53 protein-coding genes (2 of these 53 running past the window's edge) are annotated in these 57,671 nt (G+C 38.6%); 23 read left to right on the forward strand and 30 right to left on the reverse strand.

Translation table 11 applies throughout. From position 1 onward, the window contains the following. Positions 1-1,043 carry the 5' portion of an MFS transporter gene (locus tag FFU37_RS07960; RefSeq protein ID WP_138489196.1) on the reverse strand. The gene continues 313 nt to the left of window position 1, outside the view, so 1,043 of the gene's 1,356 nt are visible here — the first part of the coding sequence; it begins with the start codon at positions 1,041-1,043; the stop codon falls past the left edge of the window. 364 nt (positions 1,044-1,407) lie between these two features. On the opposite strand from FFU37_RS07960, the gene FFU37_RS07965 reads away from it, so the two are divergent. Next, positions 1,408-2,136, forward strand: coding sequence for an NUDIX hydrolase (locus FFU37_RS07965; protein ID WP_101162754.1), 729 nt, complete (start codon positions 1,408-1,410; stop codon positions 2,134-2,136). Between the two features lie 94 nt (positions 2,137-2,230). Here FFU37_RS07965 and FFU37_RS07970 read toward each other — a convergent pair whose 3' ends face one another. The 5 genes from FFU37_RS07970 to FFU37_RS07990 are packed head-to-tail and all read right to left on the reverse strand — an operon-like array spanning position 2,231 to position 5,905. Then, the gene (locus FFU37_RS07970) at positions 2,231-4,150 is read right to left on the reverse strand and encodes a DUF7305 domain-containing protein (RefSeq protein ID WP_138489197.1); all 1,920 of its coding nucleotides are present in this window, start codon (positions 4,148-4,150) and stop codon (positions 2,231-2,233) included. Then, on the reverse strand, positions 4,151-4,663 hold the full coding sequence (locus FFU37_RS07975) for a PilW family protein (RefSeq protein WP_138489198.1): 513 nt from the start codon (positions 4,661-4,663) through the stop codon (positions 4,151-4,153). Then, the gene (locus tag FFU37_RS07980; protein WP_138489199.1) at positions 4,660-5,070 is read right to left on the reverse strand and encodes a type IV pilus modification PilV family protein; all 411 of its coding nucleotides are present in this window, start codon (positions 5,068-5,070) and stop codon (positions 4,660-4,662) included. Before FFU37_RS07980 ends, FFU37_RS07975 begins: the two co-directional genes overlap by 4 nt. Continuing rightward, a complete protein-coding gene (locus FFU37_RS07985; RefSeq protein ID WP_138489200.1) occupies positions 5,064-5,516 on the reverse strand; it encodes a GspH/FimT family pseudopilin in 453 nt (150 codons plus the stop codon). The genes FFU37_RS07980 and FFU37_RS07985 overlap by 7 nt, the downstream gene beginning before the upstream one ends. Next, entirely contained in the window at positions 5,507-5,905 is a 399-nt protein-coding gene (locus tag FFU37_RS07990) for a type IV pilin protein (protein ID WP_138489201.1), read from the reverse strand. The genes FFU37_RS07985 and FFU37_RS07990 overlap by 10 nt, the downstream gene beginning before the upstream one ends. A gap of 596 nt (positions 5,906-6,501) precedes the next feature. Here FFU37_RS07990 and FFU37_RS07995 point away from each other — a divergent pair. Together FFU37_RS07995 and FFU37_RS08000 are read left to right on the forward strand one after the other, a co-directional pair. Then, positions 6,502-7,992, forward strand: coding sequence for a SulP family inorganic anion transporter (locus FFU37_RS07995; protein WP_138489202.1), 1,491 nt, complete (start codon positions 6,502-6,504; stop codon positions 7,990-7,992). 10 nt (positions 7,993-8,002) lie between these two features. Then, the gene (locus FFU37_RS08000; protein WP_138489203.1) at positions 8,003-8,854 is read left to right on the forward strand and encodes a universal stress protein; all 852 of its coding nucleotides are present in this window, start codon (positions 8,003-8,005) and stop codon (positions 8,852-8,854) included. A gap of 38 nt (positions 8,855-8,892) precedes the next feature. Here the strand turns inward: FFU37_RS08000 and FFU37_RS08005 are convergent, their stop codons facing one another. Next, positions 8,893-9,132, reverse strand: a complete 240-nt coding sequence (locus FFU37_RS08005) for a hypothetical protein (RefSeq protein WP_039489499.1) — start codon at positions 9,130-9,132, stop codon at positions 8,893-8,895. Positions 9,133-9,526: 394 nt separating this feature from the next. Here FFU37_RS08005 and nirB point away from each other — a divergent pair, with 394 nt between their 5' ends. The 7 genes from nirB to FFU37_RS08040 all read left to right on the forward strand — a co-directional run bounded on the left by nirB (position 9,527) and on the right by FFU37_RS08040 (position 19,410). Further along, positions 9,527-12,100: a nitrite reductase large subunit NirB gene (nirB, locus tag FFU37_RS08010; protein WP_138489204.1), complete on the forward strand. Its 2,574-nt coding sequence runs from the start codon at positions 9,527-9,529 to the stop codon at positions 12,098-12,100. Beyond that, positions 12,087-12,440, forward strand: coding sequence for a nitrite reductase small subunit NirD (gene nirD, locus FFU37_RS08015; RefSeq protein WP_002959861.1), 354 nt, complete (start codon positions 12,087-12,089; stop codon positions 12,438-12,440). The genes nirB and nirD overlap by 14 nt, the downstream gene beginning before the upstream one ends. Before the next feature lie 9 nt (positions 12,441-12,449). Next, a complete protein-coding gene (cobA, locus tag FFU37_RS08020; RefSeq protein WP_138489205.1) occupies positions 12,450-13,313 on the forward strand; it encodes a uroporphyrinogen-III C-methyltransferase in 864 nt (287 codons plus the stop codon). Positions 13,314-13,587: 274 nt separating this feature from the next. Further along, positions 13,588-14,850: a nitrate- and nitrite sensing domain-containing protein gene (locus FFU37_RS08025; protein ID WP_039489629.1), complete on the forward strand. Its 1,263-nt coding sequence runs from the start codon at positions 13,588-13,590 to the stop codon at positions 14,848-14,850. Positions 14,851-15,125: 275 nt separating this feature from the next. Then, positions 15,126-16,319, forward strand: a complete 1,194-nt coding sequence (locus FFU37_RS08030; protein WP_138489206.1) for a sensor histidine kinase — start codon at positions 15,126-15,128, stop codon at positions 16,317-16,319. A gap of 55 nt (positions 16,320-16,374) precedes the next feature. Then, positions 16,375-18,096, forward strand: a complete 1,722-nt coding sequence (locus tag FFU37_RS08035) for a two-component system response regulator (RefSeq protein ID WP_138489207.1) — start codon at positions 16,375-16,377, stop codon at positions 18,094-18,096. A gap of 273 nt (positions 18,097-18,369) precedes the next feature. Next, positions 18,370-19,410 (forward strand): IS481 family transposase, encoded by a 1,041-nt coding sequence (locus FFU37_RS08040; protein WP_138489208.1) that lies wholly within the window; start codon positions 18,370-18,372, stop codon positions 19,408-19,410. Positions 19,411-19,459: 49 nt separating this feature from the next. Here FFU37_RS08040 and FFU37_RS08045 read toward each other — a convergent pair whose 3' ends face one another. The 3 genes from FFU37_RS08045 to FFU37_RS08055 form a co-directional block, all read right to left on the reverse strand. Then, positions 19,460-19,909, reverse strand: coding sequence for a response regulator (locus FFU37_RS08045; RefSeq protein WP_138489209.1), 450 nt, complete (start codon positions 19,907-19,909; stop codon positions 19,460-19,462). Beyond that, positions 19,906-21,339, reverse strand: coding sequence for a sensor histidine kinase (locus tag FFU37_RS08050; RefSeq protein ID WP_239022721.1), 1,434 nt, complete (start codon positions 21,337-21,339; stop codon positions 19,906-19,908). Before FFU37_RS08050 ends, FFU37_RS08045 begins: the two co-directional genes overlap by 4 nt. A gap of 310 nt (positions 21,340-21,649) precedes the next feature. Then, on the reverse strand, positions 21,650-22,087 hold the full coding sequence (locus FFU37_RS08055) for a PACE efflux transporter (protein ID WP_217496775.1): 438 nt from the start codon (positions 22,085-22,087) through the stop codon (positions 21,650-21,652). Positions 22,088-22,216: 129 nt separating this feature from the next. On the opposite strand from FFU37_RS08055, the gene FFU37_RS08060 reads away from it, so the two are divergent. Next, positions 22,217-23,125, forward strand: a complete 909-nt coding sequence (locus tag FFU37_RS08060; protein ID WP_002959847.1) for a LysR family transcriptional regulator — start codon at positions 22,217-22,219, stop codon at positions 23,123-23,125. A gap of 6 nt (positions 23,126-23,131) precedes the next feature. Here the strand turns inward: FFU37_RS08060 and FFU37_RS08065 are convergent, their stop codons facing one another. From FFU37_RS08065 to FFU37_RS08120, 12 genes are all read right to left on the reverse strand, one after another. Beyond that, positions 23,132-23,785 (reverse strand): MOSC domain-containing protein, encoded by a 654-nt coding sequence (locus FFU37_RS08065; protein ID WP_138489211.1) that lies wholly within the window; start codon positions 23,783-23,785, stop codon positions 23,132-23,134. Next, on the reverse strand, positions 23,785-24,243 hold the full coding sequence (gene moaE, locus FFU37_RS08070; RefSeq protein WP_138489212.1) for a molybdopterin synthase catalytic subunit MoaE: 459 nt from the start codon (positions 24,241-24,243) through the stop codon (positions 23,785-23,787). The genes FFU37_RS08065 and moaE overlap by 1 nt, the downstream gene beginning before the upstream one ends. Further along, on the reverse strand, positions 24,243-24,542 hold the full coding sequence (locus FFU37_RS08075; protein ID WP_039488090.1) for a MoaD/ThiS family protein: 300 nt from the start codon (positions 24,540-24,542) through the stop codon (positions 24,243-24,245). Before FFU37_RS08075 ends, moaE begins: the two co-directional genes overlap by 1 nt. Further along, entirely contained in the window at positions 24,520-24,990 is a 471-nt protein-coding gene (gene moaC / locus FFU37_RS08080) for a cyclic pyranopterin monophosphate synthase MoaC (protein ID WP_002959838.1), read from the reverse strand. The genes FFU37_RS08075 and moaC overlap by 23 nt, the downstream gene beginning before the upstream one ends. A gap of 1 nt (position 24,991) precedes the next feature. Beyond that, the gene (gene moaB, locus FFU37_RS08085; protein ID WP_138489213.1) at positions 24,992-25,531 is read right to left on the reverse strand and encodes a molybdenum cofactor biosynthesis protein B; all 540 of its coding nucleotides are present in this window, start codon (positions 25,529-25,531) and stop codon (positions 24,992-24,994) included. Then, positions 25,528-26,202: a molybdenum cofactor guanylyltransferase gene (mobA, locus tag FFU37_RS08090; protein ID WP_370659397.1), complete on the reverse strand. Its 675-nt coding sequence runs from the start codon at positions 26,200-26,202 to the stop codon at positions 25,528-25,530. Before mobA ends, moaB begins: the two co-directional genes overlap by 4 nt. Before the next feature lie 25 nt (positions 26,203-26,227). Further along, complete coding sequence (gene moaA / locus FFU37_RS08095; RefSeq protein WP_138489215.1) at positions 26,228-27,199, reverse strand: GTP 3',8-cyclase MoaA; 972 nt, start codon at positions 27,197-27,199, stop codon at positions 26,228-26,230. 16 nt (positions 27,200-27,215) lie between these two features. After that, positions 27,216-29,912, reverse strand: coding sequence for a nitrate reductase (locus FFU37_RS08100; RefSeq protein WP_138489216.1), 2,697 nt, complete (start codon positions 29,910-29,912; stop codon positions 27,216-27,218). A gap of 29 nt (positions 29,913-29,941) precedes the next feature. Next, entirely contained in the window at positions 29,942-31,465 is a 1,524-nt protein-coding gene (locus tag FFU37_RS08105; RefSeq protein WP_138489217.1) for an FAD-dependent oxidoreductase, read from the reverse strand. Positions 31,466-31,692: 227 nt separating this feature from the next. Beyond that, positions 31,693-32,886 carry an alginate export family protein gene (locus FFU37_RS08110; RefSeq protein ID WP_033030641.1) on the reverse strand — a complete coding sequence of 398 codons (1,194 nt, stop codon included), beginning with the start codon at positions 32,884-32,886 and terminating at the stop codon, positions 31,693-31,695. A 9-nt stretch (positions 32,887-32,895) separates the two neighbouring features. Next, positions 32,896-34,638, reverse strand: coding sequence for a bifunctional protein-serine/threonine kinase/phosphatase (locus FFU37_RS08115; protein ID WP_138489218.1), 1,743 nt, complete (start codon positions 34,636-34,638; stop codon positions 32,896-32,898). 13 nt (positions 34,639-34,651) lie between these two features. Beyond that, positions 34,652-36,121 (reverse strand): NarK family nitrate/nitrite MFS transporter, encoded by a 1,470-nt coding sequence (locus tag FFU37_RS08120; protein ID WP_024595623.1) that lies wholly within the window; start codon positions 36,119-36,121, stop codon positions 34,652-34,654. A 288-nt stretch (positions 36,122-36,409) separates the two neighbouring features. Here FFU37_RS08120 and moeB point away from each other — a divergent pair, with 288 nt between their 5' ends. Then, positions 36,410-37,168 carry a molybdopterin-synthase adenylyltransferase MoeB gene (gene moeB, locus FFU37_RS08125; protein ID WP_039488127.1) on the forward strand — a complete coding sequence of 253 codons (759 nt, stop codon included), beginning with the start codon at positions 36,410-36,412 and terminating at the stop codon, positions 37,166-37,168. On the opposite strand, the gene FFU37_RS08130 is transcribed toward moeB, so the two are convergent. Genes FFU37_RS08130 through modA form a run of 3 tightly spaced genes read right to left on the reverse strand, consistent with a single transcriptional unit; the run spans position 37,169 to position 39,564 of the window. Further along, positions 37,169-38,197 carry an ATP-binding cassette domain-containing protein gene (locus FFU37_RS08130; RefSeq protein WP_138489219.1) on the reverse strand — a complete coding sequence of 343 codons (1,029 nt, stop codon included), beginning with the start codon at positions 38,195-38,197 and terminating at the stop codon, positions 37,169-37,171. 1 nt (position 38,198) lies between these two features. Then, the gene (modB, locus tag FFU37_RS08135; protein ID WP_002959821.1) at positions 38,199-38,876 is read right to left on the reverse strand and encodes a molybdate ABC transporter permease subunit; all 678 of its coding nucleotides are present in this window, start codon (positions 38,874-38,876) and stop codon (positions 38,199-38,201) included. Then, complete coding sequence (gene modA / locus FFU37_RS08140; protein ID WP_138489220.1) at positions 38,863-39,564, reverse strand: molybdate ABC transporter substrate-binding protein; 702 nt, start codon at positions 39,562-39,564, stop codon at positions 38,863-38,865. Before modA ends, modB begins: the two co-directional genes overlap by 14 nt. Before the next feature lie 96 nt (positions 39,565-39,660). On the opposite strand from modA, the gene moeA reads away from it, so the two are divergent. Beyond that, entirely contained in the window at positions 39,661-40,878 is a 1,218-nt protein-coding gene (moeA, locus tag FFU37_RS08145) for a molybdopterin molybdotransferase MoeA (protein ID WP_138489221.1), read from the forward strand. Between the two features lie 54 nt (positions 40,879-40,932). On the opposite strand, the gene FFU37_RS08150 is transcribed toward moeA, so the two are convergent. Both FFU37_RS08150 and FFU37_RS08155 read right to left on the reverse strand, forming a co-directional pair. Then, positions 40,933-41,385, reverse strand: a complete 453-nt coding sequence (locus FFU37_RS08150) for a lysozyme inhibitor LprI family protein (protein WP_138489222.1) — start codon at positions 41,383-41,385, stop codon at positions 40,933-40,935. A gap of 112 nt (positions 41,386-41,497) precedes the next feature. Beyond that, positions 41,498-42,922, reverse strand: coding sequence for a sodium-dependent transporter (locus FFU37_RS08155; protein WP_138489223.1), 1,425 nt, complete (start codon positions 42,920-42,922; stop codon positions 41,498-41,500). Positions 42,923-43,111: 189 nt separating this feature from the next. Between FFU37_RS08155 and FFU37_RS08160 the strand changes: the two genes are divergently transcribed. The 6 genes from FFU37_RS08160 (at position 43,112) to FFU37_RS08185 (ending at position 47,605) form a co-directional block, all read left to right on the forward strand. Further along, the gene (locus FFU37_RS08160; RefSeq protein WP_039488129.1) at positions 43,112-43,414 is read left to right on the forward strand and encodes a YciI family protein; all 303 of its coding nucleotides are present in this window, start codon (positions 43,112-43,114) and stop codon (positions 43,412-43,414) included. A gap of 162 nt (positions 43,415-43,576) precedes the next feature. Next, positions 43,577-43,834 (forward strand): PepSY domain-containing protein, encoded by a 258-nt coding sequence (locus FFU37_RS08165; protein ID WP_002959808.1) that lies wholly within the window; start codon positions 43,577-43,579, stop codon positions 43,832-43,834. Between the two features lie 3 nt (positions 43,835-43,837). Then, positions 43,838-44,512, forward strand: a complete 675-nt coding sequence (locus FFU37_RS08170; protein ID WP_002959806.1) for a response regulator transcription factor — start codon at positions 43,838-43,840, stop codon at positions 44,510-44,512. Beyond that, complete coding sequence (locus FFU37_RS08175) at positions 44,506-45,843, forward strand: ATP-binding protein (RefSeq protein WP_002959804.1); 1,338 nt, start codon at positions 44,506-44,508, stop codon at positions 45,841-45,843. The genes FFU37_RS08170 and FFU37_RS08175 overlap by 7 nt, the downstream gene beginning before the upstream one ends. After that, positions 45,830-46,240 (forward strand): hypothetical protein, encoded by a 411-nt coding sequence (locus FFU37_RS08180; RefSeq protein ID WP_138489224.1) that lies wholly within the window; start codon positions 45,830-45,832, stop codon positions 46,238-46,240. Before FFU37_RS08175 ends, FFU37_RS08180 begins: the two co-directional genes overlap by 14 nt. A 285-nt stretch (positions 46,241-46,525) precedes the next feature. Further along, positions 46,526-47,605: a flavin monoamine oxidase family protein gene (locus tag FFU37_RS08185; protein ID WP_138489225.1), complete on the forward strand. Its 1,080-nt coding sequence runs from the start codon at positions 46,526-46,528 to the stop codon at positions 47,603-47,605. Between the two features lie 69 nt (positions 47,606-47,674). Here FFU37_RS08185 and FFU37_RS08190 read toward each other — a convergent pair whose 3' ends face one another. Continuing rightward, positions 47,675-48,712, reverse strand: a complete 1,038-nt coding sequence (locus FFU37_RS08190) for an AI-2E family transporter (RefSeq protein ID WP_002959797.1) — start codon at positions 48,710-48,712, stop codon at positions 47,675-47,677. 171 nt (positions 48,713-48,883) lie between these two features. On the opposite strand from FFU37_RS08190, the gene FFU37_RS08195 reads away from it, so the two are divergent. Then, entirely contained in the window at positions 48,884-49,774 is an 891-nt protein-coding gene (locus tag FFU37_RS08195; protein WP_138489226.1) for a TIGR01777 family oxidoreductase, read from the forward strand. A gap of 155 nt (positions 49,775-49,929) precedes the next feature. Further along, complete coding sequence (locus FFU37_RS08200; protein ID WP_138489227.1) at positions 49,930-51,093, forward strand: GGDEF domain-containing protein; 1,164 nt, start codon at positions 49,930-49,932, stop codon at positions 51,091-51,093. A gap of 134 nt (positions 51,094-51,227) precedes the next feature. Here the strand turns inward: FFU37_RS08200 and FFU37_RS08205 are convergent, their stop codons facing one another. Both FFU37_RS08205 and FFU37_RS08210 read right to left on the reverse strand, forming a co-directional pair. Then, entirely contained in the window at positions 51,228-53,780 is a 2,553-nt protein-coding gene (locus FFU37_RS08205; RefSeq protein WP_138489228.1) for a glycoside hydrolase family 3 protein, read from the reverse strand. Then, positions 53,780-55,054, reverse strand: a complete 1,275-nt coding sequence (locus FFU37_RS08210; protein WP_138489229.1) for a sugar MFS transporter — start codon at positions 55,052-55,054, stop codon at positions 53,780-53,782. The genes FFU37_RS08205 and FFU37_RS08210 overlap by 1 nt, the downstream gene beginning before the upstream one ends. A 268-nt stretch (positions 55,055-55,322) precedes the next feature. Between FFU37_RS08210 and FFU37_RS08215 the strand changes: the two genes are divergently transcribed. Together FFU37_RS08215 and FFU37_RS08220 are read left to right on the forward strand one after the other, a co-directional pair. Beyond that, positions 55,323-56,651 carry a GH1 family beta-glucosidase gene (locus FFU37_RS08215; RefSeq protein ID WP_138489230.1) on the forward strand — a complete coding sequence of 443 codons (1,329 nt, stop codon included), beginning with the start codon at positions 55,323-55,325 and terminating at the stop codon, positions 56,649-56,651. A gap of 44 nt (positions 56,652-56,695) precedes the next feature. Then, positions 56,696-57,671 carry the 5' portion of a glycoside-pentoside-hexuronide (GPH):cation symporter gene (locus tag FFU37_RS08220; protein ID WP_138489231.1) on the forward strand. The gene runs 347 nt beyond the window's last position, so the window shows 976 of its 1,323 coding nt (coding positions 1-976); it begins with the start codon at positions 56,696-56,698; the stop codon falls past the right edge of the window.

A 57,671-nucleotide genomic window follows, 5' to 3' on the forward strand; every position in this document is an offset into this window, starting at 1 on the left:
GCCACCATTGAAAACATAATTGGGGTAATTATCATGTGGGCAAAGTTAGCAATAAAGTAGACGATAAAAATGGTAACTATGGCGTCGCTCTCAAGTACGTAGAACATGCTGTGAGAAATAATTACGACAACTAACGCGGCGATAAAAAGTGTTTTCTTTTCAATAAATTTGGTTAAAAAGTTAGTAGACACAGCGCCTAGTACTGAGCCAATTGCTGATAGTGTTAAAAAGTTAGAAGTAAGTGAGGCTTCTCCTACGTAGTACTTAATATAATGCGGCGCTACAGAGGCTCTAACGCCAATTAAGATTAATGTTGCTAGGCTTATAACGGCTATTACAACCCATTGATCGTTTTTAAATAAGCTTAAAAATTCAAGGAAGGCATTCTTTTTAGTTTGCGCGGGTTTAACTTGTTTTGTTTCTTTAGTCATTTTAAAACATAGTAAAAAACAAGCCGCAGCAAGTCCGCCTAAAAACACCATGGCTAGCGGGTAACCTACTACATCGTCGCCGTCGCCAAAAAAAGCAACTAGCTTAGGCAGTGCCCATACAATTACAAGCAGTGCAGCCATTGCCAATGCAAATCGATATGACTGAAGCGATGCTCGCTCTTTAGGGTCGTTTGTCATTACTGCGCCAAGTGCGCCGTACGGTATATTAATGGCGGTATAACACGTCATTAATAGCCCGTAAGTAAAGTAGGCATATATAAGCTTGCCCGTAGAATCAAAATCTGGGGTTATAAATGCTAAACAAGCAAACACACCGTAAGGCACGGCTAAAAATAATATATATGGGCGGTAAGAGCCCCAACGGCTGCGCGTTCTATCGGCAATGCTGCCCATTATAGGGTCGGTAATACCATCAAATAAACGAACCGCTAATAATAAGGTACCCGCAGCGGCTGCAGATAAACCGTAAACATCGGTATAAAATATCAACATAAAGTTAGCGACCATTTGAAATACAATATTACTGGCTGTATCACCAAGGCCGTACCCTATTTTTTCTTTAATTGTGAGTGTGTGTTTTGTGTTGTTCATGTGTGCTCAATTTTCAATGCAAATCGATATAGTCAAAAATACTATATGCATTTTTAGCGCATGTAAACATTTATGTTACATTTTTAATCAACCAGTAATTTATTTAATACATGGCGCTAATTAAGCGCTAAATTTACTAACATACAAAGGTATTATTCGTTCAATAAAAAACCAATACCAAACCAAAGCCGAATATCGGCGTTAACGCGTAAAAACAGGTACAGTGTATAAAGTGATTAATTAAATAGATGTGATTGTTTTAAATAGGATTTATAAACGCTTTTTATTTGCGCTTTACCCACCTTTTATATACCCTTAATAGTCTTTATAACAATATCTACGTATAGCTTTGGCTGAGTAATTTATGCACTATAAAACATCAAACATTTCTAACAACATCGACGAAGAATCGATTCCTGATGACTGCATTAGTAATCTAACCGTAGATAATATTGTATTTGCTATTCATGAAGGTAAGTTAAAGGTGTTGTTGGTTAAATATAATCGAGGCCTTGCAACAAGCCAATGGGGTTTAATTGGTCATTGGGTTCGTAAAGATGAAAACTTAGACCTTGCAGCTTTACGTGTTGTTAAAAGTACGACCGGTGTTGAAAACCTTTATTTAGATCAGTTAGGTGCGTTTGGTAACGTTGACCGCTACCCTGCTAGACGTATTATAACCATTGTTTACTATTCGCTCGTACGCTTTGAAGAAACCAATCTTGTGAGCGGCGACAATGCTTTAGAATGTGAATGGTTTGATGTAAATAACGTTCCCCCCTTAATGTTTGACCACGCCGACATTTTAAAAAGTGGCTTAGATTACTTACGCTATAAAGTAAGGCACGAGCCGATTGGTTTTAGCCTGCTCCCTGAAAAGTTTACCTTGCTTGAGCTACAAGGAATTTACGAGTCGATTTTGAATAAATCACTCGATAAACCTAACTTTAGACGTAAGTTCCAAAAAATGAACTTACTAATAAACTGTAAAGAAAAACAAACAAATGTAGCTCACAGAGCTGCTACTTTGTACCGTTTTGATATAAACGTATATGAAAAATTAAGAGAGTTTGGTTTTACGTTTGAGTTTTAAGTATGCAAATATTGGTCAAAGCAATTAATTCAATAATCTTGATAGATTCCCTTATAGAATTGAGCTTTGAATAATGACCTAATAGCTTTGTTATTCATTGCTTTTTTTCAACGGGGGTAAAGCGCCATCCTTTGAAAACTAACTTGCTTGCAGATCCATTACCACCAGATGAAGAACCACCAAAACTGGCTTCATTTAACGCCGTGTCAAAGTGAATACCACCGGCGCCGCTTACAATAACAGTATCTCCTAAAATAGACCCTTTAAAACCAACTGCTGAAGTAACTTTAACTTGTGAAAGTGGTGCGTATATAACAGCATAAAGCTCTCGTGTACCACCTGAAAACTCTATTCCAGTATCATTTCCACTGTAAGAACTATAAATACTAAAAACGGGCCTGCCTTCATTTGTAATCCCATTGTCAGGTGCGTAAACTTGTGCCCCATTTCCTATCTTAAGCTTTCCTTTAATTATGATAGTTAAGCTGCTGTTATCAGGGATTGTTAGCGAACTTGCGCCATTCATTGTAAAATCGCCATCTACAAACATAACTGCATTATGATTACTTTTTACCTGCATTCGGCCTTTAATTGTTACATCATCAAAATAAAATATTTGAGCTGCTGAATCAAGGAAAGTTGCAGCTTTAGCAGTGATGGTACCATCTGGAGTGCTTCCAAAGTCTACTAAAAAGTTAGCCGTGTTAGTTTCTAACTCGAGTAAGTCACCAGCTCTGCTATTGTTATTTATAAAAAGGTCAGGGCTTGTCGTATTAACTGACACGCTATCAATTGCTGTTGCAATATCAAGTGGATCACACGCAGTTAACCCTCTATTATTTTCACTTTCTGGTGTTATTTTTTCAACTGGCTCAATAGTTGGTATTGATATGTCTGGACTTGATACTTTATAAGGTGAAAAAGCATACTCTTTTGTGTCGCCCTTAAAAGAGCCATTACCTGCGTATCTAAGGTCTTTACTATCAATAGTACTGCCCCACTGTTTAAGCGTCACATTACCTTGAACACGCACTCCACCGTATACACTTCCCCCTGTTTGCTCATAATTCCCGGAGGTATAAACGCCGTGCCGTATTGTTGTTTGATTAAGAGCGACTAAATCATATGAACGAATTGTTCCTTGGACTGCATTACCTGTAATAGAAATTGGACCTGATGAACTAATATCACCACCAACTGGAGTTTGCTTTACTGATATAGATTGGTTTGCTGAAATACTACCTGAAACAGTACCACTACTTTGTGTGAAACTTAGATATGCCGATGCATCCCCTCCAACGACCACGCCACCAGAGAGTATTAAATTTCCATTACTATGAATATTGCCTGTAATATCAGCGCCTTGAATAATTGATAAATTACTAGAGGATAGAACATTACCTTCAATTGTACCGCTACCATTGAGCGTAATATCACCAGAGTCGTTAACTGTATTAACAAAAGATTCTTCTGATGTATTTTTGTTACCATCAGCTAGTGTGTCGTTATAATCCCCTAAAGACGAATCATAGCTATCAATTAAGCCACTTCCACTAATTGCAACACCAGAACACCCTGTAATTCCATTAGAAAAAACTGAGGCACTGCTGGTCGTTCCGCCCCCACCAGCTACATATTCGAATATAGCTTGCATTTGGTTCTCACCTTCAAAGCGAGTACCTTCGCTAGAAATTAAAATATCGCCATTACTGTCAATCTCAATGGTTGCATTGTATATACTAGATTCAAGCGAACTTGTCCCAGAAACTTCACTATTATGGGCTATTAAATCGTTAATATTTATAGTCGGGTCTGCAAGCATTGCTGTTTCTAGTTTTTCAATACTTGAAAATACCCCTTTCTCAGACATCAGCCTTGCGTTCAATTTTTTCTGAAAATTACCACTCAAGCGCTCCTGGATCACACTATCTCTAAGAGTACTAAGTACAACAATTGAAGCCATAGATGTTAAAATAAGTACAGTAACAAGTGTAAAACCAGATGTATTTTTCATTTATTGAAATGCCTTATTCATTACCATTTGCGACAAAGATATATCAATCACTAAGCTGTTATTGAATTGGCTTGGTAAGTTTGTAGGCTCTACAAGGACACTCACTACGTTGTTATCAATTACGTAGCTAATTGCATTAATACCTTTTAATATTTTTACTTTTCCATTCCCTACATCACAAAATAATGAGTCATCTTCATGGCTATATTTTTCGATGAATTGCGTACTAATAGTTAAGCCAGTACAAGCAGCTGCCCCCGCCTCTTGCTCAACACTTAGAATATTATTTGTGTAAGTAGGGACTGAGTTGGTTTGTTTTAGACTTCGTGTAAATACTTTACTGCTAAATCGGATTACATCTAATGCATTTTCTAAATCTCTAGCTGTGCTGGTACTGCTATTAATTGAAGAATAAGCCAGACTCACCCCGCCTAATAGAAACATGCCTGCAGCAAGTGCAACCATAAGCTCTATTAAAGTAAAGCCTTTATGTTTATGTATTAGATGTTTCATGGCGTGCAACCATCAGGTAGTGTTGGGAAGCTTCCTGTAATTACAACGCGATTTTCTAAGTTGTCAGTCAAACGCTTATCTTGCCAAGTTACTTCAACCGATAAATCATTTGAAAAGTTAGCAGGTAGAGTGAGTGTATATGCATCAATTTGTGGGGACAAATAATTTCTAAAGTCAGCATCGTTGTACAAACTTGGATCTGTTTGTTGTAGCTCACATAAATGAGGCCAAATACGCTCTAAAACATTATTTGCCTCAATTATTGACACCGTATAATTAAAGCTGTTTGTAATATATTGCAATGATTTTAGTTGGCCTGAAGCAAGCCCTAACAATGCAACCGTCGCGACAATTAAAGCAACCATAACTTCTAAAAGAGAAAACCCTTTGCTGTAATTTATTAGCATGTCTCTGGGGCCTCAACTAACCAACTTTGCCCACTTTGTAAAATACATAAAGTAAAGTCGACAGTTGTTCTGTCATTATCACTCACCAAGATTTGATACATTTGGCCTAATTCACCCGTACTTGAAATATTAATATTCTTTAAATCTACAGAAATGCTGCTATGTGTAGTTTCAAAAATATTTAACGTGGTTTGCGTTGAATTAATAGCAGTTTTTACTAGCCATTGTTTATTCGACGTTTTGAGAGAAACACTTTGATTTCTTTTAATGGCTTCACTACGCGCAAATTTAAAAACACTATGCAGTTGATTCGAATTTGTAACTAATCTATCCCGCTTTATAAAAGTAATAAACGAAGGAGCCGCAACAGCAGTTAAAATACCAATGATGGTCATCGTGATTAAAACTTCGAGTAAAGTAAAACCAAGGCTTTTTTTTACCAACATTGCGATTTATCTGCTGACTTAGTACCACTTTGATTTACAGACAACTTGCCACACTCATCACTTTTCTGAGCACCTTTAGGTGTAACTTGTATTGTAAATTCAGACCCATTTGAAGCGCCTGTAGTTGCATCGGTTGTATAGTTAAAGGAGTAATAATCTGAGGTAGGAAAAGTAAATGTATTTGGGTAACCACCAACGCGCGTGTATTGTCTTTCGAGAACAGCCGTTTGCTGTAGCAAAATCTGTTGAACATCAGCTCTTCGGCTCTTCTGTATGTAACTCGTATAACTTGGAAGTGCAACTGAGTATAAAATACCTATAATTGCAATTACTATCATTAATTCAACAAGGGTAAAACCGTAAGGTTTCCTTAACTGCTCCGTTTTCACTTATTTAATTCCATTATTTATATCAAACATGTTTTATTTTCACTTGAAATAAAAAGTAATTTGAATTTTTGTGGGGTGTATAATAGCGAGCGGTAACAACTTGTCAACAATATAACGTTAGAATATTTAGAAGCATTTATTTAAATAAAATAGCGCACCGAATAAAATCAAAATAATGCTACGGCGCACTAAAATAGTGCAATAAACAAGAGTTTAAAATAATGTAGCATTATAATTACCTTAACAATTTAATGTTAAGATACCATGTTGCTTTTATATAATTAACAGGAAAAACTAAAAGTTAATACTTTACTTGTTTTATATGTTTCTAAAATGTAACAAATGTTTTACTAAGCAAATATAACCCTCTATTCTACTAGTCTCTAGAAACAAACTTCTGATTATGCTATTTTTACTTAATAAGCAAATAAACTCAAAGGAGCTTTTTTCTTGAAACTTACGCCGCCCTAGGCAACCACTCCCCTTTTTCATCAGCACGTTACGTGCAACCTTAATCGCCGCCTGCGCGAGAATCACTGTTATTTAAATAAAATATTCCCCTATACTTTGGGAAACTAACTAATTAGGTTTATTACATGTTTGATCACGTAAAAAGAGATTGGCTCTCTAATGTTCGTGGCGATGTGCTTGCTGGTATTGTTGTGGCGCTTGCCCTAATACCTGAAGCGATTGCTTTTTCTATTATTGCCGGTGTTGACCCAAAAGTAGGTTTATATGCCTCATTTTGTATTGCGGTTATTATTGCCTTTGTAGGCGGACGTCCTGGCATGATATCGGCGGCCACCGGTGCAATGGCACTGTTAATGGTAACGCTGGTTAAAGATCATGGTCTGGAGTACTTACTGGTTGCTACCTTACTTACCGGAGTACTACAAATATTTGCAGGCTTTTTAAAGCTCGGTGAATTAATGCGCTTTGTATCGCGCTCTGTTGTAACAGGGTTTGTAAACGCGCTGGCGATTTTAATATTTATGGCGCAGTTACCTGAGCTGACTAATGTTACTTGGCATGTTTATGCGATGACCGCAGCGGGCTTAGGTATTATTTACTTATTCCCATATATTCCAACTATTGGCAAAATACTTCCCTCTCCTTTAGTGTGTATTGTTGTTATTACACTGGTTTCAATATTTTTGGGTCTTGATATAAGAACCGTTGGCGACATGGGCGAACTGCCAGACACTCTACCTATATTCTTATGGCCCGATGTACCGCTAACACTCGAAACACTGCAAATTGTTTTACCGTATTCAATTGGTCTTGCTGTTGTGGGCTTACTTGAATCAATGATGACCGCCACTATTGTTGATGACTTAACCGATACAACGAGCGATCGTAATAAAGAATGTAAGGGCCAAGGTATTGCTAATATTGGCGCAGGTTTATTTGGCGGTATGGCGGGTTGCGCTATGATTGGACAGTCAATCATCAATGTTAAATCGGGTGGTCGCGGCAGGCTTTCTACCTTTATTGCAGGCTCATTTTTAATCATTATGGTGGTGTTTTTAGATGAGTGGCTGCAGTTAATTCCTATGGCAGCCCTAGTCGCGGTAATGATTATGGTATCGATTGGTACGTTTTCGTGGACATCTGTTAAGGATTTAAAAAAGAACCCACTTTCATCAAACGTAGTGATGATTTCCACCGTTATTGTGGTTGTTGCCACGCATAACCTAGCCATTGGCGTTTTAGTTGGTGTGTTGTTAGCTACGTTGTTTTTTGCCAATAAAATTGGTCGCTTTATGGTGGTTAAAACCAAGCATGATGAAAGCAACGATAAAATAACCTATGAAGTCGTTGGCCAAGTATTTTTTGCCTCAGCGGAGCAATTTATTGCATCGTTCGATTTTAAAAATGCAGTTTCTAACGTCGTAATTGATTTAACCCATGCACATTTTTGGGATATAACTGGTGTATCGTCACTCGACAAGGTGGTCATTAAATTTAGGCGTGAAGGCGCAACTGTTAATATTATTGGTATGAATAGCGCAACCGAAACTGTAATTGATAAATTTGGTGTGCATAACAACCCTGAAGAAGTCGAAAAACTACTTGGCGGACATTAAGGAGAATGCAATGACTAAAATAATTACCTATGTAGATGGCTCAGCCATTACTAAAAATGTAACCGATGCTGCTATTTGGGCTTCAAAAAAGCTAAATAAACCAATTAGCTTTGTGCATACAATTGAAAAAACGCAGCGAACAAATGTTGGTGACTACTCTGGTAGTATTGGGCTTGGTGCACAGTCAACACTTCTTGATGAAATGACTAAGCTTGACGAACAACGCTGCAAAGTAAGTTTAAAAATGGCTGACGAATTACTAAATTCAGTAAGTGAGCATGCTAAATCGGCAGGTATTACTAATTTTGAATTAATTAAGCGCCACGGTGATTTACTCGATACCGTTATAGACTTAAAAGACGACACACGCCTTATTGTTATTGGCCAAAATGGTGCGGGACATAGTAATAGCTTTGCGGTGCTGGGTTCACATATAGAAACCTTAGTGCGCAATGCAACACAACCTATTTTGCTTATTCCAGAAACATTTAAACAACCTAAATCGTTTATGATTGCGTACGACGGCCGCGAAACAGCCGACAAAGCGCTACAACAAGTGATTGATGGCGGCTTATTACATGGTTTGCATTGTCATTTAGTGAGTATTAAAAATAACGAAAAAGACCTTGAAGAAAAATTTGTTAATGCACAGCACAAGCTTATCAGTATGGACTTTGAAGTGTCTGCAAGCTTTTTAGAGGGCAATATTTTTGACTCGTTAATGCAATACAAAGAACAAAATAATATTGATTTGATTGTTATGGGGGCTTTTGGGCACTCTAAATTAAGGCAGTTTTTTGTGGGCAGTAACACCATTAAAATGCTCGAAAACAGCGATGTGCCTGTGGTTATTTTAAAATAAGTAGCTATTTTAAATAAGTTTAAACCAGTCTCAAAAGCCTAAAATCTCTTAACTGATTTTAGGCTTTTTGTTTTTGGCCCAGCTTCAAACTTTTCAAATAAAAACTGAATAAACGACGTAACCTTTTGAGCCACAAACTTTCTATGCTGCTCTGGCATAAATGAGCGCACGGCACGTTTGCCAAATGTTGCCATTATTTCTCGTTTACCGAGCTTGTCTTGTATTGCCAGCTCGCCTTCGTGAAAAGGTGAAGCATCTATTGAGTTTGTGTTTATCATTTTGCTAGTAATTCGTGTACGTATTTTATGGGCTAAATTTAACTCAATATACAATCAATGATAATGGGTGTTTTATTGACTGATAATGCACAAAACAATGACAATACTTGCACCCTCTTAGTGCCAGGCGCGCACCAACATATGTCAAAACGGGTTTTTCATTCACTCTAAAAAAACATTAAATACTATTTAAACAACAACTTAAAAAACTGGCTATGTTTTTGCAGACACTCTATTAACAAGCCCGTTTTACTTACGGCAAAAATTTAGGTTGTTGGCACTATAGCTATTAGCAACCATCGGCAAAGAAGCCCGCACACAATTATGCATAATGCGTATTTGTGGCGGGCTTTTTTGTTATTTGTATTTAAACCGTCACTTTAAGGAATGCCATATGCAAACCTCGCAAAAAATACTCATTATTGGTAATGGTATGGTCGGACACCACTTTGTTGAGCAAATGCGCCAAAGCGATGCCAACGCAGACATTACTGTACTTTGCGGAGAAGCAAATCTTGCATACGATCGCGTGTATTTATCAAGTGTATTTGATGGCAAAACCGCTGCCGATTTAGCACTTACCACTCACGACAACTACAAACAACTCAATATTAATGTGCATACCAGCCAGTGGGTTGAAGGCATTGATAGAACAGCAAAAATAGTGACCACATTAACGGGTGAGCAATACCCGTATGACAAACTTGTACTCGCGACAGGTTCGTTCCCATTTGTGCCGCCTATAAAAGGTAACGACCAACCCCATTGTTTGGTGTATCGCACATTAGAAGATTTAGAACAAATAAAAGCCAGTGCCGCTGTAAGTAAAAGTGGTGTAGTTATTGGCGGTGGTTTGTTAGGGCTTGAAGCCGCAAATGCGATTAAGCAACTAGGACTTGATACCCACGTAGTTGAATTTGCACCACAACTTATGGCTGTTCAACTTGATGGGCAAGGCGGTACGCTTCTAAAAAATAAAATAGAAGAACTTGGCGTAACGGTACACACATCAAAGGCAACCAGTGAAATAGTAAAAGGCGAAACGAGTCGCTTTAGATTGAATTTTTCGGATGAGTCATTTTTAGAAACAGACCTAATTTTGTTCTCAGCCGGTATTCGCCCTTATGATCAGCTTGGCAAAATTGCTGATTTAGAACTCGGTGAGCGCGGCGGTATTATTATTAATAACCAATGCCAAACATCTGATCCTGATATTTTAGCCATTGGCGAGTGCGCCCTGTGGGACAAAAAACTATTTGGCTTAGTAGCGCCGGGTTACAACATGGCGCGCGTTGCAGCGAGTCAATTAAGTGGTGGCGAGCTTGAGTTTTTAGGTGCCGACATGAGCACTAAACTTAAGTTGTTAGGTGTAGAAGTAGGCTCAATTGGCGACGCTCATGCAAAAACGCCTGACTGTAAAGAGCTTATATATCAAGACGCTATTCGCGGCTGTTATAAAAAAATCATACTAAGTGAAAAAGGCGATAAATTACTGGGCGCTGTACTAGTTGGCGATACCAGCGACTACGATACTTTACTGCAGTACATGCTTAACGACATGGACTTACCAGAAAACCCTGAGTGTTTAATTTTACCAGACAGCGGCGGCGCGCCGTCGTTATCGGGCAGTGCCCTACCCGACACCGCCACTATTTGTTCGTGTCACAATGTGAGTAAAGGCGACATTGTGGGTGCAATTGATGGCGGCTCATGCGATTTAGCCTCGGTAAAATCATGCACTAAAGCAGCAAGCGGCTGTGGCGGTTGTGCTGCGTTACTAAAATCAGTTGTTGATAACGAATTAGCGAGCCGTGGTGTTGAAGTTAACAACCATGTATGTGAGCACTTTGCGTATTCACGCCAAGAATTACTGCATATGGTAAAAGTAGAAAGCATTAAAACGTTTGATGACTTACTAGCTAAACACGGCAGCGGTCATGGCTGTGAAATATGTAAACCTGCCATTGGCTCTATTTTAGCCTCAACATGGAACGACTTTATTTTAGAACCCGCTCATGTTGGCTTGCAAGACACTAACGATACGTACCTAGCAAACATGCAAAAAGATGGTTCGTACTCTGTAGTACCGCGTATTGCTGGTGGCGAAATAACCCCCGACAAACTCATTGTAATTGGACAAGTAGCAAAAGACTTTAACCTGTACTGCAAAGTCACTGGCGGTCAGCGTATTGATTTATTTGGTGCACGCTTAGAAGAGCTTCCTGTTATTTGGGAGCGACTTATAGAAGCCGGATTTGAGACAGGTCATGCTTATGGTAAGTCTCTTAGAACTGTTAAGTCGTGTGTGGGTAGTACGTGGTGTCGTTATGGTGTGCAAGACAGCGTTGGACACGCAATAGAAATAGAAAACCGCTACAAAGGGTTACGCGCACCGCATAAATTTAAAATGGCGGTATCGGGTTGTACCCGCGAATGCGCCGAAGCACAAAGTAAAGATATTGGCATTATAGCCACCGAAAACGGCTGGAACTTATACGTGTGTGGTAATGGCGGTATGCGCCCTCGCCATGCTGATTTATTTGCGACCGATTTAGACACGCCAACACTAATTAAATACATTGACCGCGTAATTATGTTTTACATTAAAACGGCTGACAAATTACAGCGTACGTCGGTATGGATGGAAAACCTTGAAGGCGGTTTAGACTACCTTAAAAGTGTCGTAATTGACGACAGCTTAGGCATTTGCGACGAGCTAGAAGCGCAAATGGAATTAATTACACAAACCTATGCGTGTGAGTGGAAAAAAGCGATTGAAAGCCCTGATGCAGCCAAACGATTCCGCCAGTTTGTTAATAGCCCCGAAACCGACGACAACATTTTATTTGTGCAAGAGCGTAACCAAATTCGCCCTGCTACAGAAGCCGAAAAGCGTGAGCAACGTAATACACAAAACCGTATTCCAGTAATGGAAGTTGAAGAGGAGCAAGCTGATGTCTTGGCATAATATTGGAACAATCGATAACCTAGTGGCTAATAGCGGCGTATGCGCATTAGTTAATAATCAGCAAGTGGCTATTTTTTACATTCCACAAAATCCAACGGCTGTGTTTGCCATTAGCAACTACGACCCTATTGGCAAAGCCAATGTATTATCGCGTGGCATTATTGGCTCAATCGACAATAAATTAGTTGTCGCATCGCCTTTATATAAGCAACACTTTTGCCTAGAAACAGGCGAATGTTTAGAAGCAGAAGCAATACACTTACCGGTTTTTAATGCAAAAATTGAAGACGGCAGTGTATTTATAAGCTCTGAACCAAAAGTTACAACAGCTGTGGCTTAGGGGAATAGTATGAGTGTACTGTCTTATTTTTCGGGTATTGAAAGCGTGTGGCTAAATAAGCTTGTTACTAAGCTAACAAGCTCAAATAGTCGCAGCGTCAAAAGCGGCAATGTTTACATAATTGGTGCCGGCCCAGGAGACGCTGAGCTAATTACAGTAAAAGCGCAGCGTTTAATTAATACCGCCGATGTTGTTTTATACGATTGGTTAGTAAGCGATGATTTATTAAAAACGCTTCCTAAAAAAGCACAGCGAGTATTTGTAGGTAAACGTGCGGGTAAACATTCGATGACCCAAGCTAACATTTGCGAACTACTGGTTAAATACGCGCAACAAGGCTTAAACGTAGTGCGTTTAAAAGGCGGCGATCCGAGTATATTTGCACGTATTAACGAAGAAGCCGATGCGCTTAGTAAGCATAATATTAATTTTGCTATTGTTCCGGGTGTAACAACGGCTTGTGCTACGTCCGCTTATACGGGTATTCCGCTCACTGCACGCGATGTAGCGCGTAGTGTTACATTTTTAACAGCGCAGTTTGCCGATCCTAACAAGCAACCTCATTGGCAAAATTACGCGTTTATGCCTGCAAACAACAACCCCACTTTAGTGGTTTATATGGGGCTTTCGCGCTTACAAACGCTAAGCTGCGGTTTGCAATCAGTGGGCTGGCCAAGTAATACACCCATCGCACTAATAGAGAATGCCACTACTACTAAGCAAAAGGTAATTACCAGTACGCTTGAACTAATAGTAAATGAGCATGCTAAACACAACCTTCAAGGCCCTACCCTAATTATGATTGGTGAAGTAATAAATCATAAAATGGCTATTAGTCCTGAGTTACTAAACAGTGTAAATGTTAACGCATGACGTAAAATGAATAATGCACTTTTCGCGCTTACTACCTCCCCAGGAGTAGGCGCTTTTTTTGTTTTTAATTTGGGTTCAAGTTGTGTGCAATAACATACTTAAATGCACCAAATAAGTTAAAAGTAATGGCAAGTTAAATTATAGAAACACAGTGACAAAAAAAAATAACACTTTAAGCAATTGTATTAGCTTGATTTTAAATTCAATGATGAAATTTATTAATGATTGGAACAGTGGTTGCACTTTAAAAACAAAAAAGTGTGGAATAGTACCAATGGCGACAAGCAATCCTCTCACAAAACAGTTTTTATTAGCGGCTAAGTATCAAGAAATACACGCGCTAAAGCAATTACAAAACAGTTGTGCCTCGCTTACTAAATTAGGCGATTTTGTACATCAGTTACAAAAAGAACGTGCAATGAGTAATATATTTTTGGCCTCAAATCGCGAGCGATTTAAAACCCAATTACAAGAACAAATCCCTTTAAGCAGCAGCGCACAAACTGCATTTTATGATTCTCTTAAACAAACATTTATAAACGACAACGCCGATACTGGTCATACTCGGTTATTTAATTTAATTACCTATAGCCTGCAAACACTTGACGCATTGCCCGAATTACGCAACCAAATAGCACAACAAAACATTAGTGCAGTGCATGCTACGCAGTCGTTCACGCAGCTAATTGCTAGTTTACTCAATATTATTTTAGAGGCAGCAGATGGCGCAAGCGATCCTAAAATAACGCGTTTATTAGTTGCATTTTTTAACTTTATGCAAGGTAAAGAGTATGCAGGACAAGAGCGTGCCTGTGGTGCACAAGCATTTGCCGCGAGTAAATTTACCACTGAGCAAAAACAACAACTCGCGCATTTTGTACAAGAGCAAAACCACAGTTTTGACTTTTTTAATGAGTACGCCGATGCGCATCTTTTAAAATGCTTTGCCTCGTTAACAACACATCAGGTTAATAATCAGGTAGAGCAACTTAGAAGTTTGCTGCAAAAACTCGATGACGAGAATGCTCAACCGCTCTCGCAACTAAGCGAAGTATGGTATGAAGTAACCACTACGCGCATAGATATAATGCACAAAATTGAACAAAACATAGCAGATCAATTAATTGATACCGCAGCAATGCAAATAGCCTGTGCTCAACGTAGTTTAAATACAAATAAGCAAGTACTTAACAATATGGCAGAGCAGCACATAGCCCCGACTTTTGGGCAATTAGCCATTAAGCAACCAGAGCCAGAAATAAGCCAAAATATAGCGGCCGATAAGCTCAATAGTAATAAAAGTATGTACGATTTAATTATCGAGCAAAGCCAGCATATTAAACAAATAAACCAAGCGTTACTTGACGCTAAAAAAGTTATTAGTGAGCAAAAGGTTATTCACCAAGCCAAGTACATACTTATTGAGCAGTTAAAGCTCACCGAAGAGCAAGCCCATAAACAGCTACAAAAACAAGCAATGGATACGCATAAAACCTTATTTAGCGTAGCGCAAAAAATTGTACAACTGAGCGATTAAATATGATGTTTTTACTTGGGCATGTTGCTCTTTAGTAAGAACACTACCCTAAATAATAGTTATTTATTAAGTTACAAATTTCACACCCAGATTGAGTTTTGCCTTATTTTAAAATTGATTCATAACCTGCTGACTACAATAAGGTAAAACTCTAATTTGACGTCTATTTATAATGCAAATTATTCAACGCACTCAAAATAATCAACTACAATAAGTTAATCATTTGTTGCATCTCATTTTAATGAGGCATATTTAATACTGTTGTAGGAGTTTGAATGCCCAATGTAGAGAGTTATATAGAAGGTGTATTATTAATAGGTGAGCAGCAGTTAACAACTTCTCTTGATAATGACATTCAAACAAACATAGAAAACATTGCTGAGCTAATTTTAAACATTTTTGATGCGAGCTCATTTTCTATTGTTGCTAATCTGCCTGCAGGTGTCGTTGAGCTATATAAATCAGGTTCAGAAATAGCAGTAGCTAAAGAGCAACTATCTGATGATATTTTTAATGAATCGATTATTGAGCATGACCTTAAAATATTTAGAGTTATATCGCCTATTATTTTGCCCTCAGGTCTTAAGTTTGGATGGTTGATATTCGAGCGAGCAAGTGATTCACAACTTACAGAAAAAGAAAAATCAATTTTAAATAGTTTACAAAAAAACTTTGTACATCAGTTGGTTCAACGTAAAACCTTATTAGATAAAATAAACAGTGCTAAGTTTAACTCAACAATTTGCGAGCAAAACAAAGAAGACGAAACTGAAAAAGATCGCTTAATTAAAAAATTACAAAAAATGAGCGATGAACTTGATGAATTTACCAGTATTGCTTCACACGATCTCAAGTCACCATTAAATGCTATAAAACGTTTATTAGAATGGGTTTATGATGATTGCAAAGATTTACTCCCTCAGGAGCACCTAGAAAATTTTCAGCTTGTGCTCAGCCGAGCTAATAGAATGCAAGTACTGCTAGAAGATTTACTAAGCTACTCGAGAATAAATAGCTGTGATTCAACTCGTGCAAACATATCTTTAGAAAGTCTTTACCAAGATATAGAACAAATTTTAGAAGTTCCTCAAACTGTCACTGTAAATATACACGCCAATCACGAAGTACTCGATATACCACTGATCCCTTTTAAAACTGTTTTTCAAAATCTTATTAGTAATGCAATAAAACATAACAATAAAGAGCACTCGGTTATCGATATTTCACTTACCCCCTCTAATCAATATTACATTATTGAAATAAAAGATAATGGTCCAGGAATTGACCCTAAGTATTTTTCACTCATATTTAAGTTATTTCAGACATTGCAATCTCGAGATGATGTTGAAGGGAGCGGTATCGGACTCTGTATTGCCAATAAGCTCATTATCAATTATGGGGGCAAAATTGAAGTAGCCTCCGATGGAAAGCTTGGCAGTACATTTACTATTTTTTGGCCCAAAGTTTAACTATGAAATTATCAATTATAAACGAGCATAATTTAGCTGCTCTTAGAAGGAACGTATGAATATTTTAATTGTTGATGATGACTTAGTTGATCGCAAATTAATTAAAAAGATGCTTATTTCTGACGGCTCTCACCATCATGATATAACCGAGGTAACGTGCGTTTCAGAAGGCTTGGACGCCATTGAAAACACGCACTTTGATATAATACTACTCGATTATAATATGCCGAAAGAAGATGGCATTGAAATGCTAATTGAAATGCGTGCAAAGCCTAAACTAGGTAACACCGCAATTATCATGATTAGTTCCTCAGAGAATTCAGCTTTAGCTATTGAGTGTATAGAAGCCGGCGCTCAAGACTTTTTACCAAAAGGTGATATAACGAGGGATAGTTTAAATAAAGCGCTTATATATGCCAAAAAACGCTTCGAGGCAGAACAACGTATGCACAATAGTTATCTTGCTGTAAAGCATATGGCTGAAAGGGATCAACTTACTGGTTTGTCTAACCGATATCATTTTGAAGAAATACTAAAAGTAATGATAGCTAACAATAAACGTGCAAAAAACTGCGTGGCGTTACTTGCTTTAGATTTAGATAACTTTAAAAATATTAATGATACGCTTGGCCATAGTGTCGGCGACGAAATTTTAATACAAACAGTAGAAAGAATTCATAGTTGCCTGAGACAAAATGAAGGATTTGCACGCTTAGGAGGCGATGAATTTGCAGTTATAATAGGTGGAATTTGCAATATTAATCAAATAGGTATGATAGCAAATAGAATACTAGCTGAAGTGTCTAAACCCTTTTTGCATGAAGGTAGAACTTTAAATTGCAGTGTTAGTATAGGAAGTGCTTTATACCCAAACGATGCGACTGAATCGCATGAACTGCTAAAATGTGCTGACATTGCAATGTATCGCTCAAAGCAAAGTGGTAAAAGTAGAATTAGCTTTTACAAAGAGCAATATCAGTACGAATTTAGTCGCCGGGTAGATATTCAAAATAGTATAAAAGAGCACATAGAGGAAAAAAACTTTAGGTTATTTTATCAACCTGTTTACTGTTCTAAAACACAAATGATGACAGGTGTTGAAGCACTGGTCCGTTGGCCAGATACAACCATTCATTATACCCCTGATGAGTTTATTCCTATTGCTGAAGAGTGTCGTTTAATTGATCCACTTGGAAAGTGGATAATTGCGAGCGCTTTAGAGCAGTTATCTTTATGGCAGCAAAGCTATGAAACGCCGTTAACACTATCTATTAATATTTCACCTATTCAGCTACAAAAAAAGATTTTAGAGACCTATTTATTAGAGACAATCAAAACATACAACTTAAAAACCAGCAGTATTATTCTTGAAATAACAGAAACAGCTTTTATGGAAAATAGTAAAGAAGTGATTGAGATATTAACTTCTTTGTCTAACAAGGGATTTAGGATTGCTTTGGACGATTTTGGTATGGGGTACTCATCCATATCTCATCTAATATCTTACCCTATTGATATAGTAAAATTAGACAAAAGCATGCAGTCGTTGGATGGAGAAAATAATAAGCGATTAAAAATAATCGAGAGTTTATCTTTAATGCTAAAAAAATTAGATTTTTCTGTGGTAGCTGAAGGAATCGAAACGAAAGCCCAACATCAGCTATGTAAAAAACTAAACATAGACTACTTGCAAGGTTTTCTATTTTCAAAACCTATGCCTGCAAACGAGATTAACTTAATACTCGATGACTATTGTAGAAAAATCATCCTTAAATAAATAGGTTATTTTGAGCCTCTGTAAAATTGAAGCTTAAATCAGACACCTATATAACTTTAAGCTAAAAACCTTTGGTTTGAGCCACATACTCAAACTAAAGGCTCTTCAATTGGCACAGCCTAATGGGTTAAAACTTAAAATACCTACAAATCAGCTGTATTTATCTGTATTAGTTCAGACAAGATCTGACACATCAACTTGAAAAAGTGAGAGTTACCCGTTTTGATAAAAGGTGTCGAATCTTTAAATCAAAACATATAAGAGGTAACTCTCATGCTACATACTAACAATCCAATTATTAAACACAAAGCGGGTTTACTTAATCTTGCAGAAGAACTTGGCAACGTATCAAGAGCCTGCAAAGTGATGGGCGTATCCCGTGATACATTTTATCGATATCAAGAACTCGTCGAAGACGGTGGACTTGATGCGTTAATTGATAAAAGTCGTAGAGCGCCAAACTTAAAAAATAGAGTTGATGAAGCAACTGAACAAGCCGTCATTAAATACGCTGTCGATTATCCAGTTCATGGCCAACACAGAACGAGTAATGAACTCAGAAAACAAGGCGTATTCGTTTCTGGCAGCGGTGTTCGTTCAATATGGCTACGTCATGACCTAGAGAACTTCAAAAAGCGTCTCAAGGCACTAGAAAATAAAGTTGCTAACGAAGGTATCATTCTCACCGACGCTCAAGTAGCTGCGCTTGAAAAGAAAAAACATGATGACGAAGCGTGTGGTGAAATTGAAACGGCTCACCCAGGTTATCTAGGCTCTCAAGATACATTTTACGTGGGTAATCTCAAAGGCGTTGGGCGTATCTACCAACAAACCTTCGTTGATACATACAGCAAAGTAGCGTTCGCTAAGCTCTACACCACGAAAACGCCAATTACTGCGGCTGACATACTCAACGACAAAGTACTGCCGTACTTCGAACAGTACGAGCTTCCCATGCTACGTATTCTAACCGATAGAGGCACTGAATATTGTGGCAAAGTCGAACATCATGATTACCAGTTATATCTGGCTATTAATGATATCGATCATACAAAAACCAAAGCTATGTCACCGCAAACAAATGGTATCTGCGAACGCTTCCACAAAACGATACTCAATGAATTCTATCAAGTTACATTCCGTAAAAAGCTATATAGCTCATTAGCGGAATTGCAAAAGGATCTGGACGAATGGATGATTTATTACAATAATGACCGAACTCATCAAGGAAAAATATGCTGTGGCAGAACGCCATTAGAAACTTTATTAGATGGAAAATTGATCTGGGCTGAGAAAAATTTAGCTCAAATCTAGACTGACAGTCACCGATTAAAAAACGGGTAACTGTCAGATCAAGTCTGAGCTAGTACAATTTATCTAAATGCTGACCAATAACAGCCATCACTTTTTCTTTTAACTCTGCTGCCTGAAAACTTCCTTTTACAAGGTAACCTTTAACAAAGTCGTGTGACATTATAATCTTTTTTTCTTCTTCTCTTTCTGATGAGCTAAACATCATAACTACACACGAGCTTATCTCTATCATTTTTCTGAGTTTAGAGAACTCCTCTAAAAATTGAATGCCATTAACTTTTGGCATATTAATGTCTAAAAATATAAGAATTGGAGGAAATCCATCAGGGTACTTTATTCTATTCGATTCATAATTTTCGAGAAATTCTAACGCTTCTTGACCGTCTTTTTTTTCATAAATCGTAAGCTCTAACTTGGCTTCTTTTATTAGCCTTTTTAGAATATACCGGTCAACTTCGTTGTCATCGACAATTAATATAGGAGGTTTAATTTTTGTCATATTAGCTTATCCAATGGTATTACTATTTTAAATGTTGTGCCTTTATCAGAGCTTTGCAGTGATATTTCACCGTTTAAGTACTCAATATGTTTTTTAACCAACGCCATCCCTAAACCAGAGCCCGTACTCGTCTGTGCATGAAATCGCTTAAACATATCAAACACTTCACCTTGATGCTTTTGTGGTATTCCCATTCCGTTATCTGTAACAGTAATAAAAAACGTCTCTTGCTCATTGAAAATATCACAGCGGACATAAGGAGAGTCTTTATTTCTGTCGTAATACTTCAACCCGTTTGAAATTAAGTTTTCAATAATTTGAGCAAAACGCGCTTTTTCTGACTTTATAGGTACTGATAGATTAATTGTTGTCTCAAGCGTACAAGGATTATCTTTCATAAGCCAAGTGAGTCGCTCTTTCATATCAATAATTAACTGATTAAAGTCAATTACATCTCTATCCTCACTACCAATTTCAGCTTTAGCTAATAATAAAATATCAACAACAAGTGTCTCTAACTTTTCCATTTGTTGATAGATAACCAATGCATTTCGACTTGCCTCTTCAGTATCTCCTGCTTTTATATCTTCAATAACAAAATGCGCTAGGGATTTAGCCCCTGACAACGGTGATTTCAGGTCATGAGAAGCTCGATAAGCAAACTGTGCAAGTTCGTCATTTGCTTGCTGCAGGGAAGCTGTTTGGCTATTTATAATCTCTTTGAGTTCAATACTGTTTTCAATATTTAAAAGATCATTTTTAATCCGCTGTCTGGCCGCGATAACGAGTGCTTTTAATTCACCCGATGTTTTTATATCAAGCTCATCATCTAGATTAATATTGCTTTCAGGTTTACTTGATAAGAGCAGAGTAAGATTTCGAATAGAGCTGGATATAGTACGAGAAAGGTAACTTATAAAAATAATATTAAAAAAGGATATGACGATAACAAGTGGGATTAACGTCATTAGTATAAACGATACTGTTTTTCTGATTGGTTCTTCAAACATCTCAGAGTGTTTGTTAAAGCTGACAAGTGCAACATTAAGGTTTAGTAAAAAATCATCTCTACTGAGCTCACCTTTTTTATACTGAGTAACTGACAGTAGTGTTTTATCCGCAATTTCTATATCTTTTTCACAAATTGTTAAAGTTTGCTCTGTGTTAATAAATTTCATAACAGCATAATTTAACGGGTTTATTTGTTCAATACATTCAATCGGTTGCTGCCTAATTAACAATATATCTGACTCAATGGTATTTATATCTATGGGGAGGTCATTTTCTATTTTTTTAACTGACTTGGTAAGTTGATGAGTATATTTTAAGTGAAGAAAATTAAGCTGGTGAAACTTAGCCCCTTTAGCTATTTCAAAAGCTGAGTAAACAGTAATACTTACCTCTGCAGCTGTTAAAATCACAATAAGCATCAGTTTTCTGGAGATATTCATATACGATACCTATTTTAGCTACTAACCCAACAGTTTTTTAATAACACTATAATAATTATAGTATTTATAACATTAGGTATAGCAGGTTTTATCTTTTTTACTAGGTCCTCTATAAATAATAATTTATGCTTAACTTTGTTCGCTTTTAATAAAAAAATCCTTTATTAGTTTTTTGCCACTATAAAGCAAACTTGGGTGATATTACGCCTCTAAAAGTGCTGGTGCATTGGCAAATACACCAGCAGCTAAATACAAACTTTGTTAAGTCATCCCATATTTAAAAAGTGTATTAACATGCAGCATTTTTTGAACGAAAAATATAGGCTCGTGTGTGGTCGTACACTAGGTTAAAAGTAAAAGCGTAAAGGGTTATAAAAAAAGTTACGCCGATATCCATTATTAATGCTTCCCATAAGCCTACGTTTAAAATGCTCGCCATTACGGGAATAGTAAAAACAAGTAACCCGCCTTGAAATAAAATCACGTGAAAAATACGGAATAATACAGATCGTTGCTCTTTTGCACCGGTAGCTACTTTGTCAAAAAACCAATTAAAAACAAAATTCCAACACATCGCAATCGTTGCAATTATAATCATAGTGCCCGATAAAGCCGATATTGCATGCTCTGTAAATACAGCCAAACCAATAATCGACAGCGTTACCGCTAATACTTCAAACAAAACAGCCTGAAACATCCTCTCTAGCGACCCCATTTTTGCATCCATAATTAACCCCTTTTACGCCAAATAATTAAAGAAAATAATAGTGACATAATTTAATTATTTGCAAAGTTAGTAGCCATCACCTTTAGTGATAAGATGAGCAAATAAGTACTCACCTTTAAGTTGAATGATATGTATAGTTTTGAGCAACTAAAAATTTTTGTAACCGTGGTAGAAACAGGATCTTTTTCGGCAACAGCCCGAAAGCTTAACCGTGCACAATCGGGAATTAGCCAAGCTATTTCTAATCTTGAAATAGCGATTAATCAAACATTGTTTACGCGTAATAAAAATATACCCAGCTTAACAATTAGCGGTAAGGCATTGTTACCTGTCGCATACTCTATACTTCATCAGCAAAAATATTTTGACCAAAAAGTGGATGCATTAGCAAAAAATTATGAGCATGAGGTAATTATAGCTATTGATGAAAGCCTAAATAATCAAGATATTTTAAAAGTGATTACCCCACTTGCTGATCAGTTCCCGATTACTAATTTCGAAATAATATCGACAACAACTGACGATGTAGAAAACTTAGTAAAAATAGGAAAAGCACAACTAGGTATCATTTATAGTGATGGGGAACTAAAAGTTGATATGGATTTTTTTCTATTGGGTCAAGCTCGATTTTTAACGATTTCATCACCAGAACACCCGCTTGCAAAGCTAAAGGCTGTAACAAGCAATGATTTAAAAGCCCATAGGCAATGTGTTCATCGCAGCCTTAGCCAAAAAGAGTTATGGTTTAGCTACGCAATTAGCTCTAGGATTTGGTACGCAAATACACATCAAACCCTTATCGACTTAGTAGTTCAGAGTATTGGTTGGGCGCTTGTACCCGAGTTTGCTATTAAGAAGTATATAAACCAAGCTGAAGTGATAACGCTACCCGTTACTCATGAACAAGGCGGTTGGCTTACTCCTGTGGGATGCGTTGTTTCAAGAAGCCAATCAACAGGACCTGTTCTTCAAAGTTTAATAAATAGGTTGCAGCAACACTTTTTAAAGAGTGATAGCGCGGGAATAGAACAGTTTTAAACTGCTTTATTCATTTTCAATAGCAAGCTTCTTCTTTAGCTTTTCTTGCCACTCTACAGCAAGCTCTGGCAAAGTTAATGCTTCTACAAGTATGTCTTCATAACCTACGTATTTTTTATCAAAAAATGCCTGGAACAGTTTTTTAACTGATATGTCGTGCGAGGCTTTCTTCTCGATAACAACACTATCACCCGTTTTTGCAACGCCTTGCTCTAGTACCCTAAAATAAACGCCAGTGCAGTAATACTGCGTAAACAGCTTAAGACTGTTTTTATTATTAAGGGCGATAGCAAGTTTAAAACAAGGCACACGAGGCTGGCTTACTTCAAGCAGTGCAGTACCAATTCGAATATGGTCACCTATGTGTATATTCGCTTCATCAAGGTCAGAAATCGTGAAGTTTTCGCCAAAGGCACCTACAGCTAAATCATCATTCTCGAGGGTTTGTTTCCAATAATCATAATGATTGTGCGAAAACGCATAAACCGCTTTATCAACCCCGCCGTGATTAACTAAATCAGCTTGCTCATCTCCTATTATATTTAGCTTTTCAATAACAACAGGTTCGTTAGTTGGCGTTTTAAAAATACCGGTTTTAACCTCTTTGCCGTTATACACTACCGTTTTTATTTTAGAGATATTAGTAGAGATTATTTTCATTAAGACTCCCACCTACCCATAGCTTGTTTGTCACTTTGTTTAAACTCAACCCAATTTGATGAGTCTTTAAAGTGCTCTTTTTTCCAAAACGTGGCGTGGTTTTTTAAATAATCCATTATAAATTGTGCGCCTTCGAACGCGGCTTGGCGATGGCGGGACGTTGCGCCTACAAATACAATTTGCTCGCCGAGTGCTAAGTAACCAACGCGGTGAATAATACATATTCGCGCCAGTTGCCAGCGAGTTTGTGCTTGCTCTGCAATAGATTGAAGCAGTTGCTCGGTCATACCAGGGTAGTGTTCAAGCTCAAGTGCAATAACATTATCGCCACTGCTGAACTCTCTTACCAAACCTGTGAAGGTAACAACAGCGCCATCGCTTTTATTATTACTACAAAGCGTATTGTGCTCGTCACCTACATTAAAATCATCGGTTTGTACTTGAATATGTATGCTCATTAGCCACCTGTAACCGGCGGGAAAAAGGCAAGCTCATCCCCTGCTTTCACTATTTCATCACTTGATGACATAGTTTGGTTAAGCGCTGCAAGTAGCTCACGCTCCTCCAGCCACGGTTGCCAGTGCGGGTATTGACTCACTAATCTTAATTTAAGCTCTGAAATAGTAAGCGGCTGCGTAATCTCAAGACTTAATTTACTGCACTTTAACCGCTCTTTTAGTTGCCCAAAAAACAATAACTCTACTTTCCCGGCGCTAGATATTGCATCGTTTGGATTAATCGCGTTGCCAACTACCATTTTTGCCCCCTGCTTTTTGAGTAACGCGCATGCCGCTAATTTCCATTAGTGGGTCGGCTGCTTTACACATATCAAACAAAGTAAGGCTAGCCACAGATACCGCTGTTAACGCTTCCATTTCAACCCCCGTTTTACCGGCAAGTTTGCAGTAGCTGGTTATTTTAATTTGGCTATTTTCTTCATCAAGTTCAAAGTCAACAGCGACTTTACTAAGTGCAAGCGGATGACAAAGCGGGATTAAATCAGCGCATTTTTTAGCGCCTTGAATACCCGCAATACGTGCCACGCCTAGCACATCGCCCTTTTTGTTTTGATTAAGCATTACTTGTTCAAAGGCAAGCTTACTCATGCTAATAAATGCTTCAGCTGAGGCATCGCGCAAGGTTACGTCTTTGAGCGATACATCAACCATATTAGCTTGGCCGTTTTCGTCAACGTGGCTTAACATACTATTGCTCACGCGATTCACACTTTTTACCAATGGTAATGTGCGGTACAAAGTTACACGGTTTATGCATTGAGTTAAGTTGATCTTTTATTATGCCTGTCCACGCAGTTTTACATGCACCTGTAGAGCCTGGCATGCAAAAAATAACGGTGTTGTTAGCAAGTCCTGCCAATGCACGAGATTGAATAGTAGAGTTACCAATTTCGCCGTACGATATGTGCCTAAATAGCTCACCAAAACCGTCTACGCTTTTATCAAACAGCGGCGAAAATGCCTCTGGTGTTGAATCGCGCTCAGTAAAACCTGTACCGCCAGTCACTAAAATAGCGTGAATGGTGTCATCGGCTATCCACTGCGATGCCACTGCACGCATTTGGTAGACGTCGTCTTTAACTATGTCTTTATCAGCTAAGTGATGACCAGCTTCAGTTAGCGCTTTAATTAAGTAATGACCTGAGGTGTCAGTAATTTCATCGCGTGTATCGCTTACCGTCATTACGGCAATGTTTAATGCTATTTGTGACTCAGTTGTGTGGCTCATAATGTTCTTCTTAATTGATTAATGCTTTGGTCAAAATGCTCATTTACAGCTTTAAATTGCGCCGGCGTATTGGTGTTTATTAATGCATGCGTTTTATTACATAAAAGCGTTTGCACACCAATACTTTGGGTAAACTGTTTTATTGACTTATGACTGTTTGCGTTTGTGAGTATGTGTTTTAAATGATTTTTTACACTGCTTGTATTACGAATATACAGCGGTAGTGGTTCATTTTCAAAGTGCCAAGCATGTATTTGTGACTGATTTAATTGATTGCTCACACTTTGTACTTTATTTGACTGAGAAGCCAGCACAATTGTGCTTAACAAACTACTCGTAAGTAGAGGCATATCTACCGCAGTAATAAGTAAATCGTGATCGGTGGCTATTAATGTTGAGTAAATTCCGCCAAGGGGTCCACTATTTGGGTATATATCTTTAACGTACTTTTCTGAAGGATAATCGCTCGGTGAATATTGGCTCGATGATTTAACTGGATTTGTAACGTTGCGGCTTATTAGTATGTTTTTAGCGCCTACGTCTTTTAATAAATCACACGCATTGTGCAATAGCGTTTTATTTTTTAAAACTAAATCGGCTTTGTCTGTGCCCATTCTTGATGACTTACCACCAGCAAGCACAACGCCTGTAAAATCTCGCTTAACTTTCATATTAGATTTTATATTAGCTTTCATATTAGCCGCCTAACATGGCTAAGTGAGTTGTCGCACCTGTTAAGCGTTTATCTAGCTCATGACTTATTTCTTTATTGCCCATAGCGGCTCGAATTGCCTTTACGGTCGCTGCAGTATCATCCTCGTTTAGCAGTTCGCGTAAATCTATACCTTGCTCTGCAAATAAACATAAGTGTAATTTACCCAGCGCCGACACCCTTAAGCGATTACAGCTTTTACAAAAATCTTTACTGTACGGCATTATTAAACCAATACGACCATCGTAATCAGGATGACAAAACTCCTCTGCTGGTCCATTTAATTTCCCCCTAACGACTTGTAACCAGCCTTGGTCGAGTAATTGGGCTTTAACCGTTTGCCCACTTAAGTGGTTTTCTTCAAAAAAGGTGGCGCCGTTACCGGTTTCCATTAATTCTATAAAGCGCACTGTAACTTTGTGTTGTTTTACCCACGCTAAAAAATCCTTCAATTGGTTTTTATTAAACTGCTTGGCAAGCACTGCATTTATTTTTATATCTTTTATGCCCAGATCTACCGCGCGTTCAATCCCTTTTAAAATAAGATTAAGTTTGTCGTGCCCTGTTATGAGTTTAAACATACTCGGATTTAAACTATCAATACTGACATTAAGCGCATCAAGCCCGGCTTCTGCAAACTCATCAATTTTCTTTAATAAATTAAACCCGTTGGTAGTAATAGCTACTTTTTCTATGCCTGGCGTATTTTTACAGAGTTTTATAATATCGGTTACATCACTGCGTAAACACGGCTCGCCACCTGTAATACGCACTTTTTTAGTACCTAGTTCTGCAAACGCATTTACAAGCGTGCTAATTTCATTTTTATTTAAAAAATTACGCGGCGTATCGCACTGATATCCGTTTGGTAAACAATAACTACAACTAAAATTACATACATCGGTTATTGAGAGGCGCAAATAGTTAAACTGCCGACCAAATTGATCATTAAGCATATGCTTCCTTTTTTCTTTACATTACAACCGCAACATCAATGCTGCTAGAACCTGCTTTGTAATGTTGTTTTATTAATTGGCTTAATTGTGTTTTACACGAACCGCAGTTCGTCCCACATTTAAGTTCAGACCCCAATTGCTCGACTGTGTTTGCACCGTTTTTAATGGCGTTTATAATTGGCTGCTCTCTTACTTTAAAGCAGCTACACACTTGCACGCCTTGAGTAAATTCTTCATCGGGGGTTGCATAAAGCAAAGACTGTAACTGTGTAAAGGTCAGTAAAGGCTCTGCAAATAAATGGTTTATCCACTCAAGTGATATTTCTTTTTGCTCGTTAGAAATAACACCAACAAACGCTAATTGATCGTTTTGAATACACTGCACATGCATGGCTTTTGCCGTATTCATAGCCGACCACTGCCCTTGTAAACCGGTTAAGGTTTGGCAGTAATACAGTAAATCACTTTGTGGCTCATTAAGCGCCAATTGGTAATTAAAGCAATTACTTGCATTAACTTTGAGCCAAAAATCACTGTTTATAACAAGTTCGTTTTTAGCAAACAGCTGCATGTATTGCTCAAAGGGTGCTTTAACTATATTAACAGCGCCGTGTTTACACTCAGCCTGACCAGATAGAGGGTCAACTACCGATTGATACAACCCACTTACTGTTGCTGACGATGCAAATTGCTTATTCCAATGAATAGGCATAAAGCATTCACCTTTTCGCACGGCATCGGTTACTTTTGCATGCGCGGTAACGTGCCCTGTTTGGGCAATCGCACTTATTAAATCGTTTTGTTTAATTGCTAATTTACTGGCATCAAGCGGATTAATTTCAATGTACGGGCGTGTAATATGCGATGAAAGCGCAGTGCTTTTACCCGTGCGGCTCATGGTATGCCATTGGTCGCGTATACGTCCTGAGTTCATTACAAACGGATAATCACTTGATGTTTGTTGCACAGGTAATTGCGGCGTTATAGGTATAAAACGCGCCTTATTATCAGCGGTGCTAAATTGGTTATCTGTAAAAACCTGACCGTTTTTATAAGGCTGATTTTTAACAACAGGCCACATAATGGGTTTTAAGTTATCGTACTGGCTTTTTGTGAGCCCAACTAAACCAGAGAGGTTTAATAATCGGCTGCCGTTATTTTCAAAGTCGGTTAATTGTGCCCATTCTTCAAAAATGCCACTTGGGTCTGTAAAATCAAAACCTTCAAAGCCCATTTTTTTAGCGACTTCGCACATAATTTGCCAATCGTTTTTAGCTCCCGAATAAGGCGCTACTAACGGGCGCTGCCTTGATATTCTGCGCTCTGAGTTAGTTACTGTGCCGTTTTTTTCGCCCCATCCGGTTGATGGAAAGGCAACATCGGCAAATTTTAACGTATCACTTTTTGCAATACAGTCAGATACAACCACCAGCTCACAGGTCTCTAATGCTTTTTTAATAGCGGCGTTATTGGGCAAGCTCACCATTGGGTTTGTTGCCATTATCCACACTGCTTTTATTTTGCCTGCGGCTATTTCATCAAACATATCAATAGCATTGCTGCCTGCTTTGTTAGCAATAGTTGGCGAGAGCCAAAAGCGTTGTACAAGTGATTGATGCGCTTCGTTTTCAATATCTAAGTGCGCCGCTAACTGATTAGCCAAACCACCTACTTCGCGCCCGCCCATCGCATTGGGTTGCCCAGTAATTGAAAACGGACCACTGCCTGGCTTAAGTAATTTACCTGAGGCTAAATGCGCATTAATAATGGCGTTGCATTTATCCACACCCGAGCTTGACTGATTTATACCCATTGAATAAAAGCTAATCGCACTTGGGCTGTTAGCAAATAGCGCGTAAAACTCAGTGACTTGCTCAATTGCTATATCGCAAAAGTCGCTAACTGCCTCACAGCTCCATTTTTGTGCCTCTTGCAATGCGCTTTCAAAGCCGTTTGTGTGCTGAGCAATAAATTGCGTATCGAGGTGGTTATGCTCATTTAAATAATTAAGCAAACCGTTATAAAGCGCAGCGTCACTGCCTGGTTTTATATTTAAAAATGTGTCGGCAAGCTCAGCTGTGTCGGTTTTACGTGGATCAATAACCACCACTTTCATATTTGGGTTAAGCTGCTTTGCACGCTCCATTCGCTGATATAAAACCGGGTGAGTCCATGCTGCATTAGAGCCAATTAAAATAAGTAGCTCAGTTTGCTCTAAATCCTCGTAGGTACACGGCACTACGTCTTCACCAAAAGCGCGTTTATAACCTGCCACAGCAGATGACATACACAGGCGCGAATTTGTATCAATATTGCCTGAGCCTATATAGCCTTTCATTAATTTATTCGCGATGTAGTAATCTTCAGTAAGTAACTGCCCCGATACATAAAATGCCACCGCATCGGGTCCGTGCTTTTGTATTATGTTGTTAAATTTATTGGCAACATGGTCGGTGGCATCATCCCACGTAACAGCTTGATTATTAATAAGGGGCGACGTTAAGCGATTATCACTGCCTGTTGTGTCGAGCAAATGGGTGCCTTTTACACATAAACGACCAAAGTTTGCGGGGTGCTCTCGCATGCCTTCAAGCTTGGTTGGCACATTATTAAAAAGTGAAATATCAACACCGCACCCTACACCACAGTAAGCACATGTTGTTTGTTTTAAACTGGTTTTATTTATAGTTGGTGACGTGTTTGCGGTTGTCATACTACTGCTCTCTTTTAGTGTGCTTTAATTTATGCAGGCTGTTTTACAGGCTCATTAAGGGTAACTACGTTAATAGTGTTACTTGCTTTAGCAAGCACGCTGTTTATTACGTTTTGAACGAGCTTTTCACACCCTCCACAACCTGTACTGGCTTTGGTGCTTTGCTGCACACTTGCCAAATCTATGCAGCCGTTAGAAACTGATTGTTCAATGGTGTATTTGGTTACTTTATGACACGCGCAAATAATGGCGTCATCAGGCAAGTCATCGGCGCTTAGCTCTGCTATGTCGCCGGCAAGGGGCATAATGAGCGCTTCGGGATCGGTGGTAAGTTCAATGTCGTTTAAATGATATTGCAGCAAATTGTCGTAATCGCTGGTATCGCCAACAAGTACCGCGCCAATCAGCTTATTACTTTGTGAATTAGTGACTATTTTTTTATAAATACCATTGGCTTGGTCTTCAAAATAATAGCTTATTGCGCCTTCGCTGCGTGCATGCGCATCGCCAATAGAGCCTACTTCAACACCCATTAATTTAAGCTTGGTGCTCATATCGGCACCGCTAAATTCATCGGCTTTATTGTCTAAGCCAGTACTTTGTAAACTACCTTGCTGCGTATCTTGTAAAATATGACCAACTGCTATTTTAGCCATGGCGTAACCAGGTGCCACTAAGCCAAAAATAAAATTATTCCACAGTGCACATTCACCAATAGCGTATATGTTTTTATCGCTCGTTTGGCAGTGGTTATTAATTACAATACCGCCGCGCTCGCCTAACTCTAAATTAAACTCGCGGGCCAAATTATCATAAGGGCGAATACCCGCCGAAAATACAATCATGTCGGTTTCAAGGGTTTTACCGCCCTTAAAACACATTTTGTAACGGCAACTTTCACCTTCTACTATTTCCTCCGTTGCTACCGATGTATGCACAGTAACGCCTAAATCCGTAATTTTGTTTTTTAGTAGCCGACCGCCACCAGCATCAACTTGTACACCCATAAGTTGCGGAGCAAATTCTATTACGTGAGTATGCAGACCCAATTGCTTTAATGCATTTGCAGCTTCAAGCCCCAGTAAACCGCCACCAATTACCACGCCTACTTTGCTGCCGTGGGCTGAATTTTTTATTGCGTGTAAATCGTTAATGGTGCGATAAACAAGGCAATGCTCGCGATCTTTACCCGGTATAGGCGGTACAAATGGGAATGAACCTGTAGCAAGCACAAGTTTGTCGTATTCAAACAACTCCCCTTTAGCGGTCGTTACAGTTTGCATATCACGATTTATATCAACCACTTTAGAATGAGTATGAAAGCGTACTTGCCAATCGTCATAGGTTTTATTGCATGTAAGTGCGAGGTCGTCTGCGGTTTTGCCTTTAAAAAAAGAGGATAGTTGTACACGGTCATACGCTAAACGGTCTTCACCACTAAGTACCGTAATTTCAAATTGCTCATCAGCTTGATTTTGAGAAACTAGCTGCTGCACAAAATGGTGCCCGACCATTCCGTTTCCTACCACTACAACACGCTGCTTGCTTAGCATTTACCCACCTTAAAATGATATCTACTTTAGTGATTGACTAAAACTGACATCGAATAATTTGTTATAGGTTTGTTATAGCAATATGTAAGCCAAATATATAAGCATTTAAAATCAGCAGGTTGCCTACATTGGTGCAGAGGTGAAAAGCATAAAGCCCCACAAGATGGTGCAATTGCACCATCTTGTGTCGCTATAAATTACAAGTGAATGTTAGAAGATAAAGAGGGTTAAAATTTAGCGCTCATCCATACCCACAATTTTTGAGTATCGACTTTATTAGCAGCAGTATCGCCCGCTGAGTAATCAGCGTATTTAACACCCACTGCGTATTGTTTATTAATAGGTTTAACGTATTGTACGTTTAGTTCAGTACCCAAATCGTCAACCCCATTTGATTGCTCATTAGCATCAAAACTGTGATAAGCCACCAGCCATTTTCCGTCAAACGCTTTACCGTTTAAGCTTATGTAAGTGTCGTCCAAGCCTTGTGTGGGTGTATTTAAAAACGTATCTGTCCAACCATTAAATTTATGTAACGTGGCAAGCGGTGTTGCAAACCCGTAATCGCCATTGTCAGAGCCAAGTGACTCTATGCCGACTTTTAAAGTTACTGTTTTTATGCCCAACCCATTTAAATCCACAGCGCCTTCAAGTGCATAGTAATCAGCATCAAAATCACTCACGCTTGTTGACGCAGACTGCGTTGCATACTCCGCTTTGTAATAAAATTTTATGTCGTTTAGGGTTTTATTACCGTTAAAAGAAACGCCATAAGTGTCTAAACTGTCGTCTTGTAGTGCATCGTCACTTAATAAGTAACTGTATAAAACCACTTTACCGTAGTCTGTTTTAAAGCTTGCATTAATTAGATGATCGGACGATTTAATGTCTTTATCGTCAGCAAATATGCGGTTACGCTTATTTAAATAACTGTACTGTAAATCTATGTTGTTAAATGCGTAATTAATGGTTGCTGCATCAAAGGTTTGCCTGTCTTGGCGCCAACCTACGTGCCCAACAAAACGCTGCCCATCAAGGGCTATTACTTGGCGTCCTACTTTTAGCGATAGACCATCGCGGGCATATTTAACAAAACCTTGATCTATCTCAGTGTTTTCTGGGTCTGCAATAACAGAGTAATTAGTATTTTTCCCCACCGTATTGTTGTAATCATCTACGCCCAATAGGCTGCGAGTATCTTCTACTTCAATAAGGGCTGAAAAACCATTCACCTCATCTGTTTGATGCGTTAAGCGGGTTCTAAGTGTTAAGCCGCTTGCATCTTTTAAGGCATTTTCTTGATCAACGCTTTCAAAACGCAGTCTAAAATCAAGATCAGTTTGCGAAGCTTGGCTTATTGAAGGCGCAGTGAAGCAACCCAGTATAAAAATAATAGGTAAGTTGTTCTTGTAATTAAGCATTTTGGTTCTCTAAGTTTTAATTATTAATACACATACCAAAGCAATAAATAAACACAGCGAAATACATTTCCACACCATAACTGGATCGCGTTTCATTATTGAACTTTTATTAGCGGTACTTTCTAAATAAGGATTAGGTTTGTTGATATCGTTTATAAACTCAGAAAAAGCTTGGTATCTGAGCTCAGGTTTAGGGGCAAGCGCCTTCATAAGGGCTTGATCTAACCAAAACGGAATATCGGCTCTGTATTTACGAATACTTGTGTAGTGCCAATGGCTGTAATCTTTTGGCGCTACGTGGTTAAGTGGCAGTGGTTTATAAGGCAATTTTGAGCACAATAACTCGTATGCAATAACGCCAAGTGAAAACAAATCACTTTTAAAATCGGCGTGCATAGTAATAAGTGTTTCGGGTGCTGTGTAATCGGCAGTGCCTTGCGGGCAATCATCCGCAATTTGTTTAACCGACTCGTCCATAGCTGCAACACTTACTGTGCCGTAATCAATGAGCGTTACTTTTCCGTGCGCATCTATCATTACATTATCGAGTTTTAAATCGCGATGCACCATATCGAGTCGCTGAAACGCCCTTAGTGCATGTACTATTTGTTCAATAATACTGCGTACTTGGGTTATTTCTGGGTGCGGCACGTCGTGCTTCCAATCACTGAGTGTTTGTCCGTCCATGTACTCACAAATATGATACAAAAAACGACTCTGCGATTGCGTGCTTAGTACTTTCATCACGTTTAAATGGTTTATGCGTTGCCCTACCCAGCCTTCTCTTATAAAGCCTTGAAGGTAGTGCACATCGTCTTCAAAATTAACCGAAGGTGCTTTTAAAACCACTGGCGGTATATCGGGCGCTTGTTGCACTAAGTAAATGTGCGAGCGACTACTGGCATGTAATTTACGAATAACCGTGTAATCATCAATTTTTTGCCCAACATTAAGCGCAGGTGGAATTTTTCGTCGTGTTAGCGAATGATAAAGCTCATCTAATTTTTGCTCAGCAATATTTTCTACTTTTACCAGTAAACAACTTACGTTGTCGTCACTGCCTCGCGCTAATGCAAGTTCGGTAATTGCTTTAGCTGCATTTTCTAAATTAGTGTGCTCGTTAATTAATTTAGCTATATCACTACTTGGGAGCACATCGTGTACGCCATCGCAGGTTAATATATAAATATCGTCTGCTTTTAGGTCAACTTCGTATACATCTATTTCTTGATGAAGCTGTGCGCCAAGTGCACGCGTTAGCGTATCGTTTACTTTGTGATCCCGTGTTATTGCCTCTATTTTATTTCCTCGCAAGCGAGTAATACGCGTATCACCTAAGTGAAATATATAACCCGTTGCCGACTTTAAAATAAGTGCTGTAAAAGTCGTCATCCAATCGGCTTGGCGCTGACCTAAATGATTGTAATTAACTGATTGCGAATAAAGCCACTGATTTAAACTTGCTAACACCTTCGACACTGACTTTTTAACCGCCCAACTTTCGGGGGTATTTAAATACTCATTTATAAAATGAGTAACCGAAAGTTGAGACGCTTGTTTAGCATTTTTTGCTGATGAACACCCATCGGCTAAGCAGGCAATAACGCCTTTAGACTCTTTTTCTTGCGCTTTGGTATTAAGAGCTGCAAACGCATCTTGATTTTCTGCTTTTAACCCTTTAGCACTGTGCCCGCCAAATGAAACGTTGAGTTCATTTTTTAGCGATTTAGCGTGGAGTGTTTCATCAAACATAGTCAATAATGCCTTAAGTCACTGAAATAAGTTCAACGGTGCCGTCTTCATTTACTTCGGTAATATGGCCATCTGGTTCTCTCATAAAAAACAGTGCAGCTAGACCAAGTAATGCACTACCCGCAATAATGAAAAAGAAAGTTTGATAATCAACAAGTGACAATGCCGTTAAGTACACTACTGCACCTACATTACCGTAAGCACCTGTCATTCCAGCTATTTGCCCAGTTAAACGACGTTTAATTAACGGTACTGCCGCAAATACAGCGCCTTCACCAGCTTGCACAAAGAACGAACACGCCATAGCTGCAACAACTGCAAGCCATAAAGGCCAAGATGCATCAACCAAGCCCATTACAAAATAACCAACAGCAAGACCCGTTGTAAGTACAATAAGGGTAATACGGCGACCTAATTTATCTGAAATCCAACCGCCACCTGGGCGAGATGCTAAATTCATAAATGCATAAGCTGAGGCTAAAATACCGGCGTACACCATATCAAGCGCAAACACATCCATAAAAAATAGCGGTAACATAGATACAACCGCAAGCTCAGAACCAAAAGTTGTAAAATATAAAATATTTAAAACAGCCACTTGCTTAAACTCATAACGATGAGACTCAGGTACAGGCTCTTTAAAAATATGACCATTTACGTCAAAGGTTTTATACACTTCGTAAATATAAAGCAGAACTAAAAAAGCATACACGGCAAGTACAAAGTTAGCCGAAATCAGGTTAGCACCGGTTGGTGAAAGCTTCCAAGTAAGTAATGCTAGTGCACCATACATAGGGATTTTCATAATAAGAAGTAATACAAAGTCGCCTTTACTGGTTACTTCCATTGCGCCTACTTTTTTAGGCTTAAAGTATGTACCGCCTTTTGGTGTATCGGTTACATTTAAGTACCAAATAATACCAAATATAACGCTTAATACACCCGTTAAACCTACTGCGTAACGCCAACCATCTTCGCCACCAAACATAAGTGCAATAATTGGCAATAACATAGCCGCTGCTGCTGAACCAAAGTTACCCCAGCCGCCATAAATACCTTCTGCTATGCCCAGCTCGTTAGCAGGAAACCATTCACTCACCATACGAATGCCCACAACAAAGCCAGCACCAATAAAGCCTAGCGCAAAACGCGCTATAGCGGCTTGTTCAAATGTGGTTGCCATAGCAAACATAAAACACGGAATACTACAGGTAATAAGTAGCGCCGCATAAACAATCCGGGGACCAAATTTATCGGTCAGCATACCCACCACAACACGGGCAGGAATAGTTAACGCTACATTTAAAATTAGTAATGTTTTAACTTGTGCCATGGTAATACCAAGCGAGCCCGCAATTGCACCCAATAAAGGAGCATGGTTAAACCATACAAAAAATGACACAAAAAAGACCATCCAACTTAGATGTAATACTTTCATTTTTCCTTTAAAGGATATTAAGTTAAATCCAGAACTCGGTTGCATGTTTATTTCCTCGTAAACGTATTATTATTTTATAAATGCCCCACTCTTTTATATGAGTAGCAGCCCAAACTTTGTTAAATTTTAGTTAACCCAATACAGCAATTACTGAGCCACTAATTAAAAACCATATATTTCAGTTGGTTATATGCATTTATTATTTTAATGCGTTATAGTTGCACTATATGAGTGAGGGGGTATGGGCTGTTACAGTGCAAATAAAAAGCGTTACTGCTTGCTCTAGGATTTAACAAATTGGTATTGTTCAAAAAAAGTATGAGATGTTTAAAAATGCAAAAAGCACCGTTAACGTACCAACAGCAACTACGCTATTCTCGGCACATTATGCTGCCGCAGCTTGATATAGACGGACAAGAGAAGCTATGGCAATCGCATGCTTTAATTGTTGGTGTGGGTGGGCTTGGATGTGCGGTAAGTCAATATTTAGCGGCATCTGGCGTTGGCACGCTCACCTTAATTGATAACGATGAAATAGACATGACCAACCTGCAAAGGCAAATACTGTATAAAGAAAGTGATATTGGTAGCTCAAAATGCAGTGCTGCAAAAAAACAGCTTAACGCACTTAATAGTGAAATAGATATAAACACCATTGAGGCATTTTTTGATGTAAATACCTCTACAGAACAGCTATTTAATAACATTGATATAGTGATTGATTGCTCAGATAACCTAGCAACACGTAATGCACTTAATAGCGCCTGTTTTAAAGCTAAAGTTCCGCTAGTGTCAGGCTCTGCAATACGTATGGAAGGACAAGTCGCGTGTTTTACTATGGATGAAAACAGCCATTGTTATGGTTGTTTATCGCAATTTTTTAGTGAACAAACACAAAGTTGCTCCGAATCTGGTGTGCTTTCTCCTATTGTGGGGCTAATAGGCAGTATTCAGGCAACTGAAGCGCTAAAAATACTTGCTGGTTTGCCAAGTGGCTTAAGCGAGCACTTATTGCTGGTGGATGGTTTAAGCATGGAGTTTAATCGTTTTAAAATAGCTAAAAACAGTCAATGTGCAGTGTGCAGCATTTAGTTATTCTAGATTACTGATTGCTGTATAAAGCACATCGCCCACTTTAAAGTCGTTTTTGTCCCACACTCGTCTTGAAGCCAAGCAATACAAAGTCTGCCCATCTACATTGAGCGTTAACTGCCACTTATTATTAATAAGCTCAGCCTGAGTTAATACCGACCTTAAAACATTACTGTGAGTTGTTTGCTCAGGCTTTAACGCACTAAGCGACATTTGCTCACTTTCTATAATTAGCTTATTACTGCTATCTACAAGTGCAGGAAGCACAAAAAGCGGTTGCTCACTTTGCTGTAATTGCAGTTGATATAGCCCGTAGTCTTCATCAAATTTAACCATATCGTAATTAATTAAGCTCAGCGGTGTTTGCCTGTCGTTTGCGTAAATAGCTTTTGCAACGTGCGCACTTGCACCTTGGTTTATCACCTTACCTTTATCAAGCTGAATAAGGGTATCGCAGCAAAATAGCAGCTCTTTTAATGAGTGACTTACTATTATAAATTTAATATTAAACTTAACGGCTAACTCATTGAGTTTAGTGAGCGTTTTAAAACGCAATGACCAATCAAGCGCACTAAAAGGCTCATCAAGCATTATAAATTTCTGACCGGCAAGCAAAGTGCGCGCAAATACTACACGTTGGCGCTCGCCGCCCGATAAGCTTTGTACATCACGATCTAGTAAATCTTGTAATTCAAGTGTTTTAACAACATATTGAAGCGTTAAGCTGGTTTGTTTATTCCCGCAGTGTTTTTGTGTAAACGCTAAATTACCTGCCACATCTAAATGAGGAAACAACGGGCACGATTGCAACTGAAGCGTTATACCGCGTTTATCGCTTGGCAACTCATGCACTGGCTGATTATTAATATGAACACTTTTTGCCGGCTCTAAACCGCTAATACAACGCAGTAATGTTGACTTACCAGAGCCTGAAGGCCCGTAAACACCGAGTACATTAAACGACTCAAGCTCAAGGTTTATATCTAAATCAAAATTATTGAGTGCTTTAAAAAGGCTTAACTTAATCATTTTATTGCTTAACCCCTACAATGCTTTTATTAAACTTAAATAACAGCACTAAACAGGCAAACGAAATAGCCAGTAAAATAAGTGAAAGCTGATGCGCCGCCGTATAATTTAACGATTCAACATGGTCATAAAGCGCAATAGACACCACCTGTGTTTGCCCCTGAATATTACCGCCAATCATTAATACCAAACCAAATTCACCCAATGTATGCGCAAAACCTAAAGCAAACGCGCTACCAATACTGGGTTTTAAAAGCGGGATAATTAAATGCACAAAGCGTTTAAACGGGCTCAACCCAAGCGCAATGGCAGCTTCGTTATAGGTTTGATTAATATGTTTAAACCCAGCCACAAGCGGCTGCATTACAAAAGGCAGTGAATAAAAAAGCGAGCCGATAACCACGCCCTGAAAACTAAACGCAAGCTGCGTACCCGTTAGCCAAAACCAAAACTGCCCAAAAGCGTGATCAGGCGAAAATAAAACAAGTAAGTAAAACCCTAATAACGTAGGCGGTAGCACTAAAGGCATTGCAATTAATGCCTCTAAAAATGGTTTAAATTTACCGTTATAGCCAGCGAGCTTGTATGCCAGTGGAATACAAAAAACAAGAAGGAGCACTGCGGTTATAAAGGCAAGTTTTATAGTTAACCACAGCGCGGTTAAATCACTTTGAAGCATTGTTGTCCTTTATTCTGTAACCTAATTCAATTAACTGCTGCTGCGTAGCTTCTGCCATTAAAAATTGCATAAGTTGCTTAGCGCTAGCATGCTTTTTAGTCGAGCTAATAATAACGCCTTGTTGAATTATATCGGGATATTGATTGGTAGGCAGCACGGTATAATCTAAATATTTTTGATCTTGCGTGTTACTGTAAGCCGCCTTTAGCGATGAAACAGCCACCAGCCCTACTCCTACATTACCACTTTGCACAAACTGAAACGCATGTGTAATGTTATTCCCGTACACATAATTTATTGGTTTTTTAAAATGGTTATTCGCGTAATACTCTGAGGCACGCCCGTATGGTGAAAAACGCGGATTAGCAATGGCTACTTTATCATTTACTTTTTCAGCTTTGGGTTGCCACAAGGCAAGTTCGCCTAACGCGTAAGTGATTAAGCTGCTTTGCTCGGCATAGCCTTCTTTAATAAGTGATTGTGGGCGAAAATCGTCGGCCGATAAAAACACATCAAATGGCGCGCCATGCACTATTTGCGAGTATAAAACACCGCTAGAAGCGGCTGATATTTTTACGTCAACATTAGGTAATGGGGATTTTTTTAGTAGGGTTTCCAATACAGTTTTAAAATTACTCGCTACGGCTACTTGCAGCGTTTCTTTTGCGTTTACGCTGCACGAAAGCATGCATATCACACACAAAAAATAACCCAACCATGTATTGTAAAGCTTTGACATTATAAGTATTGTTTCAAAATAAAATGATTTAAGTAAGCAATATATATGAACGATGTTTGCAATGCACCCGGTTTATTACCAATTGAAACTGCAATACAAAATATACTTGGCACAATAACGCCTGTTAAAGACGTTGAAACCATTTCTATAATGCAAAGTGTTGATCGCGTTTTAGCAAGCGATGTTAAGTCAACTATAAACGTACCTGCTCATAACAACTCTGCAATGGATGGCTATGCGCTGTGTATTTCAGATAAAAGCTTAACCTACACACAAGTAGGTAGTGTGTTTGCAGGTCAAATTTTTGAAGGAACACTTACCCCTGGTCAATGCGTAAGAATAATGACCGGCGCTGCCATTGCACCTAGCGCTAACGGCGTTGTAATGCAAGAAAACGCCTCGGTTGATGGCGATAAAATTACGTTTACCGCGCAACCAGAGTTAAATGAAAACGTGCGTTTTGCTGGCGAGGATATTGCTATAGGCGACGTTATTTTAAAAGCAGGCGATAAATTAAAAGCTGTTGATGTGGGATTACTGGCATCTTTAGGAATTGCCAATATAGATGTGGTAAGAACCCTAAAAATAGCCGTGCTTTCTACAGGCGATGAGCTAATAGAACCTGGTCAGCCGCTTAAACAAGGCGCTATTTTTGAAAGCAACCGCGCTGTTATTATTAGTGCGCTGCAACAAAAAAATATAGACGTGCTTGATTTAGGAATAATCCCTGATGACAAAGAACTCATCACTAATGCATTTTTAAAAGCAAACGAACTTGCCGATGCCGTAATAAGCTCAGGCGGTGTATCGGTTGGTGAAGCCGACTTTACAAAAGAAGTGCTCAACGAAATTGGCGAAATTCACTTTTGGAAAATAGCCATGAAACCAGGTAAACCTTTTGCCTTTGGTAAACTAGCTAACAGTTACTTTTTTGGCTTGCCAGGTAACCCTGTGTCGGCTGCTGTTACGTTTAATCAGTTAGTAGAGCCTGCACTGCAAAAGCTGTCGGGGCTTGGTGAAGTAAATCCTAAAATGCGCTTTAACGCGGTTACTACATCCGTTATTAAAAAGCGCCCAGGAAGAGCCGACTTTCAGCGCGGTACAGCAACAATTAACGAGCAAGGTGACTTAGTGGTTGCCCCGTTTAATAAACAGGGCTCGGGTGTACTTTCGTCGCTTAGTAAAGCTAACTGTTTAATTGTAGTGCCGGCGCAAAGCGGCAATATCGAAAAAGGCGCAACAGTAAGTATTGAGTTGCTATAAAGCCTAAAATGCTACAGCTAACTGTACAATTTAGCTGTAGCAATGCTGCAAACCTTAAAATATTTTTATATTTAATGTTTGAATTAAACAATTTAACTTTTCGCTACGCCCTACAAACTCTTCTTTGCTCAATCTATTAACACACTTTAGCGCATTTTTAGTCGCAAAGTATCTATCATAACTTAGGCTTCTTTCGCATTTAACACTATACGTTGAGGGCCAAGAGCCACCGGCACCCGTTGCTATGCCAACAACGTTACATGTAGCATCTATATACTGCTCCCATGCTTTTATTTGTGCTTTAACTGCATCTACTTGGTAATCATCAGTTAGTTGCGGGTAAATTTCATCCATCATTTTACTGATTTTAGTTTTGTACCTATTACCCTCTAAATTATAAATATTGCCGGTGTGCATTGCACCGCCTTCTGGCCAACCATCAGCACTTTGTGCAAATGCGCCAAATGATGAAATAGCAAAAGCAAACACAATAATAATTTTATTCATTTTAAATCCTTTTAATAGTTACCAGATACCTGAAAAAAAACGCTCATAAAAAATGCCGCTGAGCTTAGCTGAGCGGCATTATATTATTCAATAAGCTTTTAAAGAGGTCTATTTAAAAGCCAAATATTTTTAAGTGGAAAAACTTAGTCGCCACTGTATTTATAAATATCACAGCTAGAATGACAGGAATAAACGTTGAAAGTGAAAAGTTAACGTACTTTTCCATCAAGCTTCCCGCATAATTAGGCGAACCTAAGCTTAGCTCTTGTGTTAAGCGTGCTTTTTTCCAGCGGTACATTACAAACAAACACACCATTAAGCCATTAAGCGGTAAAATTGTGTCGTAAAATACATCAACAATAATATCAAAAAAGCTCTTATTAACGCCGCCATAACTGGTGAACGAAGTAAGGCTGTCAATCATACCAAACGACATTGTACATAAAATAGTAAGTACGCCGGTTGAAAGTGTAAGGATGCCCAATGCTTTTTTACGGCTAATACCTTTACGGTCACTTAGGGTTGCAGTCGGGACTTCTACTATTGAAACAAGTGAGGTAATTGCTGCAAAAAATACTAATAAGAAGAACGAGAATGCAACAATAGATGCACCTACATAGCCAATATCATTTTGCAGTGCTAATAATATTTTAGGTAGGTATACAAAAATCATCGATACAGACGAGTCAGAAAGTGCCGCAGGGTCTGTATTTGGATCAAAACTAAATATAGCCGGTAGCACCATTAAACCAGCTACAAACGCAACGAGTGAGTCAGTAATAGCAACCATTTTAGCGCTACTGACAATGTCATCCTTTTTAGAAATATACGACGCGTAAGTCATTAGGATGCCCATGCCCAAAGATAGCGAGAAAAACGCTTGGCTTAATGCGCCATTTAAGACACTTGCATTCATTTTAGAAAAATCAGGAATAATATAGTATTTAACACCGGCCATTGCGTTATCAAGCGTTAATACATAAATAACGAGGGCAAGCAGCATAACCAATAAGGCGGGCATTAAAAACTTAGCGGCTTTTTCTATGCCCTGCTTAACACCGCCTAATAAAATTAAGTTGACCATAATAACCACAACGGCCATATAACCAAACACAGTGTAACTATTAATAAAAACACCAAAGTGGCCGGGATCTGCTAATAAATCTAAATTACCTAGGCCTGTTTGCGTTAAATAGCCAAAAATCCACACCGTAATTACCATATAAAATACAGCAATCATAAATGGCGTAAGCACGGCTAAAAAGCCTGCAAACTTCCATTTTTTATCGTTATTAGATAATAGCTTATACGAACCAAGTGGATCTTTTTGAGCGTTACGACCCATTGCCATTTCAGCCATCATGACTGGTAAACAAATGAATACGACAAATAAAGCGTAAATTAATAAAAATGCGCCGCCGCCATTTTTAGTAGCAGAAACCGGAAAGCCAACTAAATTACCAATACCAACAGCCGAACCTGCCGCCGCTAATATGAATCCGAGACGGGAACTAAATCGTTCTCTATTTTCGCTCATGCTTGAAACCTTTTTATTATTTTGTATATTTCAGCGACTCTACCAGTGTTACACAGAGATTTTCAAGCAATTACAGTGTAAAAATAAAATCGATGTGTAAACCTGTGTAAATACGCTTTTAATTCACCAATTTTCAACGCTGTGGTAGTATTGCGTTAATCAAATTTAACAATTTTTATGAGATTACTTATGTTGTACATGATTCATTCAACAGACGTTGAAAATAGCTTAGAGCTCAGAAAAGCAGCGCGCCCTGCACATTTAGCGCGCCTTAGTGAGCTTGATTCTCAAAATCGTTTACTTACCGCAGGTCCGTTTCCGGCAGTCGATAGTGAAGATCCTCAAGAAGCAGGTTTTACCGGTTCATTAGTTGTAGCTGAGTTTGAGTCAATTGAAGCCGCTCGAGAATGGGCAGCAGCTGACCCTTACGTTGCCGCTGGCATCTATGAAAATACAGTTGTTAAACCTTTCAAAAAAGTGTTCCCTGCTTAAAAGTGTATTAAACCCTAAGAGCGTGCGTTGCACTGTAATTCAGGGTTTGTTCACAAGATTTTAATTAAAATTACTGAGATAAAAGCGAATTTAGCGTTTTTACTTGAATTTTAGTAACTTAGTTAATTAAACTAAGTGGGTCTGGTCTAGGAGTTTTCCATTATGCGCGTATTATTAAGCCTCGGTTTTATTGCTTGTGTTAGCTTAGCTAACTTTGCTCAAGCAGCGACGGCCACCCAAGCATCTCATGCTGAGGTGGACAAAAAGAAAGCCGTAATACTTGCAAAGAAAACAATAGGCGGTAAGACCTTAAAAATTACCGAAAAAACAGATTTTTATACCGTACGAATACTCAAATCTGACGGCCACGTCGTTGATTTACATATAAATAAAAAAACCGGCGAAGTGAAAAAGGATTAACAAATGCGAATTTTAGTTATTGAAGACGATTTACATTTAGCAGATAACCTACGTAATGCTTTAGAAAAAGAACGTTACAGCGTGGATTTATGTCACGATGGTGAAGCAGGTCTTTTCCACATTACAGAATACCCGCTTGATATGGCCGTAGTTGATTTAGGTTTACCTAAAATAGACGGTATTGAGCTAATCAATAAAGCACGAGCACAAGGCATTACTATTCCTATTTTAATCTTAACAGCGCGCGATCGCTGGCAGGATAAAGTAGAAGGTTTAGATGCAGGTGCTGATGACTATCTTACCAAACCATTTCATGTTGAAGAACTTATTGCACGTTGTAATGCATTAATTCGTCGCAGTGCTGGTAAAGCAAATCCAGAAATGACTGCGGGCCCAATTAAAATTCATACACGTTCACAACAAGTATGGGTTGATGATAAAGAGCTTAGCCTTACAGCTTACGAATATAAAGTACTTGAATACTTAATGGTAAATCCGCAAAAAGTAATTTCTAAATCAGAACTTACTGAGCATATTTACGACCAAGATTTCGATCTTGATTCAAACGTAATTGAAGTATTTGTACTACGTTTGCGTAAAAAGCTTGACCCTGATGGTGTGCTAAACCCAGTAGAGACACTACGTGGGCGTGGTTACAGGCTTAAAAGCCAGTGGTAATACCGCAAATATCGTTAAAAATAAGGCAAGGATTTATCCTTGTCTTTGTTTTATTAGTCGCGCTCCCTATCTTATTTTATTCAATTGGCAAAGCGTATTACGCTTCACTTGTTGATGCGACTGAAAAAACTCTCGAAGCACAGCTTTACTCGCTAATATCTGAAGTCGACTTTACTGAGCATGGTATTATTATGCCCAGCACTATATTAGCGCCTGAGTTAAACAGATTAAATTCAGATACCTACGCTATGATTTACCGCGATGATGATCCTGTTTGGAACTCAGAATCGGCTGTAAACTTAAACTATGTTCCTCAACAAATAGAAACCAAAGCCGGTGCTGCCGATTTCAGGCGCGTGGAGTATAATAACACCGCGTACTGGCAACTTAGCCTGACTGTAATTTTAAATAACATAGATCAATCAGAACAAGCTCGCTTTATATTAGTTAAACGTAATGACGCTCTACTTCGTTTAATGGATGGTTTTAAGCAAACCCTTGTAGATTGGATGTTTATAATGGGCATTGCAATTGCAGGCTTGATGGCGATTGGTTTTATTTGGAGCGCTCGCCCACTCCAACGACTCGATAAAGAAATAAAAGCAATTGAATCGGGTGATATTCAAGAAATTAAAGGCCTCTACCCTGTAGAACTGCAAACAATAAAAGCAGACCTGAACTTGCTACTTGAGTCGCAACAGCGCCAAAAAGAGCGCTACAGAGCTTCATTAAGCGACCTTGCTCATGCACTTAAAACACCGCTTGCGGTACTTAAATCAAGTCCATTGGCAAACGATGCCGATGCACAAGAACAACTCGACCGCATAAATGTGATGATCGAGCACCAATTAAAGCGTGCTGCAACCGGTGCATCAGACACCTGGAAAAAACAAACACCTATTAAGCCAGTACTCGATTCAATACTCAGTGCTATGGCAAAAGTGTACCGTGATAAAGATATTATTTTTACCTGCACCGTAACCGAAAAAGATTACTTTTTAGGTGACCAAACAGATTTAATGGAATTACTTGGCAACCTGATTGATAACGCCTGTAAAGCGTGTCGCTCACAAGTAGCAATACAAGTTATTCAAAGCAAAACTTTGTGTATTGGAATTAGCGATGATGGCCCTGGCGTACCAGAGGACAAACGTGAATCTCTACTTACACGGGGCACTCGTCTGGATACATACGAAAGCGGACACGGCGTAGGGATGGCAATTGTATCTGACTTGGTTAAGTCCTATCGCGGTACACTTACCATTACAGAAGCTGATAACTTAGGCGGCGCTCAATTTATTTTAGAGTTTAATTACAATGACAAAAAGTAACTATTTATTAAAACTAACTGCCATTGTGTTATTAGCTTCAAGCCAATACAGCTTTGCAGATGAAGCATGCACTTTAGCCGCTAAAGCAACAACCGATGAAGCTAAGCGATATATTCAATGCCTAGATCGCCAAATTGATAAAGCAAAACAAGCACAAGGCAGTTGGATACAAAAGCGTAAATATGAGCTAACTAAATCACAAGAAAGCACAGGCAATACGCAAGTGCTGCCGTTATTTATGCGCAGCATTAAAAATAATGAAAAGTACCTTGAGAGCGCCTGCCAATGGCGCTACTTAATAAAACTTCCTAATGCGACAACCGCAGCCATTAGCTATAAACTGTGTGAAATTGAGCTTATAAATCAATTTACAGAATCACTAAAACACCCATTTTGACGTAACTTAAGCACACTAAACTAGTTATACCAACCTGCATAAATCTTTGATCAATTTAACGAATTAAATTGCACTATAACGTCGTTAAAAATTTTTTATTTAGAACAACTAGATACAAAAATTTTTGCCTAGTTCTAGCGTAATTTTCTTAACGTTAAATAGACCTCGTATATAAGCAGATTGGTATTACGTTTCACTACTAGTTCCCTTTAGTCTACTTGACAATTTATTCATATCAAAACAAACTACCTACTAGTAGATTGCTAAAAACTAATGGATAAACAGATGACTAAACCAGTAATTATTATAGGTGGCGGACTTGCTGGTTTATACAGTGCGTATAAATTACAACTACTTAATATAGAGTACTTATTATTAGAAGCTAAATCGAAATTAGGTGGCCGAATTTTTGCCGCGCAATCACCAATAAAAAACGATGTTAGTTTTGATTTGGGTCCTACGTGGATATTTCCCCACCAACCAAAAATTCAAGCGCTAATAAAGTCACTCAACTTAAGTATATTTGAGCAATACAATAAAGGTGATGTGTTATATCAAGCACCTAACTCAAAGCAACCTCAACAAATTGCAGGTGCTGGAGATATGCAACTATTTAGACTCAAACACAGCATGAATACCTTAATAACTGCCTTATATGAGCAACTTAATCCTGATTCAATATTATTAGAACACAATGTCACTGAGCTTAAAAAGAACGATAATAGCTGGCAAGTTACTGTTAATCACTTAGGCAATATAAAGCACTTTACTACTGGTAAATTAATTTCAGCAATTCCTCCTCGTATGGTTACAACGCATTTAACACCTGAACTATGGGCGACTCCAACACTCATAAACCGCCTTAGCAGCGTACCTACATGGATGGCAGGACAAGCCAAGTTTATAGCTACTTTTGAACATGCATTTTGGCGTGATAAAAACTTATCTGGGCAATGCTTTAGCCGCGTAGGCCCTATGGTCGAAATTCACGATGCCAGTGCTGAGGATAGTAATTACGCCGCATTATTTGGCTTTATAGGTGTCCCCTACTTATCACGAAACCAAGTAACTCAAGAGCAATTAATTCAAGCCTGTGCCCAACAACTCAGCTACTTTTATGGTAAGGATGCTGAAAAGGCAACCGGATACTTTATTAAAGACTGGGCAGAGGATAAATTTGTAGCTAATATAGACGATCAAACTCAGCCTTCACAGCACCCAGAATTTGATTTTTCAAACTTGGAAGAGCAATTAAGTAACCTCAATATTCATTTTGTAGCGAGTGAGTTTGCAAAACAAGAAGCAGGATATTTAGAAGGCGCAATAAACGCTGTGGATGACGCTATTAAATCGTTTGTTAATTAATTGCCCTGTATTTATTGATAACTTAACCATCAAGGGCTTTAATTTTACAGCCCTTGATGGTTATAAATGTTAGTTATTTTTAGTAACGTCTTCACCACTGCCCAGTAAAGTGGCAACCCACTTGCCCTCTGCACTGGCTTCTAGGGCTATTTTTACAATCATTGTTAATGGTACAGATAAAAGCATACCCACAGTACCTAATAACCAGCCCCAAAATATTAATGATAAAAACACCACTAACGTTGAAAGACCCAGCCCTTTACCCAAAAATTTAGGCTCTACAATATTACCCATTACCGTATTTATTGTTAAATATCCTGCAGCAACAAGTCCTGCCACTAACGGGCCTTGAGTAATAAGGGCAAGTAATACAGCTGGTACAGCCGCAATAATTGAACCTATATTTGGAATGTAATTGAACATAAATGCCAACACGCCCCAAAGCACAAAGTAGTCAACGTCTAAAATCCATAAGTAAAACGCAGCAATAATACCCGTCCCTAAACTTACTAGCGTTTTAATTGCCAAGTATGAATTAATAGATTCTAAAAAGCGGTCAATTTGCTTCATTTTACTATCAGGGTCTTCAAGTGCCATGTGTATTTTTTTGCTCAGCATTGGCCCTTCAAACAGCATAAAAACAACCGTTAAAATAATTAAAAACATGTTTGCCATTACGCCACCTAACCCAGTGAGCATATTAGTGGCCACATCAACCATTTTGCCAGGGTCGAACATATTAATTAACTGATCTTTATTGATCAGTATGTTGTATTGAGATGCTAAATCGACCAGCCATACAAATTCTTCTTTAAGTTGTGTTTTATACTCAGGAAGCTGCTGAGAAAAATCGTTGATAGATTGCCCTACAAGCCCGCCAAGGCTTACCCCCAAGCCAACTATAATCAGCACGACCAACATAACAGCAATGCTTTTAGGAATTTTGTAGCGCGCAAAAAACTTAATAAGCGGATTACAAATAATGGCAATAAATGCCGCCAAAATAAACGGAATAATAATTACACTCGCCGCTTTTATCCCCGCGAGTACGACCACTAAGGAAGCAAAAACTATTAAGCTTTTATTTACTCCAGTTAAACTTGCCAATTTATTAATCCTTTTATTAACTATATCGTCCCAGTGTAAGGCAAAAGGTAATTAAATGAAATAATTACGAAGTGATCATAAAAGCCTGTTTTACGTATAAATTTGCAAAGCTGTTTGCTAGCGAGTATGTTTTTTTAATCACTTGCTTCTATTTTATTGTAAGGATGAATAATGCATATATTTATAACTGGCGCGACCGGATTAATTGGTAAGCACTTATGCCCTTTTTTACTTCATCATAATACTGTTACTGTACTTAGCCGAAATCCGACTAAAGCAAACGTATTATTAGGCCACAAAGTTAAAGCCGTAAGTGACATTAGTGATGTTGACTTTAACACTGTTGAAATCGTTATTAATCTCGCTGGCGAGCCGATTGTAAATAAACGCTGGAGCGACAAACAAAAGCAAATAATACGAAACAGTCGTATTGATATTACACAGCAAATTAGTGAAGCTATTAAAGCCTGTAGTACTGCTCCGCATACTTTTATATCTGGCAGTGCAATTGGTTTTTATGGTCGACAAAATAGTAATCCTATTGATGAAACTTTTGAAAGCCCACACGATGAATTTAGCCACCAGCTCTGTAAAGACTGGGAAAATGCAGCACTACTCGCCCAATCAGAACAAACCAGAGTATGCCTTTTGCGAACGGGTATTGTTTTAGCTAAAAAAGGAGGTGCACTTGGAAAAATGTTGCCTGCTTTTAAATTGTGTTTAGGCGGCCCGATTGGTAATGGCGAGCAAGGCATGTCGTGGATACACATAGACGATATGATTCAGCTAATACTCTTTATTATTAAACACCCAGAAATATCAGGCCCTGTTAACGCAACTGCACCCAAACCTGTAAGCAATGCTCAATTTAGTAAAAGCTTAGGCGAGGCGCTCTCTCGACCTGCATTTATCACTATGCCAACCCAAGTACTTACACTATTAATGGGTGAAATGTCAGAATTACTAACAACGGGGCAATTTGTAGTCCCTAAAAAGGCACTAATTCATAATTATCGTTTTCATCATCCTGATATAAAATCGGCTTTAGAGAGCTTGGTTTAGCGGGCGTTAATATTCGTTCAGTTAAAATCTTTTTCAAATTAGATACATGGGTAAATTACTACTTTTTACCCATATTGACCTTTAAACATTAATACATAATAATCAGCACGTTTTCCACGCCAACCACGCCTATCTTTAATAAAAGAGAATCTTAAATGCTACACCTGCCTACAGTGATCAGTCTCTCTTTTATTCTTAACGTATTAATAGGCTTGTTTTTTTTATCCGTACATAACTTTAAAAAACAAACATCATTTTTATTATTTGGCCTAGCGTGTATTACCTTTGCATTTGCCGAGTTACTTGCCTGTTTAAAGTTAGTAATAGACGCGCCTTTTATTACCCACTATTTGGCTGATATTTTTATATTACTAAGTCCATTGTTAATTATTATTGGGTTAAATAAATATAAGCACAGTAAGGCACTAAACTTAAAACCTCTGTATTGTCTCCTTGGAACAACGGGGGTTGCTTTATTACCCATATATTCAGACCCCGCAGGGCAAATGCTGACAAGCTTAATTATTTCGGTTTTATACCTATATTCCGCATATATTATTAAGCAGATGAACTTTGTAGCCACTTTGCAAAAAAAAGCGCTGATAGTTTGTTTTTCAATTCACAGCATTTTAATGCTTATACAAACAACACTGTTGGCAATATCTATTTTTAGTACTAATTCGCCAAACTACATAGAGCCACTGCAACTTATCTTAAGTAGTCATTTAATTTTAGCCACTTGTAGCGCACTAATATTGCCGTACCTGCTGGCTTCTAATACAGAGCATACACTTTCAAGCCTTGCTAACACCGATACTTTAAGCCAATTACTTAATCGCCGTGGCTTTTTTACAAAAAGTAAAGAAGCACTAAGTGATCCTAAAAATATAGACAAAAATGTGTCTGTTATTTTGCTCGATATTGACTTTTTTAAACGTGTAAACGATCAGTTTGGTCACGAAGCGGGCGACCAAGCAATTAAGTGGATATCTCACTTTATTAAAGAGCAATTTTTAAATGTAGGTATTAGTGCCAGAATTGGCGGAGAAGAATTTGCCATTTTACTACCTGATTACACACTTAGTGCAGCAAAACGTGATGCTGAGCTATTAAGAAAGAATATAAGCACTCAAGCTTTTTATCATGAAAATCAGCATATAAAACTTTCTGTAAGCGCTGGGGTAAGCAATGCAATTAATGGGAATGCAACTATAAAAGAGCTGCTCGCTTATGCCGATAAACGCCTTTACTTAGCTAAAGAAACAGGCCGAGACAAAGTAGTAACCTTTGATGAAAAAAGCTTACTCACGAAAAGTTAATTGCTTTTAAGTGACTTATAAGCGCATTAAAAACAACTATATTTACACTACCATATTTTATCTAGCTAACACCTATCCATAAAAAAAGCCCTTCATTAGAAGGGCTTTGGTATACACACAATAAAGTTAATAAACTACTTACAAGACAGCGTAGCCTCGTCCGCTTTATTTGGTACAAACTGAATATTAGCTACAGAAATTGATGCTTTACCATTGCTGTGTAAGCTAAATGGGCTTGTTAGGCTTGCAAAATTAACACCCTTATCAGCAAAACAACCTAAATCAATTGATACTGACTGCCATTTATTTTCAATAGTTTTATCCACGACGTTTGCTAAATCAATGCTTGCACCACACTCACCAGAACAAGTCATAGCAAGGGCTACATCGCTCGTTAGTGCTTCGTTTAATTTAATATCAAAGCTAATCACACTGTTTGCTTCAACGTAGGCAATGGTATCTTCTGCAAAGCTTGTTACTATTTCAGCACTGGCTTTTTCTGCACCGCTGAAGTTAAATTGGCGCGCGTCTTCTTGTACTGTTTTGTCCTCAGTACGGTATTTAATTGCACCAAATTCATGGGTACTACTCGATACATCTAAAAGCTCATCGCCCGATTTTAACAATAAGCGCCATGGTGCTACAGGTGCACCAACAAGTATATCCATACTCGTAAGCCCTGAGTTATCAAGTTTAGAGTCTTCATCAAGGTCGTCAGCTAGCACATTTTTATCGCCATACGTTAAACCAAAACCATAAGGAAGTAATGGATCGTAATTTTCATCACCTTTATTAACCGCAGTTTGTACCGCCGATTTAGGCCAAGAAAACGATAGCTTACCTTTAAAGTTATTTTGGATGGTGCCGTCTGCCGCTTTTAATAACACATCAGCAATACCCGCACCTTCTGTACCTGGTAACCAAGCAGCCACAAACGCATCAGATGCGTTAAGTTCGCTGTTCACCCACATAGGTCGACCTGAAATAAACACAGATACAACAGGAATGCCTTGCTCTTTTAGCGAGCTTAAAAGTGCTAATGACTTTTTATTTCCGCGCTCAAATTCAAGGTTATCTTTATCGCCGTGCCCTTCTGCGTAAGGTTCCTCACCAAATACGACAATGGCAACATCAGGACGTTGTTCAAATGAACCATCAGCACTTAAAGTAACACTTCCACCTGCTGCAGATATTTGCTCTTCAAGCCCTTTGTAAATTGACGTTGCTCCTGGGAAATCTGCATTTTTGTTATTGGTTCCCTGCCACGTAATACTCCAACCACCCGACTGTTTACCTATGTTATCGGCACCATCACCTGCAACAAGCACGCGTTGATTAGCTGCGATAGGTAATAGGTTATTTTTATTTTTAAGTAATACAAGCGATTCGCGCACAGCTTGGCGTGCTACTTCGCGATGCGCTTGCGCGCCAATAAGCTCTGTTTTACCCGAGTAAAGACGCTTAGCCGGACTTGGTTTATCAAATAACCCAGCGCGTAACTTTACGCGCAAAATACGTGCAACCGCATCATCAATGCGGCTCATACTTATTTTACCTGCATTTACTTGTGCAATTGTATTTTCATATAGCGGCTTCCACGCGCCTGTTGGCACCATAAAAATATCAAGGCCAGCATTTACCGCTTCTGGGCAGCTTTCGTTAGTACAGCCTTTAATTTGCCCATGGCCGTTCCAATCTCCCACTACAAAACCATCAAAACCCATACGTGTTTTTAATACATCTGTAAGTAAGTATTTATTGCCGTGATTTTTAACGCCATTCCAGCTATTAAAAGACGCCATAACAGATTGACTACCCGCCGACAAACCACCTACGTAACCTTGAGCATGAATATCAAATAGCGATTGCTCGCTGTCTATATTATTTCCCTGATCATCCCCATCAACAGTGCCGCCATCGCCAATAAAATGCTTAACCGTGCTAATAACGCGCTTATCACTTAAAAAGTCGCCATCGGCTTTACCTTGCAATCCATTTACAATCGCTGCTGAGTAATCGTGAACAATTTTTGGATCCTCAGAATAGCCTTCGTACGTTCTGCCCCATCGGTCGTCTCGTACTACTGCTACAGTGGGTGCAAATACCCAATCTATTCCCGTAGCCATTACTTCTACTGCGGTAATAGATGCTATTTGCTCTATTAAATCTGGGTTATTAGCTGCGCCTAAACCAATATTATGTGGAAAAAGTGTCGCGCCAATTACGTTATTATGACCATGTACTGCATCGGTGCCCCACATAGTTGGAATTTTGCTGCCATCCACTGAGTCATCAATAGATGCTTGATACATTTTTTCTGCAAGTGCAACCCAATCCTCTGGCGTTGCATGCTTATCGCCATTAGGAAAAGCACCACCGCCATTAAGGTAAGAGCCAAAACCATATTTACGCATGTCTTCAACGGTAATATCACGAATTTCTGGTTGAATCATTTGCGCTACTTTTTGCTCAAGCGTCATATTTTCTAAAAACGTGACAATTTGAGCTTCAATAGCAGGGTCTTTTTTCACTGCAATTGAAAGCTTTGGCCAAATTTTCTCAAGCTCTGATTGCGCTTCAACATTTACTTTTTCAACATTGCTTTCGTTAGTACATCCGCTTAGTGCAGTAACACTTCCTACTAACGTTGCAATTGCTAATGCATTAAGTTTAAAAGTCGTTTTCATTATGATGGCTCCTTCACTAATACTGGTTTGCTGCCTCGTAGGCCGTAAAAAACAATAAATATGTAACATAAAATAGGTAAAACATACGAAAGTTGGACACCCACACTATCAGCAAGTGCACCTTGTAAAAGTGGCACTATTGCACCACCTACAATCGCCAAACACAAAATACCAGAGCCTTGAGCGGTATGCTTACCAAGTCCATTTAACGCTAAACTAAAAATAGTGGGGAACATAATAGAATTGAATAAACCAACCAATAGGATTGACCACATTGCTAATTGACCCGACGTGCTCATGGCAATTATGACTAAAATAATAGCCATGGTTGCGTTAAAGCCAAGTACTTTACCAGCGGGTAGTTTTTGCATTACAGCAGCACCAATAAAACGCCCAACCATAGCACCACCAAAATAATAAGTGATGTAATGAGCTGCAACATTCTCTTTTAGCCCTGCTATATTTTCTTGTGCTAAAAAGCTTACTAAAAAGCTACCAATTGCCACTTCGGCGCCTACATACATAAATATACCCACAGCACCTAATACAAGATGGCGATACTGCCAAGCACTGCCTTCAATTGCTTCTGAGTTTTCGGCTTCTGCTTTTTGCTCGCTCATAATGTCTGGTAATTTAAGCCAAGCAAAAATACCGGCTAGTAAAATAAGCATTGCAGCTAAAAGGAGGTAAGGAAGTTGAACTGACTCTGCATTTTGAGCCGGTGTTAAAAAGGCTTCTGACGCTGAGTCTAGAATTAACAGAGCACCAAATGATGGCGCAACAGTGGTACCTAATGCATTAAAAGCTTGGGTAAGCGTAAGTCGAGACGACGCAGTTTTTGGTGAGCCCAACAAACTTACGTAAGGATTAGCAGATACTTGCAATAACGTTATGCCGCTGGCAAGTACAAATAAAGCGAATAAAAATACAGGGTAACTGTGTAAAGATGCTGCTGGGTAAAATAATATACACCCGACTGCTGCAATTAATAATCCAATCACAATGCCTTTTTTATAGCCCACCTTTTTAACTATATAACCACTTGGAAGTGACATTAAAAAGTAAGCGCCAAAAAAGCAAAACTGAACCAACATGGCTTGTACATACGTTAAGTTAAATACGGCTTTTAAGTGTGGGATTAAAATATCATTTAAGCAGGTTATAAATCCCCACATAAAAAACAATGTTGTTAAAGAAGTTAATGCAAAACTGTAATTTTTATCCTGATAGTTTTGCGACTGTGTGTGTGTTGTCACTGGTGCTGAACTTGCCATGTGTTCTCCGTATTTTATTATTATAAATCTATTCTTAAGCTGCCCTGTTTTAGTTTTCAGCTGTCTTTAAACCATCAAGAAGCATTAAAGAGTTGACCTAAGAATTAATAAACACTAACCTTAAATGTAAGCGCTTTCATATGCAATTAAATACGAACAAGCTGTATATTTCAACACTTTTTATTTTTTGTACCACGCATACAGCATTAATTAAGCAAAAACACAGAGCTGATTTCTCTGTAAATGACTAACAAAAGGTTTGTTATTAATGACAAAATTATCACTACCACCCCATTCACCCCTTTTATCTAAAAACTTTGTATACGGTGTGGCCACGGCTTCTTTTCAAATAGAAGGCGGATCACAAGATCGTCTCCCATGTATTTGGGACACTTTTTGCGATACGCCCAATAAAATAGTCGATAGCTCAGACGGTCATACCGCGTGCGATCACTATAACCTTTGGCGTGATGATATAGACCTTATTGAGTCCCTTGGCGTAGATGCTTACAGGCTTTCTATTTCATGGCCGCGCGTGATGACCCAAGACGCAAAGTTAAATCCTGTAGGCGTGAAGTTTTATACTGATATTTTAGATGAGCTAAAACGTCGCAATATTAAAGCCTTTGTTACTTTGTACCACTGGGATTTACCGCAACACCTTGAAGATGAAGGCGGTTGGCTTAACAGACAAACAGCTTACGCTTTTGAACATTACGTAAATTTAATTACTAAAGCCTTTGGCGATCGCGTTCACTCTTATGCCACATTGAATGAACCATTTTGTAGTGCGTTTTTAGGTTACGAAATTGGTATTCATGCCCCAGGTAAAGTGGGTAAAGAATATGGCCGTAAAGCAGCGCACCATTTATTATTAGCCCACGGACTCGCTATGAGCGTATTAAAGCAAAACTCGCCTAATACATTAAATGGCATAGTGCTTAACTTTACGCCGTGTTATAGCCTTACTCAAAGTGATGAAGACTTAAAAGCCACTGCATTTGCAGACGACTACCTTAATCAGTGGTATATCAAACCAATAATTGATGCCCAATATCCTGATATAATTAATCAATTACCATTAAACCATCAGCCTGAGATTCTTGAGGGCGATATGGAACTAATTTCTCAATCTATTGATTACTTAGGTATTAACTTTTATACCCGCCAAGTTTATAAAGCGCACCCTACTGACATTTATGAGCCTATTGCACCTACGGGCCCGCTAACTGATATGGGGTGGGAAATTTACCCGCAATCGTTCACTGACTTGCTTGTATCGCTTAATAAAACATACACCTTACCGCCTATTTATATAACCGAAAATGGTGCAGCAATGCCCGATACGTATAATAATGGTGAAGTTAACGACTTAGACCGTTTAAGTTATTATAATACTCATTTAAACGCGGTTCATAATGCAATTGAACAAGGTGTTGTTATACATGGCTACTTTGCTTGGAGCCTAATGGATAACTTTGAATGGGCAGAAGGCTATTTAAAACGTTTTGGTATTGTGTATGTAGATTATAAAACCCAGCAACGCACTATTAAAAACAGTGGCTTAGCTTATAAAGAACTCATCTCTAAAAGATAAGAGCATACCCATAACTAAAAAAGTATAAAGCGGGATAAATAATCATGGTCAGTGTAAAAGAAAAAATAGCGTATGGCTTAGGCGACACCGCCAGTAATATTATTTTTCAAACAGTTATGATGTTTTTAATGTTGTACTACACAGACGTAGTGGGTTTATCACCCGCTGTTGTCGGTACTATGTTTTTAGCAGTACGTATTTTTGATGCCGTAACCGACCCATTAATGGGCAACCTTGCTGACAAAACACATACGCGCTGGGGGCACTTTCGCCCCTACCTACTTTGGCTTTCGCTTCCTTTTGCCATTATTAGTATTTTAGCGTTCACTACGCCTGATTTAGAAGGCACCGATAAAATAATTTACGCCTTTACTACTTACACACTTCTTATGGTGGCTTACACCGCTATCAATATTCCTTATTGTGCACTGGGCGGTGTACTTACAGCAGATGTAAAAGAGCGCGTGACTATTCAGTCTTACCGCTTTGTATTTGGTATGCTAGGCGGCGTAATAGTAGCGGGTTGTACTATGCCAATGGTTGAGTACTTTGGCCAAGGCGATGCAGCTAAGGGCTATCAATACACCATGACTGCAATGAGCATTTTAGGCTTTGTACTGTTTTTACTTTGTTTTTTAGGCACAAAAGAGCGTATACAACAGCCAAAAGAGCAAAACATTCCTTTTGCCCAAAGTGTTAAAGCATTAATTAAAAACGATCAATGGCGAACACTTTGCTTAGCTGCGTTTTTTTTACTTACCGGTCAAGTATTAAGGCTTACGCTTGCTGTTTACTACGTAAAATACTATTTAGGTCGAGACGATTTAATCACCTTATTTATGACACTTGGCGTTGCAGCAAGCATGCTAGGGTGTGCTTTAGCTCAACCACTTGCAAAGCGATTTTGTAAAATAAAAGCCTATATAAGCTTACAAGTTATTGCTGCCGCTATTTGTGGTTTTAGCTACTTTATTAGTAAAGATCAATTAGTACTCGCATTTACTGCCTTTATTTTATGGA

The organism is Pseudoalteromonas distincta (assembly GCF_005877035.1).
Taxonomy (GTDB): domain Bacteria; phylum Pseudomonadota; class Gammaproteobacteria; order Enterobacterales; family Alteromonadaceae; genus Pseudoalteromonas; species Pseudoalteromonas distincta.

Bases quoted from the DNA above. Each gene is read 5' to 3' on its own strand.
- FFU37_RS08170 (WP_002959806.1), top strand. From the start codon at position 43,838: ATGCGAATTTTAGTTATTGAAGACGATTTACATTTAGCAGATAACCTA.
- cobA (WP_138489205.1), top strand. From the start codon at position 12,450: ATGAGTGTACTGTCTTATTTTTCGGGTATTGAAAGCGTGTGGCTAAAT.
- FFU37_RS08040 (WP_138489208.1), top strand. From the start codon at position 18,370: ATGCTACATACTAACAATCCAATTATTAAACACAAAGCGGGTTTACTT.
- FFU37_RS08120 (WP_024595623.1), bottom strand. From the start codon at position 36,121: ATGCAACCGAGTTCTGGATTTAACTTAATATCCTTTAAAGGAAAAATG.
- FFU37_RS08050 (WP_239022721.1), bottom strand. From the start codon at position 21,339: ATGCTTATTGTGATTTTAACAGCTGCAGAGGTAAGTATTACTGTTTAC.
- FFU37_RS08035 (WP_138489207.1), top strand. From the start codon at position 16,375: ATGAATATTTTAATTGTTGATGATGACTTAGTTGATCGCAAATTAATT.
- FFU37_RS07985 (WP_138489200.1), bottom strand. From the start codon at position 5,516: ATGTTGGTAAAAAAAAGCCTTGGTTTTACTTTACTCGAAGTTTTAATC.
- FFU37_RS08000 (WP_138489203.1), top strand. From the start codon at position 8,003: ATGACTAAAATAATTACCTATGTAGATGGCTCAGCCATTACTAAAAAT.
- FFU37_RS08195 (WP_138489226.1), top strand. From the start codon at position 48,884: ATGCATATATTTATAACTGGCGCGACCGGATTAATTGGTAAGCACTTA.
- FFU37_RS07975 (WP_138489198.1), bottom strand. From the start codon at position 4,663: ATGAAACATCTAATACATAAACATAAAGGCTTTACTTTAATAGAGCTT.
- moaE (WP_138489212.1), bottom strand. From the start codon at position 24,243: ATGAGCATACATATTCAAGTACAAACCGATGATTTTAATGTAGGTGAC.
- modA (WP_138489220.1), bottom strand. From the start codon at position 39,564: ATGCTTTCGTGCAGCGTAAACGCAAAAGAAACGCTGCAAGTAGCCGTA.
- FFU37_RS07965 (WP_101162754.1), top strand. From the start codon at position 1,408: ATGCACTATAAAACATCAAACATTTCTAACAACATCGACGAAGAATCG.
- FFU37_RS08215 (WP_138489230.1), top strand. From the start codon at position 55,323: ATGACAAAATTATCACTACCACCCCATTCACCCCTTTTATCTAAAAAC.
- FFU37_RS08045 (WP_138489209.1), bottom strand. From the start codon at position 19,909: ATGACAAAAATTAAACCTCCTATATTAATTGTCGATGACAACGAAGTT.
- FFU37_RS07970 (WP_138489197.1), bottom strand. From the start codon at position 4,150: ATGAAAAATACATCTGGTTTTACACTTGTTACTGTACTTATTTTAACA.
- FFU37_RS08160 (WP_039488129.1), top strand. From the start codon at position 43,112: ATGTTGTACATGATTCATTCAACAGACGTTGAAAATAGCTTAGAGCTC.
- FFU37_RS07980 (WP_138489199.1), bottom strand. From the start codon at position 5,070: ATGCTAATAAATTACAGCAAAGGGTTTTCTCTTTTAGAAGTTATGGTT.
- nirB (WP_138489204.1), top strand. From the start codon at position 9,527: ATGCAAACCTCGCAAAAAATACTCATTATTGGTAATGGTATGGTCGGA.
- FFU37_RS08060 (WP_002959847.1), top strand. From the start codon at position 22,217: ATGTATAGTTTTGAGCAACTAAAAATTTTTGTAACCGTGGTAGAAACA.
- moaA (WP_138489215.1), bottom strand. From the start codon at position 27,199: ATGCTTAATGATCAATTTGGTCGGCAGTTTAACTATTTGCGCCTCTCA.
- FFU37_RS08185 (WP_138489225.1), top strand. From the start codon at position 46,526: ATGACTAAACCAGTAATTATTATAGGTGGCGGACTTGCTGGTTTATAC.
- FFU37_RS08100 (WP_138489216.1), bottom strand. From the start codon at position 29,912: ATGACAACCGCAAACACGTCACCAACTATAAATAAAACCAGTTTAAAA.
- FFU37_RS08165 (WP_002959808.1), top strand. From the start codon at position 43,577: ATGCGCGTATTATTAAGCCTCGGTTTTATTGCTTGTGTTAGCTTAGCT.
- FFU37_RS08055 (WP_217496775.1), bottom strand. From the start codon at position 22,087: ATGGATGCAAAAATGGGGTCGCTAGAGAGGATGTTTCAGGCTGTTTTG.
- FFU37_RS08065 (WP_138489211.1), bottom strand. From the start codon at position 23,785: ATGAAAATAATCTCTACTAATATCTCTAAAATAAAAACGGTAGTGTAT.
- moeB (WP_039488127.1), top strand. From the start codon at position 36,410: ATGCAAAAAGCACCGTTAACGTACCAACAGCAACTACGCTATTCTCGG.
- FFU37_RS08025 (WP_039489629.1), top strand. From the start codon at position 13,588: ATGGCGACAAGCAATCCTCTCACAAAACAGTTTTTATTAGCGGCTAAG.
- nirD (WP_002959861.1), top strand. From the start codon at position 12,087: ATGTCTTGGCATAATATTGGAACAATCGATAACCTAGTGGCTAATAGC.
- modB (WP_002959821.1), bottom strand. From the start codon at position 38,876: ATGCTTCAAAGTGATTTAACCGCGCTGTGGTTAACTATAAAACTTGCC.
- moaB (WP_138489213.1), bottom strand. From the start codon at position 25,531: ATGAGCCACACAACTGAGTCACAAATAGCATTAAACATTGCCGTAATG.
- FFU37_RS08130 (WP_138489219.1), bottom strand. From the start codon at position 38,197: ATGATTAAGTTAAGCCTTTTTAAAGCACTCAATAATTTTGATTTAGAT.
- FFU37_RS08030 (WP_138489206.1), top strand. From the start codon at position 15,126: ATGCCCAATGTAGAGAGTTATATAGAAGGTGTATTATTAATAGGTGAG.
- FFU37_RS08115 (WP_138489218.1), bottom strand. From the start codon at position 34,638: ATGTTTGATGAAACACTCCACGCTAAATCGCTAAAAAATGAACTCAAC.
- FFU37_RS08155 (WP_138489223.1), bottom strand. From the start codon at position 42,922: ATGAGCGAAAATAGAGAACGATTTAGTTCCCGTCTCGGATTCATATTA.
- FFU37_RS08110 (WP_033030641.1), bottom strand. From the start codon at position 32,886: ATGCTTAATTACAAGAACAACTTACCTATTATTTTTATACTGGGTTGC.
- FFU37_RS08005 (WP_039489499.1), bottom strand. From the start codon at position 9,132: ATGATAAACACAAACTCAATAGATGCTTCACCTTTTCACGAAGGCGAG.
- FFU37_RS08075 (WP_039488090.1), bottom strand. From the start codon at position 24,542: ATGGTAGTTGGCAACGCGATTAATCCAAACGATGCAATATCTAGCGCC.
- moaC (WP_002959838.1), bottom strand. From the start codon at position 24,990: ATGTTAAGCCACGTTGACGAAAACGGCCAAGCTAATATGGTTGATGTA.
- moeA (WP_138489221.1), top strand. From the start codon at position 39,661: ATGAACGATGTTTGCAATGCACCCGGTTTATTACCAATTGAAACTGCA.
- FFU37_RS07995 (WP_138489202.1), top strand. From the start codon at position 6,502: ATGTTTGATCACGTAAAAAGAGATTGGCTCTCTAATGTTCGTGGCGAT.
- FFU37_RS08210 (WP_138489229.1), bottom strand. From the start codon at position 55,054: ATGGCAAGTTCAGCACCAGTGACAACACACACACAGTCGCAAAACTAT.
- FFU37_RS08200 (WP_138489227.1), top strand. From the start codon at position 49,930: ATGCTACACCTGCCTACAGTGATCAGTCTCTCTTTTATTCTTAACGTA.
- FFU37_RS08180 (WP_138489224.1), top strand. From the start codon at position 45,830: ATGACAAAAAGTAACTATTTATTAAAACTAACTGCCATTGTGTTATTA.
- FFU37_RS08105 (WP_138489217.1), bottom strand. From the start codon at position 31,465: ATGCTAAGCAAGCAGCGTGTTGTAGTGGTAGGAAACGGAATGGTCGGG.
- FFU37_RS08205 (WP_138489228.1), bottom strand. From the start codon at position 53,780: ATGAAAACGACTTTTAAACTTAATGCATTAGCAATTGCAACGTTAGTA.
- FFU37_RS08150 (WP_138489222.1), bottom strand. From the start codon at position 41,385: ATGAATAAAATTATTATTGTGTTTGCTTTTGCTATTTCATCATTTGGC.
- mobA (WP_370659397.1), bottom strand. From the start codon at position 26,202: ATGAAAGTTAAGCGAGATTTTACAGGCGTTGTGCTTGCTGGTGGTAAG.